This window comes from Comamonas sp. BIGb0124 (assembly GCF_003752175.1).
Taxonomy (GTDB): Bacteria; Pseudomonadota; Gammaproteobacteria; order Burkholderiales; family Burkholderiaceae_C; genus Comamonas_F.
In genome coordinates this window covers 680,339-736,194 of record NZ_RJVF01000008.1, presented here as the reverse complement: position 1 = coordinate 736,194, position 55,856 = coordinate 680,339, and the positions used below count along the sequence as shown (strand labels likewise).

51 protein-coding genes are annotated in these 55,856 nt (G+C 65.7%); 18 read left to right on the top strand and 33 right to left on the bottom strand.

Translation table 11 applies throughout. The features are described 5' to 3' along the window. Nucleotides 1–12: 12 nt before the first annotated feature. From EC845_RS22045 to EC845_RS22295, 3 genes are all read left to right on the top strand, one after another. Complete coding sequence (locus EC845_RS22045) at nt 13–231, top strand: hypothetical protein (protein WP_148077240.1); 219 nt, start codon at nt 13–15, stop codon at nt 229–231. A 90-nt stretch (nt 232–321) separates the two neighbouring features. Further along, the gene (locus EC845_RS04545) at nt 322–543 is read left to right on the top strand and encodes a hypothetical protein (RefSeq protein WP_123295992.1); all 222 of its coding nucleotides are present in this window, start codon (nt 322–324) and stop codon (nt 541–543) included. Between the two features lie 169 nt (nt 544–712). Beyond that, complete coding sequence (locus EC845_RS22295) at nt 713–850, top strand: hypothetical protein (protein WP_158615612.1); 138 nt, start codon at nt 713–715, stop codon at nt 848–850. Between the two features lie 90 nt (nt 851–940). Here EC845_RS22295 and EC845_RS04540 read toward each other — a convergent pair whose 3' ends face one another. From EC845_RS04540 to EC845_RS04525, 4 genes are all read right to left on the bottom strand, one after another. Beyond that, the gene (locus tag EC845_RS04540; protein ID WP_123295991.1) at nt 941–2,080 is read right to left on the bottom strand and encodes an SMP-30/gluconolactonase/LRE family protein; all 1,140 of its coding nucleotides are present in this window, start codon (nt 2,078–2,080) and stop codon (nt 941–943) included. Nucleotides 2,081–2,153: 73 nt separating this feature from the next. Beyond that, a complete protein-coding gene (gene garD / locus EC845_RS04535; protein ID WP_123295990.1) occupies nt 2,154–3,749 on the bottom strand; it encodes a galactarate dehydratase in 1,596 nt (531 codons plus the stop codon). Between the two features lie 115 nt (nt 3,750–3,864). Next, on the bottom strand, nt 3,865–5,031 hold the full coding sequence (locus tag EC845_RS04530) for a mandelate racemase/muconate lactonizing enzyme family protein (RefSeq protein ID WP_123295989.1): 1,167 nt from the start codon (nt 5,029–5,031) through the stop codon (nt 3,865–3,867). Nucleotides 5,032–5,076: 45 nt separating this feature from the next. After that, nucleotides 5,077–6,036 (bottom strand): tripartite tricarboxylate transporter substrate binding protein, encoded by a 960-nt coding sequence (locus EC845_RS04525; protein WP_123295988.1) that lies wholly within the window; start codon nt 6,034–6,036, stop codon nt 5,077–5,079. Between the two features lie 377 nt (nt 6,037–6,413). On the opposite strand from EC845_RS04525, the gene EC845_RS04520 reads away from it, so the two are divergent. Next, a complete protein-coding gene (locus tag EC845_RS04520) occupies nt 6,414–7,415 on the top strand; it encodes a LacI family DNA-binding transcriptional regulator (protein WP_123295987.1) in 1,002 nt (333 codons plus the stop codon). Here the strand turns inward: EC845_RS04520 and EC845_RS04515 are convergent. Continuing rightward, nucleotides 7,397–7,594: a hypothetical protein gene (locus tag EC845_RS04515; protein ID WP_123295986.1), complete on the bottom strand. Its 198-nt coding sequence runs from the start codon at nt 7,592–7,594 to the stop codon at nt 7,397–7,399. The two genes, EC845_RS04520 and EC845_RS04515, sit on opposite strands and share 19 nt — an antisense overlap. A 1,541-nt stretch (nt 7,595–9,135) precedes the next feature. Between EC845_RS04515 and EC845_RS22290 the strand changes: the two genes are divergently transcribed. Next, on the top strand, nt 9,136–9,285 hold the full coding sequence (locus EC845_RS22290; protein ID WP_158615611.1) for a hypothetical protein: 150 nt from the start codon (nt 9,136–9,138) through the stop codon (nt 9,283–9,285). Nucleotides 9,286–9,580: 295 nt separating this feature from the next. Here the strand turns inward: EC845_RS22290 and EC845_RS22285 are convergent, their stop codons facing one another. From EC845_RS22285 to EC845_RS04505, 3 genes are all read right to left on the bottom strand, one after another. Further along, a complete protein-coding gene (locus EC845_RS22285; RefSeq protein ID WP_158615610.1) occupies nt 9,581–9,724 on the bottom strand; it encodes a hypothetical protein in 144 nt (47 codons plus the stop codon). A gap of 159 nt (nt 9,725–9,883) precedes the next feature. Next, nucleotides 9,884–10,141 (bottom strand): hypothetical protein, encoded by a 258-nt coding sequence (locus tag EC845_RS04510; RefSeq protein ID WP_123295985.1) that lies wholly within the window; start codon nt 10,139–10,141, stop codon nt 9,884–9,886. Nucleotides 10,142–10,321: 180 nt separating this feature from the next. Further along, the gene (locus tag EC845_RS04505) at nt 10,322–11,242 is read right to left on the bottom strand and encodes a LysR family transcriptional regulator (protein WP_123295984.1); all 921 of its coding nucleotides are present in this window, start codon (nt 11,240–11,242) and stop codon (nt 10,322–10,324) included. A 150-nt stretch (nt 11,243–11,392) separates the two neighbouring features. On the opposite strand from EC845_RS04505, the gene hmgA reads away from it, so the two are divergent. Genes hmgA through maiA form a run of 3 tightly spaced genes read left to right on the top strand, consistent with a single transcriptional unit; the run spans nt 11,393 to nt 14,672 of the window. After that, on the top strand, nt 11,393–12,709 hold the full coding sequence (gene hmgA, locus EC845_RS04500; protein WP_123295983.1) for a homogentisate 1,2-dioxygenase: 1,317 nt from the start codon (nt 11,393–11,395) through the stop codon (nt 12,707–12,709). Beyond that, nucleotides 12,706–13,977 carry a fumarylacetoacetase gene (gene fahA, locus EC845_RS04495; protein ID WP_123295982.1) on the top strand — a complete coding sequence of 424 codons (1,272 nt, stop codon included), beginning with the start codon at nt 12,706–12,708 and terminating at the stop codon, nt 13,975–13,977. The genes hmgA and fahA overlap by 4 nt, the downstream gene beginning before the upstream one ends. Beyond that, nucleotides 13,974–14,672 carry a maleylacetoacetate isomerase gene (gene maiA / locus EC845_RS04490; protein WP_123295981.1) on the top strand — a complete coding sequence of 233 codons (699 nt, stop codon included), beginning with the start codon at nt 13,974–13,976 and terminating at the stop codon, nt 14,670–14,672. The genes fahA and maiA overlap by 4 nt, the downstream gene beginning before the upstream one ends. Nucleotides 14,673–14,752: 80 nt before the next feature. Here the strand turns inward: maiA and EC845_RS04485 are convergent, their stop codons facing one another. Beyond that, the gene (locus EC845_RS04485) at nt 14,753–15,226 is read right to left on the bottom strand and encodes an Lrp/AsnC family transcriptional regulator (protein WP_123295980.1); all 474 of its coding nucleotides are present in this window, start codon (nt 15,224–15,226) and stop codon (nt 14,753–14,755) included. Nucleotides 15,227–15,366: 140 nt separating this feature from the next. On the opposite strand from EC845_RS04485, the gene hppD reads away from it, so the two are divergent. Next, nucleotides 15,367–16,458, top strand: coding sequence for a 4-hydroxyphenylpyruvate dioxygenase (hppD, locus tag EC845_RS04480; RefSeq protein WP_123295979.1), 1,092 nt, complete (start codon nt 15,367–15,369; stop codon nt 16,456–16,458). Nucleotides 16,459–16,564: 106 nt separating this feature from the next. Continuing rightward, complete coding sequence (locus EC845_RS04475) at nt 16,565–17,710, top strand: AI-2E family transporter (RefSeq protein ID WP_123295978.1); 1,146 nt, start codon at nt 16,565–16,567, stop codon at nt 17,708–17,710. On the opposite strand, the gene EC845_RS04470 is transcribed toward EC845_RS04475, so the two are convergent. Both EC845_RS04470 and EC845_RS04465 read right to left on the bottom strand, forming a co-directional pair. Next, nucleotides 17,711–18,259, bottom strand: a complete 549-nt coding sequence (locus tag EC845_RS04470) for an NUDIX hydrolase (RefSeq protein ID WP_123295977.1) — start codon at nt 18,257–18,259, stop codon at nt 17,711–17,713. Nucleotides 18,260–18,273: 14 nt separating this feature from the next. After that, nucleotides 18,274–18,972, bottom strand: coding sequence for a fumarylacetoacetate hydrolase family protein (locus EC845_RS04465; RefSeq protein ID WP_123295976.1), 699 nt, complete (start codon nt 18,970–18,972; stop codon nt 18,274–18,276). Nucleotides 18,973–19,124: 152 nt separating this feature from the next. Here EC845_RS04465 and pgeF point away from each other — a divergent pair, with 152 nt between their 5' ends. From pgeF to dusA, 6 genes are all read left to right on the top strand, one after another. Then, on the top strand, nt 19,125–20,021 hold the full coding sequence (gene pgeF / locus EC845_RS04460) for a peptidoglycan editing factor PgeF (RefSeq protein WP_123295975.1): 897 nt from the start codon (nt 19,125–19,127) through the stop codon (nt 20,019–20,021). A 269-nt stretch (nt 20,022–20,290) separates the two neighbouring features. Further along, the gene (gene phaC / locus EC845_RS04455; protein ID WP_123295974.1) at nt 20,291–22,042 is read left to right on the top strand and encodes a class I poly(R)-hydroxyalkanoic acid synthase; all 1,752 of its coding nucleotides are present in this window, start codon (nt 20,291–20,293) and stop codon (nt 22,040–22,042) included. Nucleotides 22,043–22,251: 209 nt separating this feature from the next. Beyond that, nucleotides 22,252–23,430 (top strand): acetyl-CoA C-acetyltransferase, encoded by a 1,179-nt coding sequence (locus tag EC845_RS04450; RefSeq protein WP_123295973.1) that lies wholly within the window; start codon nt 22,252–22,254, stop codon nt 23,428–23,430. A gap of 196 nt (nt 23,431–23,626) precedes the next feature. Next, on the top strand, nt 23,627–24,367 hold the full coding sequence (gene phbB, locus EC845_RS04445) for an acetoacetyl-CoA reductase (protein ID WP_123295972.1): 741 nt from the start codon (nt 23,627–23,629) through the stop codon (nt 24,365–24,367). 223 nt (nt 24,368–24,590) lie between these two features. Next, nucleotides 24,591–25,049, top strand: a complete 459-nt coding sequence (locus EC845_RS04440; protein ID WP_123295971.1) for a Fur family transcriptional regulator — start codon at nt 24,591–24,593, stop codon at nt 25,047–25,049. A 101-nt stretch (nt 25,050–25,150) separates the two neighbouring features. Next, nucleotides 25,151–26,242, top strand: a complete 1,092-nt coding sequence (gene dusA, locus EC845_RS04435) for a tRNA dihydrouridine(20/20a) synthase DusA (RefSeq protein ID WP_123295970.1) — start codon at nt 25,151–25,153, stop codon at nt 26,240–26,242. A gap of 267 nt (nt 26,243–26,509) precedes the next feature. On the opposite strand, the gene EC845_RS04430 is transcribed toward dusA, so the two are convergent. Next, nucleotides 26,510–28,744 carry an NADP-dependent isocitrate dehydrogenase gene (locus EC845_RS04430; RefSeq protein WP_123295969.1) on the bottom strand — a complete coding sequence of 745 codons (2,235 nt, stop codon included), beginning with the start codon at nt 28,742–28,744 and terminating at the stop codon, nt 26,510–26,512. A gap of 248 nt (nt 28,745–28,992) precedes the next feature. Here EC845_RS04430 and EC845_RS04425 point away from each other — a divergent pair, with 248 nt between their 5' ends. After that, nucleotides 28,993–30,159 carry an MFS transporter gene (locus EC845_RS04425; RefSeq protein WP_123295968.1) on the top strand — a complete coding sequence of 389 codons (1,167 nt, stop codon included), beginning with the start codon at nt 28,993–28,995 and terminating at the stop codon, nt 30,157–30,159. 12 nt (nt 30,160–30,171) lie between these two features. On the opposite strand, the gene EC845_RS04420 is transcribed toward EC845_RS04425, so the two are convergent. The 7 genes from EC845_RS04420 to EC845_RS04390 all read right to left on the bottom strand — a co-directional run bounded on the left by EC845_RS04420 (nt 30,172) and on the right by EC845_RS04390 (nt 37,790). Continuing rightward, entirely contained in the window at nt 30,172–31,230 is a 1,059-nt protein-coding gene (locus EC845_RS04420) for a VWA domain-containing protein (RefSeq protein ID WP_233597925.1), read from the bottom strand. Between the two features lie 60 nt (nt 31,231–31,290). Continuing rightward, the gene (locus EC845_RS04415) at nt 31,291–32,292 is read right to left on the bottom strand and encodes a DUF58 domain-containing protein (RefSeq protein WP_123295967.1); all 1,002 of its coding nucleotides are present in this window, start codon (nt 32,290–32,292) and stop codon (nt 31,291–31,293) included. Beyond that, on the bottom strand, nt 32,273–33,268 hold the full coding sequence (locus EC845_RS04410) for a MoxR family ATPase (RefSeq protein WP_123296360.1): 996 nt from the start codon (nt 33,266–33,268) through the stop codon (nt 32,273–32,275). The genes EC845_RS04415 and EC845_RS04410 overlap by 20 nt, the downstream gene beginning before the upstream one ends. A 136-nt stretch (nt 33,269–33,404) precedes the next feature. After that, nucleotides 33,405–34,490, bottom strand: a complete 1,086-nt coding sequence (locus EC845_RS04405; RefSeq protein ID WP_123295966.1) for a S1C family serine protease — start codon at nt 34,488–34,490, stop codon at nt 33,405–33,407. Between the two features lie 374 nt (nt 34,491–34,864). Continuing rightward, nucleotides 34,865–35,551: a hypothetical protein gene (locus EC845_RS04400; RefSeq protein ID WP_123295965.1), complete on the bottom strand. Its 687-nt coding sequence runs from the start codon at nt 35,549–35,551 to the stop codon at nt 34,865–34,867. Between the two features lie 123 nt (nt 35,552–35,674). Beyond that, a complete protein-coding gene (mmsB, locus tag EC845_RS04395) occupies nt 35,675–36,589 on the bottom strand; it encodes a 3-hydroxyisobutyrate dehydrogenase (RefSeq protein WP_123295964.1) in 915 nt (304 codons plus the stop codon). Between the two features lie 40 nt (nt 36,590–36,629). Beyond that, entirely contained in the window at nt 36,630–37,790 is a 1,161-nt protein-coding gene (locus EC845_RS04390; protein ID WP_123295963.1) for an acyl-CoA dehydrogenase family protein, read from the bottom strand. Between the two features lie 260 nt (nt 37,791–38,050). Here EC845_RS04390 and EC845_RS04385 point away from each other — a divergent pair, with 260 nt between their 5' ends. Continuing rightward, nucleotides 38,051–39,406 (top strand): ArgE/DapE family deacylase, encoded by a 1,356-nt coding sequence (locus tag EC845_RS04385; protein ID WP_370451237.1) that lies wholly within the window; start codon nt 38,051–38,053, stop codon nt 39,404–39,406. Nucleotides 39,407–39,501: 95 nt separating this feature from the next. Here EC845_RS04385 and EC845_RS04380 read toward each other — a convergent pair whose 3' ends face one another. From EC845_RS04380 to EC845_RS04315, 14 genes are all read right to left on the bottom strand, one after another. After that, nucleotides 39,502–40,761, bottom strand: a complete 1,260-nt coding sequence (locus tag EC845_RS04380) for an aspartate aminotransferase family protein (RefSeq protein WP_123295962.1) — start codon at nt 40,759–40,761, stop codon at nt 39,502–39,504. A gap of 162 nt (nt 40,762–40,923) precedes the next feature. Next, nucleotides 40,924–42,075 (bottom strand): phosphotransferase, encoded by a 1,152-nt coding sequence (locus EC845_RS04375; RefSeq protein ID WP_123295961.1) that lies wholly within the window; start codon nt 42,073–42,075, stop codon nt 40,924–40,926. A gap of 43 nt (nt 42,076–42,118) precedes the next feature. Next, nucleotides 42,119–43,147, bottom strand: a complete 1,029-nt coding sequence (locus EC845_RS04370) for a histone deacetylase family protein (RefSeq protein WP_123295960.1) — start codon at nt 43,145–43,147, stop codon at nt 42,119–42,121. 60 nt (nt 43,148–43,207) lie between these two features. After that, entirely contained in the window at nt 43,208–43,930 is a 723-nt protein-coding gene (locus EC845_RS04365; RefSeq protein ID WP_199739720.1) for an SDR family NAD(P)-dependent oxidoreductase, read from the bottom strand. Beyond that, complete coding sequence (locus EC845_RS04360) at nt 43,927–44,772, bottom strand: GntR family transcriptional regulator (RefSeq protein ID WP_233597924.1); 846 nt, start codon at nt 44,770–44,772, stop codon at nt 43,927–43,929. Before EC845_RS04360 ends, EC845_RS04365 begins: the two co-directional genes overlap by 4 nt. A 39-nt stretch (nt 44,773–44,811) precedes the next feature. After that, complete coding sequence (locus EC845_RS04355) at nt 44,812–45,771, bottom strand: DMT family transporter (RefSeq protein WP_123295957.1); 960 nt, start codon at nt 45,769–45,771, stop codon at nt 44,812–44,814. Between the two features lie 4 nt (nt 45,772–45,775). Beyond that, nucleotides 45,776–46,843, bottom strand: a complete 1,068-nt coding sequence (locus EC845_RS04350; protein ID WP_123295956.1) for a histone deacetylase family protein — start codon at nt 46,841–46,843, stop codon at nt 45,776–45,778. Between the two features lie 3 nt (nt 46,844–46,846). Beyond that, a complete protein-coding gene (locus tag EC845_RS04345) occupies nt 46,847–48,256 on the bottom strand; it encodes an aspartate aminotransferase family protein (protein ID WP_123295955.1) in 1,410 nt (469 codons plus the stop codon). Between the two features lie 134 nt (nt 48,257–48,390). Next, nucleotides 48,391–49,368, bottom strand: a complete 978-nt coding sequence (locus EC845_RS04340; RefSeq protein WP_233597923.1) for a glyoxylate/hydroxypyruvate reductase A — start codon at nt 49,366–49,368, stop codon at nt 48,391–48,393. Beyond that, nucleotides 49,361–51,040 carry an ABC transporter ATP-binding protein gene (locus EC845_RS04335; protein ID WP_123296358.1) on the bottom strand — a complete coding sequence of 560 codons (1,680 nt, stop codon included), beginning with the start codon at nt 51,038–51,040 and terminating at the stop codon, nt 49,361–49,363. The genes EC845_RS04340 and EC845_RS04335 overlap by 8 nt, the downstream gene beginning before the upstream one ends. A gap of 32 nt (nt 51,041–51,072) precedes the next feature. Further along, nucleotides 51,073–51,915, bottom strand: a complete 843-nt coding sequence (locus tag EC845_RS04330) for an ABC transporter permease (protein ID WP_123295953.1) — start codon at nt 51,913–51,915, stop codon at nt 51,073–51,075. A gap of 25 nt (nt 51,916–51,940) precedes the next feature. After that, nucleotides 51,941–52,915 carry an ABC transporter permease gene (locus EC845_RS04325; protein WP_123295952.1) on the bottom strand — a complete coding sequence of 325 codons (975 nt, stop codon included), beginning with the start codon at nt 52,913–52,915 and terminating at the stop codon, nt 51,941–51,943. Between the two features lie 43 nt (nt 52,916–52,958). Continuing rightward, on the bottom strand, nt 52,959–54,524 hold the full coding sequence (locus tag EC845_RS04320) for an ABC transporter substrate-binding protein (RefSeq protein WP_123295951.1): 1,566 nt from the start codon (nt 54,522–54,524) through the stop codon (nt 52,959–52,961). 176 nt (nt 54,525–54,700) lie between these two features. Then, nucleotides 54,701–55,492, bottom strand: a complete 792-nt coding sequence (locus tag EC845_RS04315) for a class II aldolase/adducin family protein (protein WP_123295950.1) — start codon at nt 55,490–55,492, stop codon at nt 54,701–54,703. Nucleotides 55,493–55,856: the final 364 nt, after the last annotated feature.

Below are 55,856 nucleotides of genomic sequence, written 5' to 3'. Positions count from 1 at the left end.
CACGCAGCCTTCATGTTGGCTCTTCAGACTGGCGTCATGAACTGGCGACAAATTCCTCCGATGGCGGTCATGGTCTTCGTCTTTGCGGCTGTTGCCGTGGATGACGACGCCGGCCTGCGCAACACCCTGGCAGGCTTGGCCCTGCTGTGCTTCGCCGTGACCGTCGGCGTGCTCTACCTGCAAAACTTCCGCGCCGTCGATGCGGCGGAGCAAAAGCCGCGTCCTCAGTAGGCTCTCAGCGGGCTCGTGCAGGCCTGGCCATGCTGGGCTATATTGGGATTTCTCGTTTCAAAAACCAACCATCACACCAACGAGGTACCCATGATCGAAAAGATCTCCCTGGCTGTTTCGGCCTTGTGCGTTTCCTGCGTTTCCATCGCAGGTGGCATCGGTGTCGAAGACGACAGCAAACGCACCTGGTCTGCAGAGGGCAGCAAGTCGCGCGTGATGACGCACAGCCAGGCCGTCGATGAGCTCAAGGCCTATCTGCAGCCGCAGTACGCACTGCCGGCCAAACGCACCAAGCTTGAAAAACAGGTTTGAAGACGCGCGCCGTTGCCCGCGGGGCGTGCAGCGGATGCCGATGTCTGCGTGGGGCTGCTGGAATTTCTTTTATTTCAGTTATGGCTGAAAATTCATAAAGTCTTGGTCGATTCCCGCGTATGCTAGGGGTTTGTCGCGGAGTTGTCCGCAATCGACTGGGATGAATGCGATGACCCGTTACCAACGCCTGACGCTCTGGATCGTTTCGCTGGCCTCTGCCGCCGGCCTGCTGTTCCTTGAAAAACACCACTCCAACAAGCGTGAACCGCTGTTTCCCGGGGTGACGCACGGCACAGGCCACATCTGAGACCCGTGCCGTCGTGCGCTTGGCCCGGTATCCGGGCCGTGCCAGGGCTGTCGGTCGATCATCGACTCGATGGGCCCGGCAGAGACAGCGTCAGACAGCGGCGTGCGTTTCCACGTACAGCGCGTAAAGCGAGTGACTGCTGGTCATATAGAGGCGGTTGCGTTTGGGGCCGCCAAATGCCAGGTTCGCGCAGCGCTCGGGCAGGCGGATGAAGCCGATCGGCTTGCCCTGTGAGTTGAACACCTTGACGCCGTCCATGTCTTCCGATTTGGCCACGGGAAGATAGGCTTTCATGCCACCCCCGATGTCGGTCGGTTCGGAAGCCAGGGCCCCCGAGTAACCCCAACCGCACCACAGGTTGCCGTCGCGGTCGACACGGAACCCGTCGAGGGCGCCCGGTCCGTCGGCGTCGATGAGCTTGGTTTTGTTCGACAGGGTGACACCGTCGTCGCCGACGTCGTAACTCCAGATGCTCCGGTTGGGCGTGCCTTTCCATTCGACGACGTAGAGTTTTTTCTCGTCCGGCGAGAACGCCAGGCCATTGGGATTGACGAGGTCGCGAATGACCGCCGTGATCTGTCCGTCCTTGCCGATACGGTAGACGTTGGTGGTGTCTTGTTCGGGCTTGGCGCGTGAACCTTCCCATTCACCGTTGATGCCGAAAGTCGGGTCGGTGAACCAGATCGAGTCGTCGGATTTGACGACGATGTCGTTCGGTGCATTCAGGCGCTTGCCCTCGAAGCGGTCGGCCAGCACGGTGATGCGCCCGTCCTTTTCCGTGCGCACCACCCGGCGTGTGACCGAGTGTTCGCAACTGACGAGGCGACCCTGGCGATCGCAGACATTGCCGTTGGTGTAGTTGACACCGGTCTTGTGGACCGAGAACTTGCCCGTCTTCTCGTCGAACTTCATCAGCCGGTTGTTGGGGATGTCGCTCAGCAGCAGGTAACCGCCTTCGGGAAAATAGGCTGGCCCTTCGGCCCAGCGCATGCCGGTGCCCAACTGCTCGACGGTGCTGCTGTAGATCCGGTACTTCGTGAAGCTGGGATCGAGGATGAGCACCGCCGGATCGGGGTAACGCTGGTTGGGCTTGAAGTCGAAGGACTGGGCACCGGCCAGCCCGCCGACGGCGGCCAGACCGGTGCCGACGGCGGATTTCAGAAACTGCCGGCGGGGCGGCGTCGAGGTGTTGCTGTGCGTCAAGGTTGTCTCCTGTTGTAAAAACTTCATAGGGCTTGAAGAACACCAGCAAACGCCTTGCGGAAGGCGTCGCGAGCGGCGGGGCGGCCTGCGCGTCTCTTTGTCAGGTCACCGGTGCGGGGTTGAACAACACCAACGCATTGTGCAGTTTCCAATGTTCGGCCCAGGTTCTTTTCCGGCCGCTGGCCACATCGAGCATGAGCTGGAACATTTCCCAGCCCACATCGGCAATGCTTTTCTCGCCGGTGGCGATGCGCCCGGCATTGATGTCCATCAGGTCGTGCCAGCGGCGTGCGAGGTCGTCTCGTGTGGCCACCTTGATCACCGGGACCTGGGCCAGGCCATAAGGCGTGCCGCGACCCGTGGTGAACACATGCAGATTCATGCCGGCTGCCAGCTGCAGCGTGCCGCAGATGAAGTCGCTGGCCGGTGTGGCTGCGTAGATGAGACCTTTCTGCTTGAGCTTCTCGCCGGGCGAGATGACGCCCGAGATCGGCGACTTGCCCGACTTGACGATCGATCCCATGGCCTTTTCGACGATGTTCGAGAGGCCGCCTTTCTTGTTTCCGGGCGTGGTGTTGGCGCTCCGGTCCACTAGGCCCTTATCGAGGTAAGCGTCGTACCAGGCCATTTCACGAATCATGGCTTCCGCAACCTCGGGCGTGGAGGCACGAGAGGTCAGTTGATCGATGCCGTCGCGGACTTCGGTGACTTCCGAGAACATCACCGTGGCGCCGGCCCGCACCAGCAGATCGGTGCAGAAACCCACGGCCGGATTCGCGGTGACGCCTGAAAACGCGTCGCTTCCGCCGCACTGGACACCGACCACCAGCTCGCTGGCCGGCACGGTTTCGCGGCGCCGTGCATTGAGACGCTGCAGGTGTTCCTCGGCCTGCCGCATGATGGAGTCGACCATGGACATGAAGCCCACGTGCGCGTCGTCCTGCAAGCAGACCACATCGGGCTTGGCGGTGGCCGAATCGCCGACGTCGGCGACGTTGCGCTCGTCGATCAGCGGGATGGTACCGGGGGGCAGCAGGCGTTCGGGTTGCAGCTTTTCGCAGCCCAGGCTCACCACCATCACCTCGCCGCCGAAATTGGGGTTGAGGCTGATGTTGCGCAGCGTGCGAATGGGGATGATGGCGTCCGGCGCTTCGATGGCCACGCCGCAACCATAGGTGTGCTCGAGCGCGACCACGTCGTCGACGTTGGGAAAACGCGGCAGCAGTTCGGCCTTGATGCGATCGACGGCGAATTCGGTCACGCCGGCCACGCATTGCACGGTCTGGGTGATGGCGAGGATGTTGCGGGTGCCGACCGAGCCGTCCAGATTGCGGTAGCCCTCGAAGGTATAGCCCTCGAGAGGCGGCATGGGATCGGGCTTGATCGTGGCGATCGGCAGGCCGACGAGTTCGCGTGCGGCGGGCATGCGCAGCAGGCGCTCGTTGATCCAGCTGCCGGCCGGCAGGTCCTTGAGCGCGTAGCCGATGACCACGTTGTAGCGGCGAACCTCGCCGCCTTCCGGAATGTGGACCAGCGCCACCTTGTGGGCTTGCGGCACTTTCTCGACGAGTGTCAGGCCGCAGGGAAACACGGTGCCGGCCGGCAGGCCGCCGTCGTTCGCGACGATGCCGACGTTGTCGTGCTCATCCATGGTGATGTAGAGCGGGGCGAGGGATTTGGGTTGTGAATCTGCCATGTTGTGTGGGGTCTGTTTTTGAGGACAAGCGGCGCAGGCTGGCGCCGGGTAGCACGGAACGTCTCGGCCTGGTTGTGGAGCCCAGGCCAGGCTCGTGTGGGGCGTCTGGCCGTGTTCAGGCGCGCTGGCCGATCTCCACGGTCTCGCGGGTCCAGGCGCGTGCCTGTTCACTGAGGCTCAGGCCCAAGCCCGGGCGGGTGGGTACCAGCATGCGGCCGTTGGCGATCTCCAGACGTTCGTTGAAGAGCGGTTCGAGCCAGTCGAAGTGTTCCACCCAGGGTTCGGTGGCATAGGCCGCTGCCAGGTGGACATGCAGTTCCATCGCGAAATGCGGGCCCAGGCTGAGGCCGGCCTGCTCGGCCTGTGCCGCGATCTTGAGGAACGGGGTGATGCCGCCGACGCGAGGCGCATCGGGCATGAGGTAGTCGGCTGCCCGGTGGCGGATGAGTTCGCCGTGTTCGGCTGCGCTCGTCAGCATCTCGCCGGTGGCGATCGGCGTATCGAAATGCGCGGCAAGCGCCGCGTGTCCCTCGTAGTCGTAGGCATCGAGAGGTTCCTCGATCCAGACCAGATTGAAACGCTCGAACACCCGGCACATGCGTTGTGCAGTGGGGCGATCCCACTGCTGGTTGGCATCGATCATGATCGGCACCTCGTCGCCCAGGTGTTTGCGCACGGCCTCGACGCGCCGGATGTCGAGTGCATGATCGGGCTGGCCCACCTTGAGCTTGATGCCCCCGATGCCGCGTTCGCGCGAGGCCGCGGCGTTGACCAGCAACTGCTCGAGCGGCGTGTGAAGGAAACCGCCCGAGGTGTTGTAGCACTGCACCGATTCACGCTGCGCACCCAGCAGCTTGGACAGCGGCAGGCCGGCGCGTCGTGCCTTCAGATCGTAGAGCGCGACGTCGAAGGCGCCGATGGCCTGCACGGCCATGCCGCTGCGCCCCACCGATGCGCCGGCCCATGTCAGCTTGGTCCAGAGGCGCGAGATGTCGTTGGGGTCCTCGCCGATCAGCGCGGGCGCGACTTCCTGGGCATGGGCGAACTGCCCGGGCCCGCCCGCGCGCTTGGAGTAGCTCAGGCCCAGTCCCCGGTGCCCGTCGCGGGTCTCGATCTCCGCAAACAGCATCGCGATTTCCGTCATGGGCTTCTGCCGGCCCGTCAGCACCTTGGCATCGCTGATGGGCGTTGCAAGCGGCAGATAACAAGAGGAAAGGCGGATCCAGGTGATGCGATCCGGCGAATAGGACGTGGACGGATCGGAAGCGTGTGCGGAAGTCATGGATGGGCTTTGGTCGGCAAGGAGAGGGGGATGGGCGCGGCGGCTTTATTCGATCGTGATGTTGCCGGCCTCGATCACCTTTTTCCAGCGGTCGTATTCCTGGCGCTGGAATGCGGCGAATTGTTCGGGGGTGTTGGCCACCATCTCGAAGCCGATCGAGGTGAACTGATTGCGAACCTTCTCGGAGTTGAGGGCTTCGACGAACGCATCGTGGGCGGCCTTCTGCACGGCCGGTGGCAGGCCCTTGGGCGCGACGATGGCTTGCCAGGACGTGACTTCGACGTTCGAGACCCCGGCTTCGGCGAGCGTGGGCACTTCGGGCAGCACGGCCGAGCGTTTCGGGCTGGTGATGGCCAGGGCACGCATCTTGCCGGCCTTGATGTACTGCACGACGGAGTTGATGTTCTGGAACGAGGCGTCGACCTGGCCGCCCATGAGGTCGGTGTGGGCGGGGGCGCCTCCCTTGTAGGGCACGTGGATGCCCTTGGTATGGGTCTGCTGCCAGAACAGTTCGACGGTGAGGTGGTCGCTGGTACCGTTGCCGGCGGATGCAAAGGTCATCTTGCCGGGGTTGGCCTTCTGGTAAGCAATGATGTCCGCCACGGACTGGTGGGGCGAGTTGGTGGGCACCACCAGCACGTTGGGCGACTGCACGGCCACGGTGATGTGGTCGAAATCCTTCATCGGGTCGTACTGCATGCCCTTGAGCAGGTGGGGCGTGATGACCAGCGGACCCAGCGAGGTGACGAGGAAGGTATAGCCGTCCGGCGCTGCGCGCTTGACCATGGCTGCACCGATGGTGCCGGTGGCGCCGGCGCGGTTGTCGACGAGCACGGTCTGCTTGAACTTCTCACCCAGCAACGGCGACACCGCGCGCGCCACCTGATCGGTCGAGCCGCCGGGCGGGAAGGGCACGACGAGCGTGATGGGCTTGTCGGGCCAGGTCTGCGCCATCGCAGCGGACATTGCGAAACCGAGGCCGATTGCAGCTAAAAGCTTCTTCATACTGTCTCCTGATTAAAATGATAACGTTTCCATTTCTGCATCAAGGAAAAAACCTTTCATGCAGCTAAGCCATTGTTCGGGAACGTGAGGATCTCACCGTGTCTGGATCAGACAACAAAATGGTAACGTTTCCATTTTTCAGGGTCAAGCCTCTGCAGGGCGGGGTTTGCCCGCATGCCGATACGTCGATTCCCTGTAGCAAGGCGGGGTGCAAGCCGCCCCGAAAAGTGCCTGGGCGTGTTGCCGGCGGTCTGTTGCTGCCCCGCAGACCCGTGCATCGGGTTCGGGATGGACACATCGACTCGCAGGCCTTCGGCATGAAGGTGCCGGGCCGGTGCTAACCTTGCGGTCCAGTTGTCACCGTTTGCCTGTCCTCGATGAGCGTCAATCCTTCTTTCAAAGCTGCCACGCTTCACGATGTCGCGCGCGTCGCCGGTGTTTCGCTGGTCACGGCATCGCGTGCGCTGAGCCGGCCCGATGTGGTGTCCGACAAGACCAAGGCGCGTGTCCAGCAGGCTGTCGAGGCCACCGGGTATATCCCCAATCTGCTGGCCGGCGGGCTGAAGTCCAAACGCAGCCTCATGGTCGCCGCGATCGTCCCGGCGCTTTCGGTGTCGCAGTTCCTGCCGACGGTGCAGGCGCTCACGAGCTCGCTGGCCGAGCTGGGCTACCAGGTGATCGTCGGCCAGACCGGCTACGACGATGAGCAGGAAGAGGCGGTGCTCAACGCCATGATCAGCCGGCAGCCCGATGGTATCGTCATGACCGGACTCGTCCATTCGCAACGCGCTCGGGAGCGGCTGCAGAAGGCCGGCATCCCGGTCGTCGAGACCTGGGACCTGACCGAACGGCCGGTGGACCGCGTGATCGGTTTTTCGCACATCAAGGTCGGCAGCGCGGTGGCCGGGTACTTCCTGTCCAAGGGCTGGACCCGGCTGGGCGTGGCGACCGGCAGCGACCGGCGTGCCATGGTGAGGCACGAAGGTTTTGTGGCCACGCTGGGCCGGGACGTGCCGACGGCCGTGGTCCCGGCCCCCAGCAGCCTGGCGCTGGGACGGCGGGCGCTGGTCGAACTGCTCGAGAAGGATCCGGGGCTGCAGGCGGTGTGCTGCAGCTCGGACACCCTGGCGCAAGGGGTGATGGTCGAGGCTCTGGCCCGCGGCATGCGCGTGCCGCAGGATCTGGCCATCTGCGGTTTCGGCGATGCCGAGTTCGCGGCCCATACGGTGCCGTCCATCAGTACGGTGCATGTGGACGGTCCGGGCATCGGGCGGCTGGCTGCGCAGATCATCGTCAGCCGCAGCCGTGGCGAGCCGGTCGCGCAGACGGTGCACGATCTGGGCTTCAGGCTGATCGAGCGTCAGTCCACGGGCGGCTGATCGGGTTCGTCGTCGGGCCGACCTTGGGCATCCGGCGAGTTGCCCAGGTCGTCGCGGCTCTGTGGCGAGACCTGCTGCCACTGATCGGCCCGGCTGGCTGCGCTGGAGAGGCTGTAGACCACCAGCCCGCCCAGGGGCCATGCCACGGCCAGAATCATCCCGATATGTCGCAGCCACATGACTGTATCCCGTTGTCGAAAGCCGCCACTTTGCCTGGGCAGGCTGAACCTGGGCTTAAATCCGGCGGTCTGTTCGATCCGCGAGCCGTTGCGACAGGGGTTGGCCGGGGCGGCGTCGCCTGGGCTCAACCCTGGGTGTAGCGCGTGAGCCGGCTGCTGGTGGCCCACGAGTTCTGCAGCAGCGGCAGGCGCTTCTTGGGCACCATCACCAGCTTCTTGCAAGCCATGCAGCGGCAAAGGCATCGCGCGCGGAACATCTTGGTCCAGCGAGGTGCCGGGACGCGCTCGTAGGCGCATGCATGGCATTGGCAGCGTGTGAACGTGATCATTCTTGTTGTTTCCCTGTTCCCTGTGTGAGTCCCCGGTTTGTATCTAAAAACATCCTCTGCCACCAGTAAGCCATTGGTTTGCTATGGGGTGGCCGCTCCGGTGGCGGTCACTGCTGTCCGGTGCCGGTTTGAGACCTGACTATCATCGTCCGAGGCCATGAAACGGGAGGACAGGATGGCGACGAACAGGTGTGCGGCCGCCATGCTGCTGCTCTGGGCAATGGCCGCCGGCCCGGTGTGGGCCGTGCAGGCGTGTGCCGTCGAGGACGCCGTGACCTACCAGGCATTGCCCCGCAACAGCCTGCCGGCCGAAAGCCCGTTGCGCCTGGTGCAGGGTGAAATCTATCGGACGGGTCATCCCGTCGATGGCTGGGTGTTGGTGCAGGCCGACCATGCAGCCGGCTGGGCGCGGGCTGCAATGCTGGTTTCGCCTTGTCCCACCGCGACCGCCTCGACCGCCGCGCCCGCTGCACGCGTGCGTCCGGCGACCGCGCCATCGCGTGCGGTGTCGGATGCCCCGCTTGCCCGAAGGCCACCGGAGACGACGAGCGGCCCATCGCTCGACGCCGATGCGCCTCGAGTGCCTCGCGCGGCTTCCATGGCTTCCACGGCCGAGCCCCAGCCTGGGCGGCCCGGCCGGCAGGCGCGAGCCGCGACACAGGCCGGTCAAGCCGCTCCTGCAGCGGCTGATCCGCCTGCAGACGCAGGGTGTTCATGCGCTGCAGGGCAAGTCTGTACCGGGCCGAGAGGCGGGCGCTATTGCATCGGGCCGACGGGCAAGAAGCGTTATGGCCAATGAAGGCAAGCGCCGTGGATCGGGCAAAAAAAGACCCGCTCGCAATGAGCGGGTCGTAACCCGGGGGCTGGTTGAGGACGGAGTGTGATCGCTGAGGATCGGGTGCCCGCCGGGGAGGGTTGAAGAGAAGTCTAGTGGCGCATTCTTAGGCGAGTCTTAACCTGGATCGGGTCGGGCAGGGTCGGCCGACGGCGATTCAAGGGCAAGCGATGTCGGAGAGATGAAATTAAGGGTTATCCCTTGCCATCAGGGATTTCACGGAGAAACCGAACTCAGCTAAATCGTTTAACTGTCCAAAAGCGGCGTATGGATAGACAGAAAATGATTGTCATAAGTCAAACATGCAGGAGTTTTACCCTTGTGCGATGAGGGTGTTCGTGTTCAGAATGTGAACAGTAGATTTACAGGAGACATGAATGACACAGTTTCAGCGTGTATCGGTTTGGTTGGTCGGCGTCGCCTCGGTGATGAGCGTGGCGTTTGTACTCAACAACCACAGCAACGACCGTGAACCTCTGTTCCGTCAGGCTCCTTCGGCCCAGGTGATCACGGGCGAGGTGCGCTGAGTCGGACGGCGATGGCATCGGTGTCGTGAGCGGGTTTGGCTCCGACGCGATGCCGTTTTTCGTGAGATGGTTTTGAATGACGCCTGGCTTTGACGCGGGCGTTTTTCCTCGTGCGCGAAGGCTCGGGTGAAGCGGAAAGCTGAATGGGTTCTGCGGGGGCCGTGAGCACGACTTCCAAGCCGGTGTTGGCTGCCTTTTGGTGCCTTGCGGTCGGCGAATTTCGATGTTCGAGCCCGCAGTCAAAGGCCAGGTCGAACGAGAACGCTGCCGCCCGGGATGGGCGGCTTCGGATGCCTCACATCGGGGGCGTGTGGTGACGACGGAGGGCGGCCTGTTCCATGGCCTCGTCGGCACGTCCGGCGACGCGGATCAGGCTGAGTACCAGCATGCCGGTCAAGCTCCAAGCGAGCAGTCCTGCGAAGATCAGGGTCATGGTCATCACGGTGTCTCCATGAAAGATGTTTGCGTGAGACCAAGAATACGTTCGTGTTTAGACTCCAAAGCCTAGGGTTTACGCAAGAACCAAAGATATGAAAACCCCACTGCTGAAAACCCTCGAGGCGTTGAGCCATGGGGTTTCGACGTTTGGCGTGTGGAATCAGACGTCCGTGATGACGGAGTCCTTGGGTGGTGCGAAGAGGTGAGCTTCGAATTCGTCGATGGCGGTTTCGATGAACATGCGCAGACCGCATTCGAAATCGCGGGTGTCCAGGAATCCTTCAAGCTCGCACATGGCGCAGAAGAATTGCTCTTTCTGGCTCGGGGCAAGAAACAAGGCCGCGTGCGCCAGCAACATGCCGGTGCCTCTGGCTTGGAAGCGCAGAGTGCGTTCGAGGTCAGCCTGGGTGACAAACATTGGATTTCCAGCTTCCATGCAACGGTTATCTCCGGTGGAGATGCCTATGCATTGTCCTACTACGAATGTGTACATGAACGCATCGAATATGGGACAAGGTCAAGGGATAAAAACAACTGTCAGCTGTCGCTGCAGGCGTGTCCGACCCCGTCCGTCGGGCATGCAAGTCCGCGCACTTTTTCAGTCCCGGGTTTCGCCGAAAAGAGCCATGATCTGCGCGCGCAGCCAGGCATGAGCGGCATCCTGGTGGACGCGCCGATGCCAGAAGCAGTGGGTCGACAGGGTCGGCAGACGCAGGGGCGGATGGATCCAGACCAGACCGAGAGGCCGCGCAAACTGCTCGACCAGTTTGAAGGGCAGGGTGACGACGCAGTCGGATGTCGCGACCACGAATGGGGCCGAGAGAAAACTCGAGACCTGGTCGCCCCGGGAGGCATGAATTCCGGCTTTTTCCATGCGTTGCTGGATCTCGACATAAGGGCTGGCCGCGTTGGCGACGAACAGATGGCGTGCGTGGCGGTATTCGGCGACGGTCGTGGGCGGGTGGCTGGCGAATGGGTGGTCGCTGCGAAACAGGCACACGCAGGACTGGTCGAACAGCCGCTGCTGATAGGCGCTTCCGGGCATGTCCTCGAAGGGGCCGAGCGCGAGATCGACACGTCCGTCCTGCATGTCCTGGCGCAGGGTGGGCCCGCTGGTCTGGATGACCTTGAGCCGCACGAAGGGGGCATGCCGGGCGCAATGGGCAATCAGGCGTGGCATGAAGTAGACCTCGCCGACATCGGTCATGGCCAGGTTGAAGAGGCGCGTGTCGTGCGCAGGATCGAATTGTTCGCGCTGCGCAAAAGTGGATTGCAGCAAGACCATGGCCTCTTCGACGGGGGCCGCCAGTTGCATCGCCAGTGCCGTGGGCTGCATGGTGTTGCCTGCACGCACGAACAGTTCGTTGGCATAGGTGGTGCGCAGCCGCGCCAGTGCATTGCTGGCCGCCGGCTGAGACATGCCGAGGCGCACGGCGGTGGCTGAAATGCTGCGGGTCTGCATCAGGTCGCGCAGCACAACCAGCAGGTTGAGATCGATCTCGCGCAGGGTGGTCGTCATGGTGTATTGATTTGGTGAATGGGCTGTATTTTGCCGCCATGGTTGCCGTGATAGTTCGACGGCGACAGAATTTGCGTGGATGGACGGGATGCCCGCCTTGGTGGACGTGTGCCTCGGCACCGGACGCCCGATCACAAAGGAGACAAGCACATGACCAACGCAGATCAGCAGCCCCTGGCGTACCAGTCGGGGTTTGCCAACGAGTGGGCGACCGAGGCCCTGCCGGGGGCATTGCCGGTGGGCCGGAATTCGCCCCAGGTGTGCCCCTACGGCCTGTATGCCGAGCAGATATCGGGGACGGCATTTACCGCGCCGCGCCACCAGAACCGCCGCACGTGGTTCTACCGGATGAGGCCGGGCGCCGCGCATACGCCGTTCGAGCGCATGGACAACGGACGGCTGAGCACCGATTACAACGAAACGCCGACCACGCCCAACCAGTTGCGCTGGGATCCGATGCCGCTGCCGTCCGAGGGCGAGGCGATCGATTTCATTTCCGGGCTGTCGACCATGGCGGGCAATGGCGATCCCCATGCGCAAAGCGGTACGGCCATCCACATCTACAGCGCCAATCGGTCGATGACGCGCTTTTTCTACGATGCGGATGGCGAGCTGCTCATCGTGCCGCAGCAGGGGCGCCTGCGCGTGGCCACCGAATGCGGCGTGCTGGAGGTCGAGCCACAGGAGATCGTGGTGATCCCTCGGGGCCTGCGGTTCCGGGTCGAGCTGCCCGATGGCGCCTCGCGCGGTTATGTCTGCGAGAACTACGGTGCACCGTTCCAATTGCCCGATCTGGGTGTGATCGGCTCCAACGGTCTGGCCAATCCGCGCGATTTCCAGACACCCGTGGCCTGGTACGAGGACGTGGAAGGGGACTTCGACCTGGTGGCCAAGTTCATGGGCAACCTGTGGGTCGCCAAACTGGATCATTCGCCGCTCGACGTGGTGGCGTGGCATGGCAACTTCGCGCCGTACAAGTACGACTTGCGGCGTTTCAACACCATCGGATCGATCAGCTACGACCATCCGGATCCATCGATCTTTCTGGTGCTGCAGTCGCCCTCGGACACCCCGGGCGTCGACACCATCGATTTCGTGGTGTTTCCGCCGCGCTGGCTGGTCGCCGAGAAGACGTTCCGGCCGCCATGGTTCCACCGCAATGTCGCCAGTGAGTTCATGGGGCTGATCCACGGGGTCTACGATGCGAAGGCCGACGGCTTCAAGCCGGGCGGCGCGAGTCTGCACAACTGCATGAGCGGGCATGGGCCCGACGCGGCGACCTTCGAGAAGGCCAGCAAGGCGGACACGACGCAGGCGCACAAGGTCGATGCGACCATGGCCTTCATGTTCGAGACGCGCCATGTGATCCGGCCCACGCGTGCCGCGCTGGATTCTTCCGGCCTGCAGGCCAACTACCACCAGTGCTGGCTGGACGTCAAAAAACATTTCAATCCGGAGCAACGATGAGCGCAACCGTCAACGACACCCACGATCCCGCCCTGCGATGCTGGGTTGACTCGGCACAGCAGCCGGAGATCGATTTCCCGATCCAGAATCTGCCCTACGGGCGCTACCGGCAGGCGGGCAGCACACAAGGCTGGCGCATCGGCGTGGCCATCGGCGACCAGATCCTGGACCTGCGGGCCACGGGCCTGATCGACACGGACGATCTGAACGAACTGATGTCCTGGTCTTCCGAACAGCGGCTGCAACTGCGGCGTGCGATCTCGCTGGGCTTGCGCGAGGGCAGCGCGCAGCGCCAGGCGTGGTCGAAACTCTTGCTGGCGCAGAGCGAGGCGGAGATGACGGTGCCCTGCCGCATCGGCGACTACACGGATTTCTATACCGGCATCCACCATGCCACCGCCGTGGGCCGGCTGTTCCGTCCCGACCAGCCGTTGATGCCCAATTACAAGTGGGTGCCGATCGGTTATCACGGACGTGCATCGTCGATCAGGGTGAGCGGGCAGCAGTTCAAGCGTCCCCGTGGACAGACGAAGGCACCGGATGCGGCCGAGCCCAGCTTCGGTCCCAGCCGCCGTCTGGATTACGAACTCGAACTGGGTTTTTACGTGGCGCAGGGCAATGCATTGGGCGAGCCGCTGTCGATGGATGCGGCGGAAGAGCGCCTGTTCGGCGTGAGCCTGCTCAACGACTGGTCGGCGCGCGATCTGCAGGCCTGGGAGTACCAGCCGCTGGGCCCTTTTCTGTCCAAGAGTTTTGCCTCGACGGTATCGCCCTGGATCGTCACGGCCGAGGCGCTGGCGCCTTTTCGTGCTCCCTTCGTGCGCGATGCGGGCGAGCCTGCGCCACTGCCTTACCTCGACAGCGAGGGGAACCGGGCCAGCGGGGCGGTGGACATCATGCTGGAGGTCAGCATCCAGACCCGCCGCATGGCCGAGGCGGGCCAGCCTGCCGTGCGCCTGACTCTCGGCAACAGCCGCGAAGCCGCATACTGGACACCCGCGCAACTGCTCGCGCACCACACGGTGAACGGCTGCAACCTGCAGCCCGGTGACCTGCTGGGGTCGGGCACGCTGTCGGGGCCCCAGCCCGACCAATGCGGCTCGCTGCTGGAACTGACGGTGGGTGGCAAACAGCCGATCCAACTGCCCGGGGGCGAACAGCGTACCTTTCTCGAGGACGGCGACACACTGATCCTGCGCGGCTGGTGCGTGCGCGACGGTGCAGTCCGCATCGGTCTGGGCGAGGTGCGCGGGACGGTGCTGCCATGACGGCGCCCGGCACGGCCGCAGGGCCGGGGACACCGGCACACGACGGCTCGCGCAGCCTCTACACCTACTTTCGCAGTTCGGCTGCGTACCGGGTGCGCATCGCGCTGGGACTCAAGGGGCTGGATTACGAGGCGATTCCCGTGCACCTGCTCAAGGACGGCGGGCAGCAGCTTTCGCCGGCCTATCGCGAGGTCAATCCTTTCGGCCTGGTGCCCGCCTATGCCGAGGACGGCCGCACGCTGACGCAGTCGCTGGCCATCATCGAGTACCTCGACGAACGTTACCCGGAGGTGCCCTTGCTGCCGGGCTCGGCCTGGGAGCGTGCACAGGTTCGGCAACTGGCGCTGGCCGTGGCCTGCGAGATCCACCCGATCAACAACCTGCGGGTGCTCAAGTACCTGAGCCAGACGCTGGAGCTGCCCGAGACGGCGAAGCAGCAGTGGCTGCATCACTGGATGCAGTCGGGACTGGAGTCGCTGGAGGAAACGGTGGTGCGGATGGGGCAGGGCGGCGACTTCTGCGCCGGTTCGGCACCGACGCTGGCGGACTGCTGCCTGGTGCCCCAGTTGTTCAATGCCCGGCGATTCGGTGTGGACCTGACGCGCTGCCCGCGTCTGCTGGCGATCGACCAGGCCTGCGCCGCACGGCCGGCTTTCCAGTCCGCCCATCCCGACGCGCAGCCGGATGCGGCGTGAGTAACGCCGCGGCGTGATGCCGTGGCCCGAGGCGCGGGGCTCGGGTCCCGTCTGCCTTCCTTGTGCCACGGCCGATGGTGTCAGATCGGCAGTCCCACATCGCGCTTGACTGCATCGAGCACAAAGCTCGAGCGGCAGTCGCGCACGGCGGGATGGCGCAGCAGCGTTTCCGAGATGAAGTGGCTGAAGTGATCCATGTCAGACACCACGACCCGCAGCAGAAAATCCATTTCGCCGGTGAGCGCCACGCAGTCGATGACTTCGGGCCAGGCCTGGACGGACGCACGGAACTGGTCCATGGGACTGTGCAGGGCGTTGGTGCCGTGTTTTTCCAGGCGGACATTGATGTACGCCAGCAGTGTCTTGCCCACGGCCTTGGGCGCAATGACGGCCCGGTAACCCACGATCACACCGGATGCCTCGAGACGCTTGACGCGCCGAAGCACCGCGGAGGCCGAAAGACCGACGGCAGGAGCCAGCTCGTCGAAGGTCGCCCGCGCATTGACCTGAAGTTCACGAAGGATGCGTCTGTCGATGTCGTCGATCTGATCCATTGCGTATCTGATGCTTGTTTGCAGGAATACTGTGTATCTTAGGGTATTACTGATGGCCCGACGCAACTTGCCTGCGCGTGCGGCTGCCTACAGTGAAGGGAGAGTTTTTTATTCGCCCCTTCAACTTCGTGGAGCACGTTATGCCGGACCTGTTTGAAAATCCCATGGGCCTTCAGGGTTTCGAGTTCGTCGAGTTCGCATCGCCCACGCCGGGCGTTCTGGAAGACGCCTTCGAGCTGATGGGTTTCTCCGAAGTCGCGCGTCACCGATCCAAGGACGTTTCGCTCTATCGCCAGGGCGACATCAACTTCATCGTCAATCGGGAACCCAAGAGTGCGGCGGCCTACTTCGCCGCCGAGCATGGCCCCAGTGCCTGCGGACTGGCGTTTCGAGTCAAGGACGCACACCGGGCCTATGCCCGGGCGCTCGAGCTGGGTGCCCAGCCGATCGAGATCCCGACCGGACCGATGGAGCTGCGGCTGCCGGCGATCAAGGGCATCGGCGGTGCACCCCTGTATCTGATCGACCGTTTCGAGGAAGGCAAATCGATCTACGACATCGATTTCGAATTTCTGGACGGAGTGGACCGGCGGCCGGTGGGCCATGGTTTCCAGGTGGTCGATCACCTCACGCACAACGTCTACCGCGGCCGCATGGCGTTCTGGGCCGATTACTACGAGCGCCTGTTCAATTTCCGCGAGATCCGCTACTTCGACATCAAGGGCGAGTACACCGGCCTGGCGTCGAAGGCGATGACGGCACCGGACGGCATGATCCGCATCCCGCTCAACGAAGAGTCTTCCAAGGGCGCGGGACAGATCGAGGAATACCTGATGGCGTTCAACGGCGAAGGCATCCAGCACATCGCGCTGCTGACCGACGACATCTATGCGAGCGTCGACCGCCTGCGCGCAGCCGGCGTGCCGTTGATGAAGGCGCCGCCTTCGACCTATTACCGGATGCTGCAGGAGCGGCTGCCCCAGCACGGCGAGGACGAATCCGCACTCGAGGCGCGAGGACTGCTGCTGGATGGCACCACCGAGAACGGCCAGCAACGGCTGCTGCTGCAGATCTTCTCGGCAACGATGCTGGGGCCGGTGTTCTTCGAATTCATTCAGCGCAAGGGCGACGACGGCTTCGGGGCAGGCAACTTCAAGGCCTTGTTCGAGTCCCTGGAGCGGGACCAGATCGAGCGCGGCGTGCTGAAGGTGGACGAAGGCGCTGCGGCGTAGGCTGCTGCTGACAGCACGTCGGGCACGCCGGCCCGCCGTTCGGCCGGGGCAATTGCTATAGTCCCGGCACGCGTCGGTGGACCGGCGTGATATGGGATGGTGTGGAATGAATACTCCGAGTCTGCAGCGCGCAGTTTTCCTGCTGCTGCTGTGTGTTGTCACCGTGGCCTTCTGGGTCATTCTGTGGCCGTTTTTTGGCGCCGTGTTCTGGGGCGTCGTGTTGGCGATTCTGTTCACGCCCTTGCACCGGTGGCTGCTGGCCAAGATGCCGCGCCGGCGCAACGTGGCGGCGTTGCTGACCTTGTCGTTCTGTCTGCTGATCGTGATCCTGCCGCTGCTGGCCATTCTGGCTTCGCTGATCCAGGAGACCGTGCTGGTCTATCAACGTGTGCAGTCGGGGCAGCTCGACTTCGGCGCCTACCTGCAGCAGGTGCTGCTGGCCATGCCCGAATGGATGCTGAGCCTGCTCAACCGTCTGGGGCTGGGCGATCTGGCTTCTCTGCAGGACAAGCTGACGGCGGGTGCCGCGCAGGCCAGCCAGTTCGTGGCGACGCAAGCGATCAACATCGGGCAGAACACGTTCCAGTTCATCATCAGCTTCGGCGTGATGATGTATCTGCTGTTTTTCCTGCTGCGCGACGGCCGCAGCCTGGTCACGCGCATCATCGAGGCGATTCCGCTCGAGCCCGACCACAAGCGCCGCCTCATTGCCAAGTTCACCACGGTGACGCGCGCCACGGTCAAAGGCAATGTCATGGTGGCCGTGACGCAGGGCGCCTTGGGCGGCATCGCCTTCTGGTTCCTGGGGATTCAGGGCGTGCTGCTGTGGTCGGTGCTGATGGCGTTCCTGTCGCTGCTGCCGGCGATCGGTGCGGGGCTGATCTGGGCGCCCGTGGCGATCTATTTCCTGGCATCGGGCCAGTTGGCCCAGGGACTGGGACTGATTGCCTACGGTGTGCTGGTGATCGGCATGGTGGACAACGTGCTGCGCCCCATTCTGGTAGGCAAGGACACACGCATGCCCGACTACGTGGTCCTGATCTCGACCATCGGCGGCATGGCGCTCATGGGCATCAACGGATTCGTGATCGGCCCTGTCATCGCGGCACTGTTCATCTCGGCCTGGGGCTTGTTCGTGGGCCGCGAGGACGAGGACGATCTGCCCGCCGATCGCCAGGTGCCTGTGCTGCCCAAGGCCCCGGCGCCAGTCGAGCTGCCGGCGGGCAAGGCCCGCAGCGGCAAGCCCGACTGATCAGGCGATGTCGCCGGCGTGCACCGTGTAGGTGCCGCGGCGGCGGTCTTCGAAAAACCACTCGAGCGTCTGGCGCACGGTGCGGAAGGCCAGGTCGTCCCAGGGGATTTCATCTTCGGCAAACAGCTGGGCCTCGATGGTCTCCGGGCCGGGGTCGAAGCGGTCGCTGGTCAGCGTGGCCAGATAGAACAGGTGGACCTGGCCCACCCTGACCACGTTCAGCAGGCTGAACAAGGGGCCTATTTCGAACTGCGCGCCGGCTTCTTCCACGGTTTCGCGTGCGGCTCCGTCGGCGGTGCTTTCGTCGAGCTCCATGAAACCGGCGGGCAGCGTCCACTTGCCGTAGCGCGGCTCGATGTTGCGGCGGCACAGCAGGATCCTGTCTTGCCAGACCGGCACGGTCCCGACGACGTTGAGCGGATTCTCGTAATGGATGGTGCCGCAGGCCGGACAGACCGCGCGCTCGCGGCTGTCCATGTCGTCGGGCACACGGTAGACCACAGCCGTGCCGCACTGGCGGCAGTGGCGTATCGTTCGGGGCGTGATCAACGGCACGGGCGGGTTCAGGCGGACAGCTTGACGCTCAGGGTGCCGACACCGTCGACACCCCCGTACAGCGTATCGCCTGGCACCACGGCGGCCACGCCGGCCGGTGTGCCCGTGTAGATCAGATCGCCGGGCGCCAGCGTCCAGAGCTTGGAGATGTGTTCGATGGTTTCGGCGATGTTCCAGATCAGCTTGGCGACGGTGCTGCGCTGACGGTCTTCTCCGTTGACCTGCAGCCAGATGGCTGCGGACTCGACGGCACCCGCCTGTGCGGCGGGCGTGATGGCGCTGATGGGCGCGCTGAGCTCGAAGCCCTTGGCTGCGCACCAGGGGCGGCCCTGCTTCTTGGCTTCGGCCTGCAGGTCGCGGCGGGTCATGTCGAGGCCGACGGCATAACCGTAGACGTGCGCCAGGGCATCGGCTGCGGCGATGTTGCTGCCGCCCTTGCCGATGGCCACCACCAGCTCGATCTCGTGGTGCAGATCCTGGGTGACGCCGGGGTAGGGCAGGTCGGCGGTTTCGGTGCCGTTGACGACCAGCACGGCATCGGCCGGTTTGAGGAAAAAGAAGGGGGCTTCACGGCCGGTATGGCCCATTTCCTGCGCGTGTTCGACATAGTTGCGACCCACGCAATAGATGCGGTGGACCGGGAAACGATCGGTGCTGCCGACAACCGGGACGGTGACGACGGGAGCGGGCGCAAATACGTAGCTCATTCGGGACAACCTCTTGAATGCAATGGAAATGGATGCGCCAGCAGTTTGCCATGACTGGCCAACGACTGCAGCAAGTGCGGCCGTCGCCGCCGCGGAGGGACTCTTGGCCCTCTGCCGGGCTCTACACTGGCAGGATGATCTCATTGTCTCCGATGCAAGCCACGACCGGCCCGAGCGGCACGCCCGGGCCGCTGTCCCCGAACGATCTGCTGTTTCCCGAATGGCCGGCGCCAAAGGCCGTGAAGGCGGTGTTCACCACCCGCCGCGGCGGTGTGTCCCGTGCGCCGTTCTCGTCGATGAATCTGGGCACCCATGTGCGCGACGAGGCCTCGGCCGTTGCGGAGAACCGAGAGCGCCTGCAGGCCTGGTTGCAGGCCGAGGGAGCCCGGCGAGCCGTGTTCCTCGACCAGGTGCATGGCACGGTCGTCGAGCCGTTGCGGCGAACCACCGCCGACGGCTGCTGTGCCGATGCGGCGCTGGCGACCCAGCCGGGTCTGGTCTGCACGGTCATGGTGGCGGACTGTCTGCCGATTCTGCTGACCACACGCACCGGCCGGGCGGTGGTGGCCGTGCATGCGGGCTGGCGTGGCCTGGCGGGCGTCCAGGGCCAGGGCGTGCTCGAGCGCGCGGTGGCCGCGCTGCGCGAGGCCGAGGCCGAACGGACTCCCGGAGAGCCGGCGCCGCATATCCTGGCCTGGCTGGGGCCGTGTATCGGTCCCCGGCGCTTCGAAGTGGGCTTCGAGGTGCGCGAGGCTTTCGGGACGGCGGGGCAGGCCTGTTTCCACCCTCTGCCTGCTGCGGGCAAGTTGCTGGCCGACTTGCCTGGGCTCGCCCGGTTGCGCCTGGGTGCCCTGGGGGTCACTGGCATTTACGGCAACGACGGCGGCGACGCGTGGTGCACGGTGATGCAGGACGCGCTGTATTTCTCCCACCGCCGTGATGCGGCGCGGCTGGGCTCGACGGGACGCATGGCCGCCTGCATCTGGATCGACGAGACCGGCAGCGGCCTTGCCGGTCGACACGGCACCGGCGGCACCCGCTCGTCCTGAGGGCTCCCCGGCTCCCCGGGGCTCTTGCAGTGGATTCGCTTCGGCGCGCCTTCAACGAAAAAAGCGGAAGCAAGTTTCAAGGAGGGTCAAACAACAGGGTTAGACTGTTTCACCATGCCGAGCGCGAGAGCCGGGACCTGAAGGAGGCTGGCGCGCGCTGAGGCTTTGAGGAGACTTGCATGACAGCCAAACGCGACGAGCCCAGCGCCGCCGATTTGTTTCAACAATGGCTAGCTTCGAGTTGGGCGTCCGCTGCCCGGCCAGGTGCCATGCCGGCCGGAGCCGACGGTGCCAACTGGCTGAAGGCCTGGCAAGACCAGTTGCAGGCCCAGGGGCTGGCGTTTCCGCCCGCTGCCACGCCGGGCCCGTTTGCAGGCTGGGAAGGTCGGACGCCGGCCGCTGCGCCGCAGTTGTCCTTCGACATGGGCAAGCTGCAAGAGGTGCAGCAACGCTACCTCGAGGACACCCGGGCATTGCTCAAGGCGCCCGGTGCCGCTGCCGCGGACGGCGAGGTTGCCCAGCCGGCGCCGACCAGCCGCGACAAGCGGTTTTCTTCCGAGGCCTGGCGCAGCAATCCGCTGGCTGCTTATGCCGCACAGTCTTACCAGGCGAACGCACGGGCGCTGCAAGGCATGGCCGAGGCGCTGGAGGGCGACGACAAGCAGCGGGGCCGTGTCCGCTTTGCTATCCAGCAGTGGATAGACGCGATGGCCCCCAGCAATTTCCTCGCGCTGAATCCCGATGCACTGAAAAAAGCCATCGACACACAGGGCGAAAGCATCACGCGTGGCATGCACAACCTGCTCGGCGATTTGCGCCGGGGGCACATGTCGCAGACCGACGAAACGGTGTTCGAGGTGGGCCGCAACATGGCGACCACGGAAGGGGCCGTGGTGTTCGAGAACGCCTATTTCCAGCTCATCGAATACAAGCCGACGACGGCCAAGGTGTATGAACGGCCGCTGCTGATCGTGCCGCCCTGCATCAACAAATACTACATTCTCGATCTGCAGCCCGAGAACTCCCTGGTGCGTTATGCCGTCGAGCAGGGCATGCACACCTTTGTGGTGAGCTGGCGCAATCCGGATGCCAGCCTGGCCCAGGCCACCTGGGACGACTACATCGAGCAGGCCGTGATCCAGGCCATCGCGGTCACGCGCCAGATCGGCGGCCAGGACAAGCGCGGGGGGCAGATCAACACGCTGGGTTTCTGCGTCGGCGGAACGCTGCTGGGGACGGCCCTGGCGGTGCTGGCGGAGCGGGGCCAGGACTGGGTCTCGAGCGTGACGCTGCTGACGACTTTCCTCGATTTCGACGACACGGGCGTGCTCGATCTGTTCATCGACGAGTCGTTCATTCGCCTGCGCGAGATGCAACTGGGTCAGGGCGGTCTGCTCAAGGGCCAGGAACTGGCCTCGACCTTCAGTTTCCTGCGACCCAACGAGCTGGTCTGGAACTATGTGGTGGGCAACTACCTGAAGGGCGAGACGCCCCCGGCATTCGATTTGCTGTACTGGAACAGCGATGCCACCAACCTGCCCGGGCCGTTCTATGCCTGGTACCTGCGCAACACGTATTTCGAGAACAATCTCGCCCAGCCCGGCAAGGTCACGGTGTGCGGTTCACCGGTGGACTTCGGCGCGGTGGACATCCCCGCGTATCTCTACGGCTCGCGCGAAGACCATATCGTGCCGGTGGCCGGCGCCTATGCGAGCACCCGGCTGCTGGGCGGACCGGTCCGGTTCGTGATGGGGGCGTCGGGCCATATCGCGGGCGTGATCAATCCGCCGGCCAAGAAAAAACGCAGCTACTGGACGCTCGACGACGACGCGGCCCTGCCCGAAACGTGGGGCGAGTGGGCCGAGGCCGCCGAGGAACAACCGGGCAGTTGGTGGCCCGACTGGGCGCAATGGCTGGCCGGGCATGCCGGCAAGTCGGTGAACGCGCCCAAGACCTATGGCGGCAAGACCCATGCGGCCATCGAGCCGGCTCCGGGTCGTTATGTGCGGGCCAAGGCATGAGCCCGAACCCCCGGGATTGCGCGCAATATTTTGCAAGCCAGGGTTTTCCTCGGGAGGGCGAGTCACGATCCAGGGTTTAACATCGATACCGTGTTTTGTGCAGTGCAGCATCCCGCGAACGGGGTGCGGTTTTACAAGAATGGGCAACGGCAGCCCGCATGCGCTTCTGTATGCAGCCGTCCCGAATTGACTGAAAGAGATCGCGAATCATGGAAGACATCGTCATCGTTTCTGCAGCCCGTACTGCCGTGGGCAAGTTCGGCGGTTCGCTGGCCAGCGTGCCGGCCGTCGATTTGGGCGCCACCGTGATCAAGGCCCTGCTCGAGCGCGCCAAGCTCACGCCCGACCAGATCGGCGAAGTGATCCTGGGCCAGGTGCTGACAGCCGGCGCGGGACAGAATCCCGCCCGCCAGGCCCTGATCAAATCCGGCGTGACCCGCGAGACGCCTGCGCTCACCATCAATGCGGTCTGCGGTTCGGGCCTCAAGGCCATCATGCTGGCGGCACAGGCCGTGGGCACGGGCGACAGCGACATCGTGGTGGCCGGCGGCCAGGAGAACATGAGCCGTTCCCTGCACGCGCTGCCCAACTCGCGTGAAGGCCAGCGCATGGGCGACTGGAAACTGATCGACACCATGATCGTCGACGGCCTGTGGGACGTCTACAACCAGTACCACATGGGCATCACGGCCGAGAACGTGGCCAAGAAATACAAGATCAGCCGCGAACAGCAGGACGCGCTGGCTTTTGCCAGTCAGTCGAAGGCGATCGCCGCGCAGGACGCCGGCCGGTTCAAGGACGAGATCGTGCCGGTGGAGATTCCCCAGCGCAAGGGCGATCCGCTGCGCTTCGACGCGGACGAATACATCAATCGCAAGACCAGCGAAGATGCGCTGTCCGGCTTGCGCCCGGCTTTCGACAAGGAAGGATCGGTCACGGCGGGCAATGCCTCGGGCATCAACGACGGTGCCGCGGCGGTGCTGGTCACGACGGCCCGCAAGGCCGAGGAACTGGGGCTGACGCCGCTGGCGCGCATCGCCAGCTACGCCACCAGCGGTCTCGACCCGGCCTACATGGGTATGGGCCCGGTGCCCGCCTCGCAAAAGGCACTGGCGCGTGCCGGCTGGCGTGCGGCCGATCTGGATCTGCTCGAGATCAACGAAGCCTTTGCAGCGCAGGCCTGTGCGGTCAACCAGGAAATGGGCTGGGATACCAGCAAGATCAATGTGAACGGCGGTGCGATCGCCATCGGCCATCCCATCGGCGCATCGGGTTGCCGCATCCTGGTGACGCTGCTGCATGAAATGCAGCGCCGCGGTGCCAAGAAAGGTCTGGCGTCGCTGTGCATCGGCGGCGGCATGGGCGTGGCCCTGACGCTGGAACGCTGATCTGCCGGTTCGAATCGGGTCATGCAAGGGTTTTGCGAGGGTTTGTCATGACCCGGCCGGCCGAACGGGCCGGTACATAGTTTGCTAGTCTCAATGTCATCGTGTCCCGACCCGCTCGCGTGGGTTCAGGGTCGGGAAGACGAAGAAAAGCCGCTGGAGCGAGCGGCCACCATCAACGGAACAGGAGTAAGGTTTTATGAGTCAGAAGAAAGTAGCGTATGTCACGGGCGGTATGGGTGGCATCGGTACCGCCATCTGCCAGCGCCTGTGTCGTGACGGATTCAAGGTGATTGCAGGTTGCGGACCGAGCCGGGATTACGTGCTCTGGCTGGGCGAGCAGAAAGCGCTGGGGTACGACTTCTATGCGTCGGTCGGCAATGTGAGCGACTGGGATTCCACCGAAGCGGCATTCAGCAAGGTCAAGGAGGAACACGGTCCGGTGGCGGTGCTGGTGAACAATGCCGGCATCACGCGGGACGGCCAGTTCCGCAAGATGAGCAAGGCCGACTGGGATGCCGTGATCTCCACCAACCTCAACAGCATGTTCAACGTCACCAAGCAGGTGCTCGACGACATGATCGAGGCGGGCTGGGGCCGCATCATCAACATTTCGTCGGTGAACGGGCAAAAGGGCCAGTTCGGCCAGGTCAACTACTCCACGGCCAAGGCGGGCCTGCACGGTTTCACCATGGCGCTGGCGCAGGAAGTGGCCAGCAAGGGTGTGACGGTCAACACCGTGAGCCCGGGTTACATCGGAACCGACATGGTGCGTGCCATCCGTCCCGACGTGCTCGACAAGATCGTGGCGACGGTTCCCGCCCGCCGTCTCGGTGCGCCGGAAGAGATCGCTTCGATCATTGCCTGGCTGGCGTCGGAAGAAGGCAGCTATGCCACGGGCGCCGATTTCTCGATCAACGGCGGTCTGCACATGGGCTGATCGCGGTCTGCCGGCAGATGCCGGCGGACCGATGGCCGCCTGGAATTTGCCGGGCGGCGCATGATTGCCGATAATGGCGTCTCGAAGCAACCGTCGGCTGCCGCCGACGGTTTTTTTATTAGCGGCCCGCCGTCTCGTCGTGCGGGTCTGCTCGAATGCGGCCTTTCGCCGGTTTGCCAGTGAGCTGGCTGGCCGGGCGGTTGTGCCGCTGTCCCCGGAATCCATGGAACGTCATACCCGCCAACGCCACGCCATCCAGCAAGCCATCGACGAGGCTCGCCGTCCGCTTTCTCCGCAAGAAGTGCTGGAGGCCTCGCAGGTGGAAGTCCCCGGCATGGGGATCGCCACGGTCTACCGAAACCTGAAGATGATGCTGGAGGCCGGCAGCATCGAGCTGGTGGTCTTGCCCGGCGACAACGCACGGTACGAAAGCCGACATGCGGCGCAGCACCACCACCATCATTTTCAGTGCAGGACTTGCGGCAAGGTGTTCGATGTGCAGGGGTGCGTGGACGGCTATGCCAAGCTCGCGCCGCCCGGTTTCACGGTCGAGGATCACGAGCTGACGCTGTATGGAAGCTGCGCGGACTGTGCGGGGCAGGGCGGGAAGGCGGCTTCGGCATCGTCCTGTCCGGTGGATGGGCATGGACATGATCATGCCCATGGACACCGTCACGATTGAATGGGCGGCGGTTTGCGGGTCTCGTCGCAGCCCCGGGGGAATCAGGTTTTTTTGAGGTTTGAGGATGCCCCGCAGGCGATGCAGAGTGGGTTTTCGGAACGATGATTGAGAATAAAACGATTGATGATCAAGGGATTGCGACCTATCCGCGCCTTTCGGTCGCCCCGATGCTCGATTGGACCGATCGGCATTGCCGGTATTTCCATCGGCTGTTGAGCCGGCAGGCGCTGCTGTACACCGAGATGGTGACGACGGGTGCGCTGCTGCATGGCGATGTGCCGCGGCATCTGCGGTTCCATGCGGTCGAGCATCCTGTGGCCTTGCAGTTGGGCGGAAGCGAGCCGGCCGATCTGGCACAGGTTGCGCGGCTGGGCGAGCAGTGGGGGTATGACGAGATCAACCTGAACTGCGGCTGTCCCTCCGAACGGGTGCAGCGCGGGGCATTCGGTGCCTGCCTGATGGCGGAGCCGGGCCTGGTGGCCGACGGCGTGAAGGCGATGCGGGATGCGGTTTCGATTCCGGTGACGGTCAAGCACCGGATCGGGATAGACCGTGAGGAACGCTACGATTTTGTGCGGGACTTCGTGGGGCAGGTGAGCGAAGCGGGCTGCCGGACGTTCATTGTCCATGCCCGCAATGCCTGGCTCAAGGGGTTGTCGCCGAAAGAGAACCGCGACATTCCGCCGCTGCGATACGAACTGGTGCATCGGCTCAAGCAGGATTTCCCCGACCTGCACATCGGCATCAATGGCGGCATCAGCCAGGATGCGCAGGTGGCCGAGCAACTGCAGCGGGTGGACAGCGTGATGATCGGGCGCGAGGCTTATCACAACCCGTGGTGGCTGAGCACCTGGGATGCGCTCTACATGGATGGCGCCCCCCGCAATGGAGAGCCCCTGACCCGCGAAGCGGTTGAAACGGCCATGGTGGCGTACATGCAGCAGGAGGCCCGGGCGCATGGCACGGGTTGGCCGTCGATCGCGCGTCACATGCTGGGGCTGCGCCACGGGCTGCCCGGTGCAAGGCGCTGGCGGCAGGTCTGGAGCGACCACAAGCTCAAGCACCTCGATCCGGAGGCCGTGATGGCGCTGGCCCATGGCGGCGTGCGGGGGTCCGATGGCCTGGATGGCGACGAGGCAGCGGTTGCCGGGAACGCATCGTCACGCCTGACCGCAGACGCTGTGACCGACTGAAAGCCGTCTTCCGGCAAGTGCAGACGATCCGCGGCCATGGGCCATGCGGCGGGCTTGCGCGCACGGTCCGGGTGGCGATTCGAACGGGCGGTCGACGATCCCGCCCGGGCTGCGATTGCGCAGAGCTGGCTGCACCATGAAAAAACCACGCGATGTCTGGCGACATGCGTGGTTTTTTGTTTGGAGTTTGCGCCCCGGATCCGATTGACTCGGGTGCCGGGCAGGCACCGTCTGGCGACGGCACCGGTCAGGCACTTTGCGACGAGATCAGCCTTGCGCCGACGCCAGGGCGGCGTTGAAGGTGGCGCTGGGGCGCATCACGGTGGCGAGCTTCTCGAAATCGGGCTTGTAGTAGCCACCGATGTCGACCGGCTGGCCTTGCACGTCGTTGAGTTCGGCGACGATCTTGGCTTCGTTGGCGGTGAGTTGTTGAGCCAGGGCGGTGAACTTGCCTGCCAGTTCCTTGTCGTCGGTCTGGGCGGCGAGTTCCTGAGCCCAGTACAGGGCGAGGTAGAACTGGCTGCCGCGGTTGTCGAGCTGGCCGGCCTTGGGCAGGGGGTTCTTGTTGTTGTCGAGCAGCTTGCCCGTGGCCACGTCGAGGGTGGTGGCCAGAACCTTGGCGCGGGGGTTGCCGGTCTTCTGGCCCAGTTCCTCGAGCGAGGCGGCCAGGGCGAGGAACTCGCCCAGGGAATCCCAGCGCAGATGGTTCTCTTCGACCAGTTGCTTGACGTGCTTGGGCGCAGAGCCACCGGCACCGGTTTCATACATGCCGCCACCGGCCATCAGCGGCACGATGGAAAGCATCTTGGCGCTGGTGCCGAGTTCCATGATGGGGAACAGGTCGGTCAGGTAGTCGCGCAGGATGTTGCCGGTGACTGAGATGGTGTCGAGGCCGCGGATGACACGTTCGAGCGTGTAGCGCATGGCGCGCACTTGCGACATGATCTGGATGTCGAGACCCTGGGTGTCGTGGTCCTTGAGGTAGGTCTCGACCTTCTTGATGAGCTCGGCTTCGTGCGGGCGATAGGGATCGAGCCAGAACACGGCGGGCATGCCCGAGTTGCGGGCACGGGTGACGGCCAGCTTGACCCAGTCGCGGATCGGATCGTCCTTGACCTGGCACATGCGCCAGATGTCGCCTTGCTCGACGTTCTGCGACATGAGCACTTCACCGGTGGCCAGGTCGACGATGTTGGCCACGCCGTCTTCGAGGATCTCGAAGGTCTTGTCGTGCGAGCCGTATTCTTCGGCCTTCTGCGCCATCAGGCCCACGTTGGGCACGGTGCCCATGGTGGTCGGGTCGAAGTTGCCGTTGGTCTTGCAGAAGTTGATGACTTCCTGGTAGATGCGGGCAAAGGTGCTCTCGGGGATGACGGCCTTGGTGTCCTGGGGTTTGCCGTTGGCATCCCACATCTTGCCGCCGATGCGGATCATGGCGGGCATCGAGGCGTCGACGATCACGTCGTTGGGCGCATGCAGGTTGGAGATGCCCTTGGCCGAGTCGACCATGGCCAGCGACGGACGGTGCTCGTGGCAGGCGTGCAGGTCGCGGATGATCTCTTCCTTCTTGGACGAAGGCAGGGTGTCGATCTTTTCGTAGAGGTTGACCAGGCCGTTGTTGACGTTCACGCCGAGTTCGTCGAACAGCGCGCCGTGCTTGGCAAAGGCTTCCTTGTAGAAGATCTTGACGGCGTGGCCGAAGACGATGGGGTGCGAGACCTTCATCATGGTGGCCTTGACGTGCAGCGACAGCATCACGCCGGTCTTGCGCGCGTCTTCGAACTGCTCTTCGTAGAAGTCGCACAGCGCCTTCTTGCTCATGAACATGCTGTCGATGATCTCGCCGGCCTTGAGGGCCACCTTGGCCTTGAGCACGGTGGTCTTGCCGTCCTTGCCGATCAGCTCCATCTTGACGTCGCGGGCGGATGCCACGGTCAGGGACTTTTCGCCATGGTAGAAGTCGCCGTGCTTCATGTGCGCGACGTGGGTGCGCGAAGCCATGCTCCATTCACCCATGCTGTGCGGGTTCTTGCGGGCGTAGTTCTTGACGGCGGCCGGGGCGCGGCGGTCGGAGTTGCCTTCGCGCAGCACGGGGTTGACGGCACTGCCCAGGCACTTCGAATAGCGTTGGCGGATGGCCTTTTCTTCTTCGGTCTTGGGATCTTCGGGGTAGTCGGGGACCTTGTAGCCCTTGGCCTGCAGTTCCTTGATGGCGCTGGTCAGCTGGAACAGCGAGGCGCTGATGTTGGGCAGCTTGATGATGTTGGTGTCGGGCAACAGGGTCAGCTTGCCGAGTTCGGCGAGGTTGTCCGGAACACGTTGCTCTTCGGTCAGGAATTCGGGGAACTCGCCCAGAATGCGGCCCGCGACCGAGATGTCGCTGGTGGTGACGTCGATGCCGGCGGGGGCAGTGAAGGTGCGGATGATCGGCAGGAATGCGCTGGTGGCGAGCAGCGGAGCTTCGTCGGTGAGTGTGTAGATGATGGTAGGTTGGGTACTCATGGCTTGTCTCGGTCGAAAAAAAGTCCGGGCATGTGACCTGCGAGGCTGCAGGTGGATGACCACTGCGGGATTTTGCCTGATATTGCTGTCGGGACACCTCACCCTGCTCGGCGGGGGCAAAATTGCCGCTGTCGGTGAAGGGTGCGGGACGGCTTTCCGGGGCCCTGCAACCGCGTGCAGGCCAGTGGGGGCGCGGCTGGCGCACAATTCGTCCACCGGGCGCCCGCCCTTCGATATCTGACTGTTTTATGAAGTTTCCGCTGTTGTCGCTGGCCGCTGGAGGCTTTGCGATCGGCATGGCCGAGTTCATGCTGATGGGCGTGCTGCCCAATATCGCGCAGAGCCAGGGCGTGAGCATTCCGGCGGCCGGCCATCTGATTTCGGGCTACGCCCTGGGGGTGGTGATCGGTGCCCCGCTGCTGGTGGCGCTGGCCGACCGCTACCCGCCGCGCAACATCCTGGTGGCCCTGATGGTGATGTTCGGGCTCTTCAACGCGCTGTTCGCCCTGGCGCCGACCTACGAACTGATGTTTGTCGCACGCCTCTTCTCGGGTCTGCCGCATGGTGCCTTCTTTGGTGTCGGGGCGGTGGTGGCAGGCCAGCTTGCCGGCCGCGGCAAGGAAGGGCAGGCGATGGCGCTGATGTTCTCGGGGCTGACCGTGGCCAATATCGTCGGCGTGCCGCTCGGCACCTGGATCGGCCATGTGCTGAGCTGGCGGCTGTCCTTCGTGGGCATCGCGCTGGTGGCGCTGCTGGCGGCCTGGTGCATCAGGCGCTGGCTGCCGCAACTGCCGCCGAGCCCGGCAGCCCATCTCACGGACAGCCTGCGTTCGTTCCTGCGACCGCGTTTCTGGTTCATCGTCGGGGCGTCGGCGATCGGCACGGGCGGCATCTATGCCTGGATCAGTTACATCGCGCCGATGATGACGGAGGTGGCGGGCGTGGACCCGGCCTCGGTCTCGCTGGTGATGGTGCTGGCGGGGACCGGCATGGCGCTGGGCAATTACCTGGGCGGCCGGTTGACCGATCGCGTGTCGCCCTTGAGGGCCACCCGCCAACTGCTGCTGGCGATGGCGGTGGTCTCGGTGCTGGTGGCCCTGACGGCACCTTCCAAGCCCCTGGCGCTGGTCATGGCCTTTGTGACGGGGGCCGTGTCGTTTGCGGTGATTGCGCCGCTGCAGGTGCTGATGATCGACAACGCGGAAGGCTCAAAGATGCTGGCCTCGGCCATGATCCAGTCGACTTCGAACATCGGCAATGCCCTGGGCGCCTACCTGGGCGGGCTGACGATTGCGGCGGGCTGGGGCTACACCTCGCCGCAGTATGTCGGGGCTGCGCTGGCCCTGACGGGGGCGCTGTGCTGCCTGGGCATCAAGCGGGCAGGGCCGAGACCCCCTTCTGCGGCAGGGGGCTGACAAGCGGCGTGCTCAGACGATGCGGTTGAACCAGGCCAGCGACAGGGCGGCCGAGAGCATGGCCAGAAGGGCTGCGGCCAGGGCGACCAGGCTGGAGATCTCGGTTTCCTTGGTTTCGAGCGCAAACCGCGAGCTGAGCGATTCGTAGACCTTGCTGAGGTCGGTGGCGTTGCCGGCATAGAAGTAGTCGGCCCGGGTCGACTGGGCGACGGTCTTGAGGGTTTCGTCGTCGAGCCGGGCGCGCATCGACCAGCCTTCGAAGCCGATGGTCTCGCCCTCGGGCGTGCCCACGCCGACGGTGTAGACACGCACGCCCCGGTCGGCCGCGAACTTGGCGGCTTCGAGCGGATCCACGCCGGTGGTGCGTTGGCCGTCGGTCAGCATGATGACCGCCGCCGAGGTGTAGGAGCCGGGCGGCACGGGCGCCGGGGTCTTGGCGCCGTCGTTGAGCGCGGGGCCCTGGCCGATGCGCATGCTGCTGCGCGAGGGGCGTTCGTCGCTCAGCGCCTCGATGTCGATGCCGGCATCGGGGAACAGGGTGGCCATGGCCATCATGATGCCGTTGCCGGTGGCCGTGCCCCGCTGGAGCTGGAAGCGGTCGATGGCGGTGTTGAGATCCTCGCGATTGAGCGTGGGGAGCTGAGCGATGTGGGCGCTGCCGGCGAAGGCGACGAGGCCGACCTTGATGTGGCGCGGCAGGTCGGCCAGGAAGGTCTTGACCGCGGCCTGGGCGGCTTCGAGGCGGTTGGGCTTGACGTCGGTGGCGCGCATGCTGCCGGAGACATCGACGGCCAGGATGATGGTCTGCTGGTCCGAGGGCAGGCTGACCACGGCATGGGGCCGGGCCGCGGCGATCAGCATGGCGACCAGGGCCAGCAGAAACAGGGCGGGGGGGATGTGGCGCCTGACGCTCTGTCCCGGTCCCATGGCGGCGCGGATGATGGACAGGCTGGCGTAGTTGAGCGCCGTCTTGCGCCGGCGCCGAAGCAGCCAGACATAGGCGGCGATCAGCAGGGGCACGACCAGCAGCAGCCAGAGGAACTGGGGCCAGAGGAAGGTGACGGGCATCATGTTCGGCTCCTTGGGCAACTGGGGTCGGGCGGTGGCTGGGACGTGCAGGCGGAACTGGACTCAGGCCGCACCCAGGTGCCGGCCGGGTGGGTGATGGAGGTGGCCGGGCAAACCCGAGGGGGCATGGGTACGCCCTCGGCGATTGCGCATGTCGGAGAGCCGCATCAGGGCGTCGACCAGATCGTCTTCCGTGGAGAGTTCCATCGTGTCGACCCCGGCTTTCTGAAAGGCCGCGCGCAGGTCGGCCTCGCGCTGTGCGGCGATGGACGCGAAGCGGCGGCGAAAAGCGGGGTCGTGGGTGTCCACCAGCATCTGCTCGCCGGTTTCGGCGTCCCGGATCGGCAGCAGTCCGAGGTCGGGCAGCTCGATCTCCAGGGGATCGAGCAGGCGCACGGCCAGTACATCGTGCCGCTGGGCCAGTTGGGCCAGAGGCCGGTCCCAGCCTTCGGGGCTGAAGAAGTCGGAGAGGATGAAGATCGTCGAGCGCTTGCGGACGACGCCGGCAGCCCGGCGCAGCAGGTCTTCGAGCTGGGTGGCGCCGCCGGCCCGCTGGTTGGCCGAACGGCGCGTCTGCAGCGTATGCAGCAGGCGCAGCACATGCGGGCGGCCCTGGCCGGGCGGCACCGTGGTGTCGCTGTCGGTGCCGTGGATCATGGCGCCGACGCGGTTGCCGCTGCGCGTGAGCAGCCGCGAAAGCACGGTGGCGAACTGCTCGGCGGTATCGCGCTTGCGCTGGCGGCTGGAGCCGAAATCCATCGAGGCGCTGAGGTCGATCAGGAACCAGGCGGTCATCTCCCGGTCTTCGGTGTAGATGCGCACATGCGGCTCCTGCAGGCGCGCGGTGACGTTCCAGTCGATCTGGCGCACGTCGTCGCTGAACTGGTAGCTTCGCAGGTCGCTGAGGTCCATGCCGCCACCCCGCATGAGTGTGCGGTGATCGCCCTGGAGCAGACCGTCGAGGCGCCGCAGGACTTTCCATTCGAGCCGGCGCAACGTGGCGTCGGCGACCGGCGGGCCGCCCGTAGCCGGAGCGGCGGCGGGGTCAGGCTGCGATTTTTTCATCATGCTGGATGGGTTTGGCCGGTGGGGCGACGCGGGACATGATCCGGGCGACGATGTCGTCGGGCGAGATGCCTTCGGACAGTGCCTCGTAGGTGACGGCGATGCGGTGGCGCAGCACGTCGGGCACGAGCAGCGTCAGGTCCTCGGGCAGCACGTAGCTGCGGCGGCGCATGAGGGCCAGCGCGCGCGCGCCCTCGACGAGGTTGATGGTCGCGCGTGGACTGGCGCCGTAGGTGATGAAGCGCCCGATGTCGGCCAGACCGTGCTGCTGGGGCTGGCGCGTGGCCGAGACCAGCCGAACGGCGTACTGGATGATGGACGGATCGACATAGACCTGGCGCGCCAGCCGCTGCATGGCGGCCAACTGTTCGGTGGTCGCCACCGGCTGGACGAATGCGGGTGCGCCGATCGCCCGCTCGGCGATGATGAACTCCTCCTCGTCGCTGGGGTAGGTGACCAGCACCTTCATCATGAACCGGTCGACCTGGGCTTCGGGCAGCGGATAGGTGCCCTCGGTTTCCACGGGGTTCTGCGTGGCCATGACCAGGAAGGGCGAGGGCACGGGATAGCTGACGCCCGCGATGGTGACCTGCCGCTCCTGCATGACCTCGAGCAATGCGCTCTGCACCTTGGCGGGGGCGCGGTTGATCTCGTCGGCCAGCACGAGGTTGGCGAAGACGGGACCGAGCGCGGTGCTGAAGTCGCCCGTCTTCTGGTTGTAGATGCGGGTGCCGATGAGGTCGGCAGGCACCAGGTCGGGCGTGAACTGGATGCGCCGGAAACTGCCGGAGACGGTGTTGGAGAGCGTCTTGACCGTCAAGGTCTTGGCCAGGCCGGGAACGCCCTCGACCAGCAGGTGGCCCTGGGCCAGGAGGGCGACCATCACCCGTTCGAGAAAGGCGTCCTGGCCCACGACCACCCGTTTGACTTCGTAGAGGATCTTTTCCATGAGTTCCGCCGTGGTGTCGACGGTCATGGGCGCAATCGGGGTGGCGGCATGAGAGGCACTGGGATGGACGGGCGTCTGGGGTTGGAAATCGGTCATGGTCAGGGCGTCCTCTGGCTGGGGATTGACGGATGGCGGATCGGGGCAGGTCGTGGATTCGCTTTGGCTAGAACGGGGACATGCCGACGGCTTGCGCGGCGTTCTCGATGGGCACGGCAAAACCGATGCCCACGAAACTGCGCTGCTCGTTGGGGTTGTAGATGGCGGTGACGATGCCGAGAACCTCGCCCGACATGTTGATGAGCGGCCCTCCCGAGTTGCCGGGATTGGCGGCTGCATCGAACTGGATGAGGTTGGTCATCATCTGTTCGCCTTCGGGCGACTGGAAACTGCGCTTGAGTCCCGAGACGATGCCGGACGACGCGGAAGGGCCGATGCCGAACGGAAAACCCACGGCCATGACGTGATCGCCGGAACCCAGGCCGGCCGTGCTGGCCAGCGTGGCTGCCTTGAGGTCGTCGGGCACGGTGTAGGCCCGCAGCACGGCGAGGTCGTCCTTGGCCTGTATGCCCGTGACCGAGGCGATGGATTCGGTGCCGTCCATGAAGGTCAGATGGATGAGATCCGCGCCCTGGACGACGTGCAGGTTGGTGAGGATGACGCCCTCGTCGACGATGACCACGCCGGTGCCGACGCCACGCGGTTCATAACCCTTGGGGACGACCGCGCGAGCCTGTTTGGGTTCGGCACCGGGCGCCTGGGGCGTCTTGGCCGGACCTTCTGCATCGGGGCGTTGTGCCGAGCGGTTGCCGTCTGAGGGCGGGGGCGTGGCCGGCGCCGCCTTGCGTGCGGATTTTTTCGTGTCGGCCGGCTTCTTGTCTTCCTTGGCGTAGCTCACGACACGCACGACCGAGGGAATGATGGCCTGGTAGGCGCGGGTGTCCTGCGAGGGCAGAACGTGAGAACCGAGCGTGCTCATGACGGCGCGATCGATGTCCTCCTGCGTCAGAGGCGTCTGCGGGGGCGGCGTGCCGGCGTAGAGCACGGCAGACAGGCCCAGCACGGCCAGCCACAGCAGACCGGCCTGCCAGCGTCGGGCGCGTCCGTAAGCCCCTTGCACTGCGGCCCTCGCTCTCGAGGGCCGATCGGCAGCGGGGGCTGGCGGCACATCCGCAGCGGGGGCCGGCTCGGTCGGCCGACCGGCGGCCGACGCACGCGGCTGCGAGCGGCTGTAGAGAGGGGACCTGCGCATACGACACCTCCGCAACGAGCATGACGGAAGAAAGCGACCGATGGCTAGCGGATGGCATGGGCGCACACGCGGCCTGGTGTTGTGCCGTGTGCTGTGCTGGCATCCTGTGGCGCTTGTCCGCATGGGCTGCCTGCGGATGGAACTGCGCGCCTCGCGCGGGGGAGCATGACCCGATGAGTGTCCTGACTCGGTGCAAACCGTAGCACGATTTGCGCGACCGTGCACGCGAGTCGAACAGCCTTGTCTTGCCTGCAGTCGATGCAGGCAAGAGACATGCCAGTGTGCGCCCTCGGTCGGTAGGACACCGCCGCAATTGCGCGGCGTGGGACGATGGGTGCGGGTGCGGGTGCGGGTGCGGCGCCGAGGCGCGAGGGTCAGTTCAGGGCGCCCTGGCGAGGGCCCAGCGTACGGGCCACCCGCCACTGGGCGAGCAGGAGGGCGATGTAGGCCCAGAGCTCGGCCAACTCTTCGAGCGTCTGCTGTGCGGCGTGGCTGAGTTCGGAAAAGCCGATGAAGCCGTGGCCTTCGGCTTCGGCCGAGAGCAGCATGCCCACCACGCACAGTCCGATCTCGACGAGCGGAAAGCCGCCACCGCGCCAGATCCGCTGCAAGGTCCGGTCTTGCCGGGTGCGCACGAACAGCACCAGTTGCCAGACCAGTATGAGCGCGATGACGGGAGCGACCAGCGGCTTGTAGGGCAACTGCTGGCTGGACGAGAACATCGGGCCGAGTTCGGGAACGACCGCGAGCGGGGTCATGAAAACGGTGCCCCAACTGAGTTCACGTGCGCACAGCACAAACCAGATCGGTGCGACCATCAGCCAGAAGACGGCATGGCTGCGGCCTGCATCGCCTCCGGCCTGTGCCGCCGTGCGGCGCCAATGCAGTGCGAGCAGGCCGCCGGCAAACAGCAGGCCCGCCTGCAGGTTTTCTACCGGACCGTTTTCCCAGCCTGCGGTGGGCGGCAGCCAGGGCGCGGCTGCGTAGCTGGCGCAGTAGGCCAGCGCAAAGAAAAGGACGAGCCGGAAGGCATGGCGAGGGCGGGAAGGAGCGTCGGGCATGAAGAAGGCCGGTGAGGTCGGCTCGTGAGCCCGCGGAGTCGGGCTGGAGCCGGTTCATTAAACCTTCATTCTAATCTTGAGAAAATTTTCCGATATTCCATCGTGTTTTCGAAAATCGTTTTTCTATTTTGATAGCGATTTCTGCTGTGCGGCCTGCAGGGACCGCAGGATGCTGGAGAAGTCGAGGGTGCCGTTGCCAGCCAGGCTGTGGGCGGCATAGAGGCTGCGAGCGAGGCCGCCCAGCGGGGTCGCGGCCCGAAGCTGGCTGGCATTGTCCTGCGCCAGGCCGAGGTCCTTGAGCATGAGGTCGCAGGCAAAGCCGCCGGCATAGTCGTGCGAGGCCGGGGTGTGGGGCTGCACGCCCGGCACGGGGTTGTACTTTTCGAGTGCCCAGTTGCCGCCGGAACTGCGCCGCATGATTTCGGACAGCACCGCGGGATCGAGACCGTTCGCTTCTCCCAGCGCGAGGGCTTCGCAGGTGCCGATCATGAGCACGCCCAGCAGCATGTTGTTGCAGATCTTGGCGGTCTGGCCTGCGCCTGCCGGACCGGCGTGGAACAGGTTGGCCCCCATGACTTGGAGCAGGGGCCGGGCGCGCTCGACGTCGCCGGTCTCGCCGCCGATCATGAAGGTCAGCGTTCCGGCGGCTGCACCCGTGGTGCCGCCGGAAACGGGGGCGTCGATGAAGGGGATGCCGAGCGCCTGTGCGGCTGCCGCCACCTGCCGGGCACTGGCCGAGGCAATGGTGCTGCAGTCGATGACCAGGGTGCCGCGCGCCAGGCCGGCGAACAGGCCGGGTTGCTGGCCGTCGCCCAGGTAGAGCGACTCGACGTGCCGGCTGGCCGGCAGCATGCTGATCACCGCTTCGGCATCGGCTGCGGCTTCCTGGGCCGAGGCGGCGACGGCGAGGCCTTGTGCGCCGTAGGCCTGCAGGGCGGCGGGCGAGAGATCGAAGGCCCGTACGGTGTGCCCGGCGCGGTGGAGATTGAGGGCCATGGGGCCACCCATGTTGCCGAGGCCCAGAAATGCGATGTTCATGGTGAGAGTCTCCTGTTGTATGAAAAGCTGTGCGTGTCGCTCAGCGGATATCGGAGGGCCGGCGCGTGTCGAGCAATCGGCGCGCGATGATCACGCGCATGATTTCGTTGGTGCCTTCGAGGATCTGGTGCACGCGGGCATCGCGCAGCAGCCGTTCGAGCGGATATTCGCGGATGTATCCATAGCCGCCGTGCAACTGCAATGCATCGTTGACCACGCCGAAACCCGCATCGGTGGCGTAGCGTTTGGCCATGGCGCAGTAGGTGGATGCTTCCGGGTCGCCGGCGTCGAGCCGGCTGGCTGCCAGCCGCACCATCTGGCGCGCCGCCACGAGCTCGGTGGCCATGTCGGCGAGCTTGAACTGCAGGGCCTGGAAATCGGCCAGCGGGCGGCCGAACTGGCGGCGGTCGTGCAGATGGGCCCGGGCGGCGTCGAAGGCCCCCTGTGCGGCGCCGACCGAGCAGGTGGCGATGTTGATGCGGCCTCCGTCGAGCCCCTTCATGGCGATGCGGAAGCCTTCGCCCTCCTGTCCCAGCCGATGGCTGGCGGGCACCCGCACGCCGTCGAGGTTGACGATGCGCGTGGGCTGGCTGTTCCAGCCCATCTTCTGTTCTTTCTTGCCGTAGCCGATGCCCGGGGCCTGTGCGGGAATGGCAAAGGCCGTGATGCCGCCCGGGCCGCTTTCGCCGGTACGTGCCATGAGCACCAGCAGGTCGGTGGCGCCTGCGCCCGAGATGAAGGCTTTGGTGCCGGTGATCACGTAGTCGTCGCCGTCCCGCACGGCCCGGGTCTGCAGCGAGGCCGCATCGGAACCCGCGTTGGGCTCGGTGAGGCAGTACGAGGCGAGGCGTTGACCGGCTGTCAGCGCCGGTCCCCACTCGGCTTTCACCGTCTCGGTGCCCCAGGTGCCGAGCATCCACGTGGCCATGTTGTGGATGGTGAGGTAGGCGGTGGTGGACGGGTCGACGGCAGCCAGTTCCTCGAACACCATGGTGGCGTCGAGCCGGGGCAGGGCCAGGCCGCCGATGTCCTGCGGCGCATAGAGGCCGCAGAAACCGAGTTCGCCGGCCTGGGCCAGTGCCTCGCGTGGAAAGATGGATTCGGCGTCCCACTGGGCCGCATGCGGCGCCAGCGCCTGGCGGGCAAAGGAACGGGCGGCGGCGGCAAAGGCGGCCTGGTCTTCCGAGAGATCGAAATGCATGGAGGGTGTCTGGGTGGGCCTGGGCAGCGCCAGTCCAATCCAGCGCCAGTCGATAGGACCATGCTAGGCATGCAGACGACACCCGGCAATCGGCAAAAACGCACATCCGATGTGCATCGCGCTTCGGCTTTGTGCACACCCGCCCGTGCGTGGGGCCGCCGGGCAGGGTACGGATATTGCGTCAGCCGATGGGTGACGCATGAGGGACGCGTGGCAACCGTGCGCAAGCGTCCCGGTCTGTTTTTTCAGAGTTCAACCCGATGCAGCCTGTTTCCTTCCCCGCCGGCGAGACCCGCCCGCCCGTAACCCTCCCCAGCATGGCGGACATCCACGCGCATGTGGCGCGACTGGAGCCGTACATGGTCGAGGCGCTGTCCGCGCTGGTTGCCGCGGCCAGTCCCTCGGGGGCCGAGCAGCCGGCCGCAGAGGCGATGGAGCGCCTGCTGGCCGAGCTGGGGCTCGAGACCGAGCGGATCGTGCTCGACAGCCGCCTGATCGAGGACGATCCGATGTTCTCGTGTCCGTGCGACCCCGATGGCGGCCGCTACAACCTGCTGGCCCGGCATGTGCCGGTGCGACGCGATCCGGGTAGCCGTTCCGTGCTGTTCAATGGCCATCTCGACGTCGTGCCGACCGGTCCGCTGGGGCTGTGGAGCCGTGCGCCGTTCGAGCCCTATGTCGACGACGGCTGGCTGCACGGCCGTGGCGCCGGCGACATGAAGGGCGGACTGGTCTGCACCCTCGCGGCGTTCAAGGCCCTGCGGGACTGGGGACTGGAGCCCGCCGGCATCGTGGGTTTCAATGCCGTGCTCGACGAGGAGAACACGGGCAACGGCACCCTGGCCACCTTGCATGCGCTGCAGAACGCGCTCGGCAAGGCCAGGCTGACGGATTTCGATGCGGTCATCATCCCGGAGCCGTTCGGCGAGACGCTGATGTCGGCCCAGGTGGGCGTGTGCTGGCTGAGCGTGACGCTGACCGGCCGTCCGGCTCACGTGGCCTACATGCACAGCGGCCTCAACCCGATCGAAGCCGGCATCGCGGTCATGGCCGATCTCAAGCTGCTGGAGGCCGAATGGAATGCGCCGGAGAACCGCCATCCGGCGTTCATGGACGTGGCGCATCCCATCAACTTCAACCTGGGCACGATACAGGGCGGCGAATGGAACTCTTCCGTGCCGTGCACCTGCACGATGGGCCTGCGCTGCGGCTTTTTCCCCGACGTGAGCGCCGACGACGCGCTGGCCGAGATCAGCGCGCGCATCCGGGACAAGGTGGCCGCCCTCAACCCCGACCTGGTGGTGGAGATCGATGCGCGCGGACACCATTCGCCGGGTTGCGTGTACGACCTCGAGCACCCGGCCATGGCCTTGCTGGCCACTTGCCACGAGCAGGCGACAGGGGTCGCACCGAGCCGGCTGGCCTGCACGGCGACGACCGACGGGCGGCATTTCCAGCTCTCGACTTCGCTGCCGGTGACCAACTACGGGCCGTTGGCCCGGCACATCCACGGCATCGACGAGGCCGTATCGCTCGACAGCATGAAGCGGGTGACGGCGACGCTGATCCAGTTCATCGTCACCTGGTGCGGTGTGCAGCCGCGCCGCACGGCCTGAGTCGCCGCGTTTGCCATTTTTGCCGCTTCGACCGCCGGCCGTGACCAGGCGCAGCGCGGCACGGTCGCATGGGCCGAAGCATCCGCCGGGCGGTCTCAGGCCCCGATGGCCGACAGCGCGTGGTCGATGGATGTGGCCAACAGATCGGCATGTGCCGGCGTGAAGACCAGGGGGGGACGGATCTTGAGGATGTTGGCTTGCGGTCCGGTCGCACCGAGCAGCACGCCTTCGTGTTCGCGCAGGCGATTGACCAGGCGTTGCGCCAGCGCGCCGGCGGGCTGCCTTTCGGCGGGATCGGACACCAGTTCGACGCCGGTGAACTGGCCTGCGCCCCGGATGTCGCCCAGCGCCGGGTGCCGCTTCGCCACCTCGCGTAGCTGCCGCCGCAGGTGCCGGCCGACCTCGCGGGCCCGGGTCTGCAGGTCCTCGTGCGCCAGCACGTCGAGCACGGCGCTTGCGGCGGCCATCGAGACGGGGTTGCCGCCGAAGGTGTTGAAGTAGCGGCATTCGCGCGCGAAGGTGGCGACCACGTCCGGCCGTACGGCCAGGCCGGCCACCGGCTGTCCGTTGCCCATGGGTTTGCCCAGGGTCACGAGATCGGGCATGGCAGCGTGGCGCATGAAGCCCCAGAAGTGCTCGCCGGTGCGGCCGAAACCGGGCTGGACCTCGTCGGCGATGTAGAGACCGCCGGCCCGGTGAACCGCTTGCACGGCTTCGTCCATAAAACCGGGGGGATCGGTATAGATGCCATCGCTGGAGAACACGGTATCGACCAGCAGCGCGGCCGTGCCCAGTCCATGGGATTCGAGATCGGCGATGGCGGCGCGCACGCCCTGAGCGAAGGCTGCGCCGACCTGGTCGGGCGGCACGCCGTAGCTCTGGGGCGCCGGCACGGTGCGCACGGCTGCGCCGAGCTTGATGTAGGCGCCGAGCGAAGGAGACGCCTCGGCCAGCGCGGCGGTGACGCCGTGATAGGCATTGGCCGTGATGATGACGCCCTGTGCGCGGGTGTGGGTGCGCGCGATGCGCAGCGCCAGATCGTTGGCCTCGCTGCCGCTGCAGGTGAACATCGCGTGGCTCAGGCTGCCGGGAAGGGTCGCGAGCAGCCGCTCGGCATAGTCCAGCACCAGCGTGTGCAGGTAACGGGTATGCGTGTTGAGCGTGGAGGCCTGCCTGGCAATGGCCTCGACCACATGCGGGTGGCAGTGCCCCACGCAGGCGACGTTGTTGTAGGCATCGAGATAACGTCGCCCGTCCGCGCCATGCAGCCACACGCCTTCGCCGCGAACCAACTGAAGCGGCTGTTCGTAGAACAGTCGATAGGCCGGACCCAGCAGGCGGTTGCGGCGTGCCATCAGTTCGGCATCGGATACGGCATCCGGTGGACGCGCCTGTGTTGCGGTGGGGGTTGAAGAGGCGGGCGACGGGCAAGGAGTTGTCGATGGGGACATGGGCAGGCGTTGGATCGGATGGATTCGGATGGACGATGGCGGCGGGCCCCGGCTCGGGCGCGTCGGTCAGACCGGTGCGAGCCCGCAGGCCGATCGCAGCGCAAGGGAGGCCTGCTCGTCGTCGATGCGGTCGCAGGCCGTCAGGCGCGCCCAAGACAGGCGGTTGTTGCGCAGGATGTAGTCCGCATTGCCCGGGTCCCGTGCGGCACGCCAGCCGCCGATGCAGACCACCATGGCCAGGCGGGCGCGGATCAGGCCGGGCAGCAAGGCCAGTTCGTCCGGCGTCAGGGGATGGATGGCATGGTAGGCCCGGGCGAATTCTGCGATGGCTTGCAGCGCGTCGCCGGTTTCGTCGAGTTGGTACGAGGCGGCCACGGCGACATCGTCGATGAGCGGACCTTCGACCATGTCGCCGAAGTCGAGGATGCCGCAGACGCGGTCGGGTTGCAACGGATCGACCAGCAGGTTGTAGATGTTGAAGTCGTTGTGGATGGCCTGGCGCCGCAGCGTCTTCAGCCGGGGCTGGACATGGCTTGCGAAGCGATCGAGCGCACGGGCCACGCAGGCGCGGCGTTCGGGCGCGGCGATGAGCGCCACCAGGCTGCGCACGCTGTCTGCATGCTGGATGTCCCATGGCAGACGCCGCTGGCCCGCCGGCTGGGGCGGCAGGCCGGCAAGGGCCTTGTCCAGCCGTGCGAGTGTCTGTGCGACGTTGACCTGCTGGCCCGGCGAATGCGGGGCCTGGGGCATGGGCAACCCTTCGAGATAGCTGAAGAGCCGCACCACGCGCGGCCTCTCGCCCAGCGCAGAGGTGACGGCGCTGAAGGCCCCGTCGCGCGTGGGCAGCAAGCGCTGTACGGGCTGGGCCGGATGATGGCGTGCCAGATGCAGCAGTGCCTGGGTCTGGAAATCGGCGACCTCCGTCGTTTCGACGGGGTGCGAGATCTTGAGCATGAGTCGGCGGGGCGTGTGCCCCTGGCCGTCGGGCAGAACATGCGGGCCGACGAGGAAGTTGGCATCTCGCTCGCCGGACAGCGCCTGCAGATCGGCCTGGATGCCGTAATGGCGTTGCAGCAGCGCGAGGGCCTGCGACGTGCTCACCGGAGCCGGTGGCGCGCTGAGCACGGCCGCTTCGGGCAGGCTGTCGAAGGACGGCAGTGACGGGATAGCCGACAGAGGCGTGGCGACGGGAGAGAACGCGGGGGCGGCGAGGGGCATGCGGGTTGCACTCATGATCGGCAAGGATGGGGGACGAAGACGGTCAGGCCACGGCCTCGAAGCCGCGCAATGCGCTGGCCAGGTTGAGCGGCAGATCGGGCGAGAGGTAGCCCCCCTCCTGGACGAACACCGTGGGCAGGCCCAGGCGGGCGATCTCGCCGGTGATGCGGCCAAAACCTTCGGTGCTGACGGCCAGGGCCTTGTAGGGATCGCGCTCGTGTGCGTCCAGCCCCAGCGCGACGACGAGTGCGCCGGGCTGGAAGTCGCGGATGGCCTGGCAGGCGCGGGCCAATGCGTGCAGGTAATCGTCCGTTCCGGTGCCGCGCGCCAGCGGATAGTTGAGGTTGTAGCCCAGCCCCTCGCCTTCGCCGCGTTCATGCGCGTGGCCGGTGAAGAACGGCGTGCAGAAATGCGGATCGCCGTGCAGCGACAGTGTCAGCACGTCGCTGCGGCGCCAGAAGATGCCCTGGGTGCCGTTGCCGTGGTGCACGTCGACATCCAGTATGGCGACGCGGGGGTGCTGCCGGCGCAGATACTGCGCGGCAATGGCGGCGTTGTTGAGATAGGTGAATCCGTTGGCGCGATCGGCGTAGGCATGATGGCCGGGCGGGCGGCACAGCGCGTAGGTGGCCCGCTCGCCTTCGAGGACCAGCGCGGCTGCATGAGTGGCGGCGTGGGCCGACCACACGGCCGCGTTCCAGGTGTGCTGGCCGATCGAGCAGGCCATGTCGCCCATGTGGTAGCCCGCCTGTCCGACCAGGCTGTCGGGGTAGGTGCAGGGCTGGCCCGGGAAGGGATGCACGTTGGGCGTGACCTCGTCCGAGGCGTCGTCCAGCGCCTGCCATCGTTCCCAGGCCGTGGCAAGGAATCGCAGGTACTCCGGCGTGTGGATGGCGGCGCGCGGTGCCGCGCCGAAGTCCTGCGTCTGCACCAGCGTGTGGCCGTTGTCCCGTGCCGCGCCGGCCAGCAGGAAAGCGCGCTCGGGCTGCTCGTTGCTGCGTTTCATGCGGCCGCGCACGATGAATTGCTGTGGATCGTGGTCCTGGTGATGATCGCTGTAGATGACTTTCATGCGGCTTCCTGCATCGATAAAAAGGAGCAAGGCGGAATGCCCTGCAGACGACGTTCCGGCTCAGAATTGCGATTCGATGGACCAGCTCACGGGAATCTCCGCGACGCTGGCCGTCGGGGGCAGCTCCAGTGCCACACGGGCCAAGCGCGCGACATCCTCGGGCTGCGTCAGCTGTGCGTGCAGGTCGGCATCGACGCCGCTGGCCATGTCGGTGGCCACGAAGCCCGGGCAGATCGCCGTGGCCCGCACCCGTGTCCCCGCACCGCAATGACGCAGCCCGTGGGCCAGCGCCAGCACGGCGAACTTGCTCATGGCGTAGAGCGATGCATCGGCCGAGCGCACCCGCTTGCCGGCCAGCGAGGCCATGATCAGCACCTTGCCCTGCGGCGCGGCCAGCAGATCGGCCCAGACCAACTGCGTCAGGCGCATGGGCGATTTCACGTTGACTTCGAACAGCGCATCGAAGTCCTCGCTGCTGGCCTGCAGCACCGATTGCCGGCTGAGCACGCCCGCGTTGTGCACGATGGCATCGATGCGTCCGAAGTGTGAACGGGTGGCCTGCACCCAGGCGGTTTCGGTCTCCGGCCTCGCGGCATCGAAGGGGCAGGCCAGCCATTGTTCGGCCTGCGCGTCCACGCCCGCATGGGGCAGTGTGCGGCAGCCTGCGCTGACACGCCAGCCATGGGCCAGCAGTTCGCGTGCAATGGCCAGCCCGATGCCCCGCGTGGCACCGCTGACCATGGCCACGGGGGCCGATGCGGGGTCTTGCCGAGTCGTCCTCATCGCCGGTCTCCGTGACTCGATGGGGTGGAAGACGCCTTCGGCCCGGGGGGCTTTTCCAGCGCGGAAGAGTCGGGATCAGGGCCCGGGTGGGGATCCCGATCGGAGCCCGAAAGCGCAGGCGCCTGTGTGAGCCCGGCCTGCTCGACGCATGCACGGGCGTGTTCGCATGCCACCTCGAGGTGATGGCGCAGTGCGCCGCGCACGGCCTCGACATCGCGCCGGCTCAGCGCCACGGCGATGGGGCGATGGGTTTCGGCCAGGTAGATCGGATCTTCGTAGCTGGCCTCGCTGAGCGACAGGAACAGCCGCACCTCGGCTTGCATGTTGCCGAACAGCCGATGCAGATAGCTGTTGCCCGAGATTTCGGAGATGTAGGCATGAAACGACAGGTCGAGAGCCACGCGTGCCGTCTGGTCCAGCGCCAGGGCCTGGTCTGCCATGTTGTCGACCATGGGCAGCAGGCGGGCGAGCTGCATGTCGCTGGCGTGCCGGCAGGCCAGCGACGCCCCGAGCAGTTCGAGGTCGATGCGCACGGCATAGAGGTCTTCGACCTGGCGTGTGCTGATGGTGCGGACGGCAAAACCATGGCGGGGCCGCGAGATGAGCAGGCCGACGCTCTCGAGCCGGCGGGCGGCTTCGCGCACCGGGGCGCGGCTGATGCCCATGCGGCGTGCGAGGTCGGCCTCGACGATGCGTGCGCCGGGCGCCAGGCGGCCGTCGAGTATCGCGTCCTGGATCTGCTTTTCGACCGTGGCGACCAGATCGGGACGTTCGAGGGTCGAGAACGTGGCTCGTCCGGCCATGCGGGCGGTGGGCTGGGGGTGCGGGATAGAGTTCTCCATGCGATGAGATATCCGGAAAAAGCGTTTGGACGGTCGAACTCAGGCCATGCGGCGCGGTGGACGGCGCCAGGCCAGCGAGACGCCCGCGGCCGCGATGCAGGCCATGCCGCACAGCGCCGGCACGTCGGGTGGGCGGCCGAACCAGAAGGTGCTGAGCAGCACGGCCAGAATCAGCTGGATGTAGTTGAGCGGCCCCAGCGTCGAGGCCGGCGCCCGCCGGAAGGCGGCCAGCAGCAGCAATTGCGCGATGCCGCTGCACACGCCACCGGCCAGCAGCACCGCCCATTCCATCGCATCCGGAAGGGCCTCGCCGCCGGGCATCGGATCGGACGTACCGCTGGCCCACAGCAGACCGGGCACACTGGTCACCACCAGGCAGGTCAGCGCCATGTAGGCGTACTGGATCTGCGGCGCGACCTTGCCCGAAAGTTTTCGGGTGAGCATCTGGAACAGCGCGTAGCAGACGGCCGCAACCGCCATCAGCAGCGTGCCGGCGAGCGGCAGGCTGGCACCCGGCCGGACGATCAGCAGCATGCCGACGAAACCTGCGCAGACCGCCAGCCACTGCGGCCGCCCGACACGCTCGCCGAGCAACCAGGGCGACATCGCCACCATGATCAGCGGGGCGGTGAAGTAGATGGCCGTGGCCTCGGCCAGCGGCATGGTCACCAGCGCGGTCATGAAGCAGGTGGCCACGATGGCCAGCGTCAGGCTGCGCGCCATCAGCAGGGCGAGATGCGGCTGGCGCCAGAAGCGCCAGAGCGATCGCCACGACACCGGCTGCTGCACCAGCAGGGCCAGCGCCATGCACGAAATGGCGGCATAACGCGTCAGGTTCATCACGGCCGGGCTGTGGCGCTCGAGCATCTGTTTTGCAAAGGCGTCGTAGCAGGCAAACGCCACCAGCGCGCACAGAAAAAGCAGCACGCCACGGCGCTGAGCCGGCCCCGAATCGGCCGTCGGCGAGGCCAGGGGAGATGGAGGCGGCCGGGTCGTCATCCGGTCAGGCTCCGAGGCCGTCGAGCAGCGCGCTCAGGCCGGGCTGCAGCGCCTCGACGAGGTAGCCGCCCTCCTGCACGATGACCAGCGGCAGGCCCAGCAGTCGCAACTGCTGCCCGATGTGGCTGTAGGCGGCCATGTCCAGCGCAAAGACGCCGAGCGGATCGTCCTTGTAGGTGTCGAAGCCCATCGCCAGCACCAGCGCGTCGGGCCTGAAATCGCGCAGCCGCTGCAAGGCGGTCGCCAGCGCGGCAAAAAAAGCCGGGTTGCCGCTGCCGTGCGCGAGCGGCAGGTTGAGGTTGCAGCCCACACCGGCGCCGTGGCCGGTCTCTTCGGCGTAACCGACATAGAACGGGTAATAGTTGTCGGTGGCGGCATGCGTCGAGATCGTGAGCACGTCGTCTCGCGTGTAGAAGATGTTCTGTGTGCCGTCGCCATGGTGAACGTCCACATCCAGCACCGCGACACGCGATCGGCGCGCCGGGTCCAGTCCGTCGACCAGGTGCTGCGCGGCCGTGGCGCTGTTGTTCACATAACAGAAGCCGCCGGCACGGTCGTGATAGGCATGGTGTCCCGACGGTCGGCACAGCGCGTAGGCCAGCCGTTGTCCGTCGCAGAGCGCCTGTGCCGCCGCTGCGGCGCTGTGAGCCGAACGCAGAATCGAACGCCAGCTGTGGGCCCCGAGGGGGCAGGCCAGGTCGCCGATGTAGTAGCCCGTCTGCGCCACGATCGATGAAGAGGGGCAGGGCGGCCGCTGGTGGCCGGGCTGCGCTCCGTGGTAGGCCGACAGATTGGGCAGCACCTCGATGCCGGGCTCGAGCCCCGTTTGTGCCAGTGCACGCCAGCGTTCGTAGGCGCTTTCGAGGTAGTCGAGGTAATGCCGGGCGTGCACCTTCTCGAGCGGCGCGCGGCCGGCGTCCGCTGGCTCGTGGGTCTCGATCCCGAAGCCCGCCAGCGCAGCCTGCAGCGCGTGCGCACGCGAGGCCAGATCGGTCGGCTTGCTGATACGCCCCAGCCGCATGAACTGCTGCGGATCGTGCAGCAGCTGGTCTTGCGAAAAGAAGGCCTGCATGGTTCAAGCCTCTTGCGGCTGCAGGGCGGGCGCAGAAGAGGGCATTGCCGTGTGGGCCTCGAACGCGTCGAGCGCTGCATTCAGCCGTGCGAACAGCTCATCGATCTGCTCGGCCGTCGAGATCAGCGGCGGGCACAGCGCCACCGTGTCGCCCATGGCACGCACGATCAGCCCCCGTTCCTGCGCCAGCCGCGCCACGGTGGCGCCCGCCTTGAGCGCAGGATCGAAGGGCGTCATGCCCGCCTTGTCGCTGACCAGTTCGATGGCGCCGATCAGGCCGACACCGCGCGCTTCGCCCACGCTGCGGCGTTGCGCCAGGGCTCGAAGCTGTCGCTGGAAGGCCGGTGCCGCGCGGCGGACCTGCCCCACGATGTCGTCTTCTTCGTAGACCTTCAGTGTCTCGAGCGCCACCGCCGCCGCCACCGGATGGCCCGAGTAGGTGTAGCCGTGGCCGAAGGTCCCGATCCTGCCGCTGTTGGCGGCCAGCGCATCGTGTACCTTGGCCGAGACCATCACGGCCGACATCGGCATGTAGCCCGAGGTCAGGGCCTTGGCACAGGTCAGGATGTCGGGCTGCATGCCGAACGTGGTGGAGCCGAACATCTCGCCGGTGCGGCCGAAACCGCAGATCACTTCGTCGGCGACCAGCAGCACGTCGTACTTGCGCAGCACCGCCTGGATTTTTTCGAAGTAGGTCTCGGGCGGCACGATCACGCCGCCGGCCCCCATCACGGGCTCGGCGAAGAAGGCCGCCACGGTGTCGGGCCCCTCGGCCAGGATGCGCTGTTCCAGCGACTCGGCCAGGCGGGTGGCGAAATCGGATTCGCTTTCGCCCGGTTGGCCATAGCGGTAGTGATGCGGGCATTCCACATGCAGGATGCGGTCGATGGGCAGATCGAAGTCCCGATGGTTGGCCACCAGCCCGCTGAGGCTGGCCGCAGCCACCGTCACGCCGTGATAGGCCCGTTGGCGCGCGATGATCTTTTTCTTCTGCGGCTGGCCGATGGCATTGTGGTAGTACCAGACCATCTTCACGGCCGAGTCGTTGGCCTCCGAGCCCGAATTGGCAAAGAACACGCGGGCCATGGGCACCGGGGCCTGTGCCAGCAGTTTGGCGGCCAGTTCGGCCACTGCCGGGTTGGACCGGTGATTGAAGGTGTGATAGTAGGGCAGCGTCTGCAGGGCCCGGATGCCTGCGGCCACCAGACGCGGATGGCTGAAGCCCAGCGAACTGCACCACAGGCCCGACATGCCCTCGATGTAGCGCCGCCCGTGTTCGTCCTCCACGTGAATGCCGTCGCCCCGGGTGATCACGAACGGCCCCACGGCGGCGTGGTCGGCCAGATTGGTGAACGGATGCAGATGGGCCTGGATGTCCTGCGCGGCCAGTTCGCTGGGCGGTTGTCGGGTCATGGTGGCGTCTCTTCGAAGTTTGGGGATGGGTGTCGGGGGTGGCGCCGCGGCTGTGTTCATCGTGGCGCCGGCTACGGTGTTCGTTCGATGTCGCTGCAGGGCTGTCGGTGTGCGGCGATGGCGTCGCATGCGTGTCAGTAGCCGCGCGCCAGGTCGGTCGCACCCGGTGCGGGCCGCCCGCTCAGTACGGCTTCGTAGTTCGACTTGGCCTGCCGGGCGATCACCAGAGGCGCCGTGCGCGTGGCGATGTGCGGCGTGACCGTGATGCGGGGATGGCGCCAGAACGGATGGTCCTGGGGCAGCGGTTCTTGCGAGAACGCATCGAGCGTGGCGCCGCCGAGGTGGCCACTGTCCAGCGCCTCGATCAGATCGGGTTCGACCAGATGGTCGCCGCGGCCGACGTTGACCACGTGCGCGCCTGCGGGCAACCGGGCAAACAGCCGGGCGCCGAGCAGTCCCTGGGTCTCGTCGGTGAGCGGCAGCAGGCACACCAGCGTGTCGCAGCCCGACAGAAAATCGTCGAGCTGATCAGGGCCGTGAAACGACGAGATCCCGCCCGGCAAGCCCGTCTTGGGGCCCCGGCTCCAGCCGCGTACCGCGTAGCCGATGGCCGCCAGCGCATGCGCGCAATGCAGCCCCAGCGTGCCCAATCCTGCAATCCCCACCCGGTGCCGGCGTGCCGGTACCACCGCCTGCTCCTGCCAGCGTGCGCTGCGCTGGCTGTCGAGGTAGGCATCCATGCTGCGCTGCCGATGCGTCACCGCCCAGCACACATAGGCTGCCATGCCGCTGGCCATGTCGGGATCGACGATGCGGCAGACGGGCAGCGCGGGCAAGTCCGGATCGGCGGTGATGTGGTCCACGCCGGCACCCACCGACTGGATCATCTTGAGTCCCGGCATGCGTGCCATCAGGCCATGCTGCGGCATCCAGCAGACCACCATGTCGATGGCGTCGAGCGGCTGCAGGTCGGCTTCGCTGTGGGCCGTACCGCCGGGCAGCAGGCGGGCCTGCGGAAACACCTCGCGAAACGCGGGCAGCAGGTAACGCGTATCGAGCTGGTCGCTGAGGAACGCGATGGTGGGGTCCTTCGGCATGGCGGTTTCAGTCATGTAAGGTCTGCGTGGCTGCAGCGTGGACAGGGGGGTGTGCCGAATCGAGCCGCGGAATGGCTTCGATCAGCGTCCGGGTGTAGTCATGCTCCGGACTGCCCAGCACCCGGGCCGTGGTGCCGTACTCGACGATGCTGCCGCGCTGCATCACGGCGATGTGGTCGCACATCTGGCCGGCCACCCGCAGGTCGTGCGTGATGAACACCATGGCCAGCTTGAAGCGCTCGCGCACTTCGGCGAAGAGGTCGAGCACCTGGGCCTGGACCGACACGTCGAGCGCGGACACCGGTTCGTCGGCCACCAGCAGTTCGGGCTCCATGGCCAGTGCCCGTGCAATGCCGATACGCTGGCGCTGTCCGCCCGAGAACTCGTGCGGAAAACGGTGCGCAGCCTCTTCGTTGAGCCCCACCAGCTTGAGCAGCCGAAGCACACGCGCCATGGCCTCGTCCTTCGAGAGGCCCTGTGCGATGGGGCCGGCCGCAATCGTGGGGCCGATGCGATGGCGTGGATTGAGCGAGGCGTACGGGTCCTGGAACACCATCTGGATCTTGCCTTGCGCCAGGGTGCGGAACTGATGGCCGGACACGAGGCTCCGGCCCTTGAACAGGATGCGGCCGCCATCGAACGGGTTGAGTCCCACCAGGCAACGGCCCACCGTGGACTTGCCCGAGCCCGACTCGCCGACCAGCCCCAGCGTCTCGCCGCGGCGCAGCTCGAAGCTGATGCCGTTGGCTGCGTGCACCTCGCGGCCGCGCTTGAACAGTCCGCCTCCCGAGACGTAGGTCTTGTGCAGATCCTGGACCTGCAGGATACGGATGTCGTCGCGCCGTTCCTGCGGCTGCCGCACCTCGCCCGACGGAATCGCCTCGATCAGCTTGCGTGTGTAGGCATGGCGTGGGCGCCGCAGCACGTCGGCCGCGCTGCCGCTTTCCACCACCGTGCCGGTCTGCATCACCACCACTTGGTCGGCAATTTCCGAGACCACGCCGAAATCGTGCGTGATGAACAGAACGGCCGTGCCGCGCCGTTGCTGCAGCTCGCGGATGAGCTTCAGAATCTGTGCCTGCGTGGTCACGTCCAGGGCCGTGGTCGGCTCGTCGGCAATCAGCAGGCGGGGCTCCAGCAGCAGGGCGCAGGCGATCATCACGCGCTGGCGCTGGCCGCCGGACAGCCGGAAGGGATAGCTGTCGATCAGCAGCTCGGGATCGGGCAGCCCGACATCGGTCAGGGCCGAGACGATGCGGCGGCGTTTTTCGGCCGCAGGCAGCGATACGTGCGCATCGAACACCTCGGCGAGCTGTTCGCCGATGCGCATGACCGGATTGAGGGCCGTCATCGGCTCCTGGAAGATCATGCCGATGCGCCGGCCCCGCAGGCCGCGCAGACTGGATTCCGAGAGCGTCAGCAGATCCTGGCCATCGAACAGGATCCGGCCGGCGACCGGCTCGACGTGGGGCCGCGGCAACAGGCCCATCACCGCATTGGCGATCATCGACTTGCCCGAGCCGGACTCGCCCACGATGCACAGCGTCTGGCCAGGCTGCAGCGAGAAGCTCGCCGCGTTCACGGCCAGCGTGCGGTCGCCGCCTTCGGGCAGGCGGATGCTCAGTCCATGGATGTCGAGCACGGGCTCGGCGGCCGGCGCAGTCCCGTCTGCGGTGTCTCGTTGCATGGCGAGTTCCAATTCCCGGGGGGTGCGTGCGTTCATCGGCCTCGTCCTCCGGAGCGTGTGTTCAGGCCGTCGTTGAGTCCTTCGCCGACCAGGTTGAGCGCCAGCACGGTCAGCACGATGGCCAGGCCGGGGAACACCGCCATCCACCAGGCTTGGCGCAGCACCGTGCGCGCCGTGCCCACCATGTAGCCCCAGCTCATCATGTTGGGGTCGCCCAGGCCCATGAAGCTCAGCGAAGACTCGAGCAGAATCGCCGTCGCCACCATCAGCGAGGCCATCACCACGATCGGCGAGGCCGCATTCGGCAGGATCTGCGTCAGGATCACCCGCGGCGTCGACTGCCCCGCGAGCAGCGCGGCCGCCACGAAATCGCGCTGGCGCAGCGTGAGGAATTCGCTGCGCACCAGCCGGGCCACGGGCGGCCACGAGACGATGGCGATGGCCGTCACGATGGAGTTCACCGAGGGCTCGAAGATCGCCACCAGCACGATGGCCAATGCAAAGCTCGGAACGGCCTGGAACAGCTCGGTGAAGCGCATGAGCGCCGCATCGATCCAGCCGCCGAAGTAGCCCGAGATCGCGCCCAATGTCACGCCGATGATCAGCGACACCAGCGTCGAGACCACGCCGATCATCAGCGAGACCCGCGCGCCGTAGATCACGCCCGAGAGAATGTCGCGCCCCATGGTGTCGGTCCCCATCGCCAGGCCTGTCTCCTGCAGCGGGGAGAGGAAAGGCATCTGCACCATGTCCCAGGGGTCGTTGGCCGCGAACAGGGGGCCCACGGCCGCCAGCAGCAGCACCAGCATCATCACGATCAGGCCGAACACCGCGCCTTTGTTGCGGCAGTATCGGCGCCAGAAATTGTTGTTCATGGCAGGACGCTCCTCGGAGTCGGGTTCAGGACAGTTCGATGCGGGGATCGACCAGGGTGTAGACCAGGTCGGTGACGAGGTTGAGCAGCACCGCCATGGCGGCCGTCACCAGGAAACAACCCAGCAGCAGGTTGTAGTCGCGCTGCAGCAGCGCGTCGAACATCAGCCGGCCGATGCCCGGCCAGGCAAAGACCGTCTCGGTCAGCACGGCGCCGCCGATCATGCCGCCGGCCTGGATGCCGGCCAGCGTCACCACCGGCAGCAGGGCATTGCGCAGAATGTGGGCGCGGTGGATGCGGCCCGGCCGCACGCCCTTGGCCCGTGCGGTCTTGACGAAATCCATCTGTGCCACCTCCAGCATGGAGGCCCGTGTCATGCGTGCATAGACGGCCATGTAGAACAGCGCCAGCGTCAGCGAGGGCAGCACCAGGTGCTTGAGGATGTCCCAGGCCAATGCCAGTCCCTGCAGGTTCTCCCCCACGGTGAAGTAGCCGAAGCCCGGCAGCCAGTCCAGCTTCACCGTGAAGAACAGCACCGCCATCATGGCCAGCCAGTACAGCGGCGTGGCGTAGAAGACCAGCGCCACCACGGTGATCGCACTGTCGACCCAGGTCCCCGCCTTGCGGCTGGCCCAGGCCCCCAGTGCCACGCCCAGGATCAGCGACAGCACGAACGCGCTGCCCGTCAGCAGCAGCGTGGCCGGCAGGCGCTCCAGAATCAGGTCCAGCACCGGCTGCTGCTGACGGTACGAGTACCCCAGATCCAGCCGCACCACATGCCCCAGGTAGCTGGCGAGCTGGGTCGTCAGGGGCTTGTCCAGCCCGAACTGTTCCTTGAGCTGGGCCACGAACTGCGGATCCGACGCGCCGGCTTCGCCCGCCATCACGGCGACCGGATCGCCCGGGGCCGCACGCACCAGCATGAAGTTGACCGAGGCGATCACGAGGATCGCGATCAGGCCCTGGGCGATGCGCGTGAACATGAACTGAAGACGCTTCATGGCGTGTTCCTGTGTGAGGAGGGAAAACCGGCCGGCCCGCGCCTCAGGCGAGCTTGGCGTAGCCCAGGCTGTCGTTGAGACCGATGCCCGAACTGATCAGGTTGCTCACCTTGGTGCGGTAGAGCGTGGGGAAATTGATCTCGTGCAGCCAGGCAACGGGCACCTCCTGCAGCAGCAGTTTCTGCACCTCGTCGTAAAGGGCCTTGCGTTTGGCCGGATCGATTTCGCGCGCACCCGCCTCGAACAGTTCGTCGACCTTCGGGTTGCTGTAGCCCTCGACGTTGTTGAAGGGCGAGCCCTTGGCGATGTTGGCCGTGGTGTAGTTGCGTGCCACGCCCAGCGCCGGGTCGCCGTACTGGTAGACATAGGTGAAGGCCATGTCGTAGTCCCACTCGTTGAGACGCTGGTTCCAGCCCGCCACGTCGGTGGCCGTGAGTTCGACCTTGATCCCGGCCTGAATGAGGTTCTGGCGCACGATTTCGGCCTGCCGTTGCCAGCTCTCGCCGTAGGGCAGCGGCAGCAGGCGCAGCGTCTCGCCCTGGTAACCGGCCTCCTCGAGCAGTTTCTTGGCCTTGGCCAGGTCGCGCGGGTACTTGGCCACATCGTCGCTGTAGTACTTGATGTTGCTGTTGAACGGGCCGGTCGCGGGCTTGGCGTAGCCCTGCCAGGCAATCTTGGCCATGGCCTCGCGGTCGATCGCGAACATCACCGCCTGCCGGAACTTGACGTTGTCCATGGGCTTCTTGCGGTTGTTGAGCCACAGCCACGAATGCGGCGCAAAGAACTCCCAGCCCTTGGTCGTCACCGCTGCGCCCGGCAACTTGGAGAGCCGCGCCACGTCGAAGAACTCGACCGATCCACCCGGCACGATGTCGACCTTGCCCGACTCGAAGGCCGCAGCCCGCGAGGCCGCATCCGGAATGACGTGGAAATAGACACTGGCCACCGAGGGCACGCCGGCGATGTGGTAACCCTCGTTGGCAACGATCTGGATGTACGAACCCTTGACCCATTCCTTGAACTTGAACGGTCCCGTGCCGATGGGCGTGGCATTCGCCGGGTTGTTCAGGAAATCCGTACCTTCGTAGATGTGTTTGGGCACCATCGGCATGGTGCCGGTCTCGAAAATGCCCAGGAAGGGGCCGAAGGGATACTTCAGCTTGAACTCCACGGTCAGCGGGTCCAGCGCCTTGATCGACTCGACCGCCGCCAGGTTGCCCCGGAAACGGGCGTGTGTCTTGCGCAGAAAGACGTCGGCAGAAAACACCACGTCGTCTGCGGTGAACGGCTTGCCGTCATGCCATTTCACGTTCGGCTTGAGCTTGAACACATAGGTCAGGCCGTCGGTGCTCATGGTCCAGGAGGTGGCCAGCAGCGGGTGGGGATCGAGCTTCTCGTCGTAGCGCAGCAAACCCTCGTAGATGTTGCCGGCGATCAGCTGCGTCGGTCCGTTCTGCACGATGCCGAGCATCAGCCCGGGGGGCTCCGGTTGCACGATGGCATTGAGCGTGCCGCCCGCCTTGCCTTGGGCAAGCACGTGCAGCGGCACTCCGGCGATCGACAGGCCAAGGCCTGCGGCTCCCATCTGAATCATCTGGCGGCGTTTCATGGCGTAGGGCTCCTTGCGGGGTCTCGGTAGGAATGAAAATGGAAGAGGTCGAAAACGAGGCGGCGTGCAGCCGGTCCGGCCGAATGGCTGGGTACGGGGCAGGGCACCGGTGGCGCGGCGGAACGGGGGCTGGTCGGCTTCGGCCGCTGCGTCGGGCCGATCCGGCGACGCGTCGCTCAATCGCGAAACGAGGTGCTGGCAGCCGGTTCGAGCCGCTGCAGATAGGCTTTCCACTCGCGCTCGTACGGATCGCGGCTGCCTGCCTTGCGGTTCGTTTCCCAACCTTCGTACTGCCTTGCGGTCAGCTCTCGCACGTCTTCGGGCACCGGATACACGGGCTGGCCCGTCGACTGGATCGCCATCTGCACCCGGCAGGCCCGTTCGAGGTTCATCATCAGGATGAAAGCCTCGGCCACGCTGGTCCCGCACGTCAGCAATCCATGGTTGCGCAGGATCAGCGCCTTGGCCGTCGGGCCGAGGTCGGCGGTCAGGCGTTCGCGTTCTTCATGGTTCAGCGCGATGCCCTCGAACGCGTGATAGACCACACGGTTGTGGAACTGCAGCGCCCACTGGTTGCATGGCTCCAGCCCGCAGGCGAGCGACGAGACGCCCACGCCCGCGATCGTGTGCGTATGCAGCACGCAGTTGGCGTCGTGGCGCGCCATGTGCACGGCGCTGTGGATGGTGAAACCTGCCGGATTCACCGCGTACTCGGTGGGCTCGACGATGCGCCCCTCGGTGTCGATCTTGACCAGCGACGAGGCCGTGATGTCCCGGAACAGCATGCCGAACGGGTTGATGAGGAACTGGTCATCGGTGCCGGGAACCCGCGCCGAGATGTGGGTGTAGATGCTGTCGTCCAAACCGAAATACGCCACCAGCCGATAGGCGGCGGCCAGGTCTTCGCGCACCTTGCGTTCCGCGTCGGAGGCCGTCTCGGTCGAGGGCTTCAAGATCGTCAATGCCATGAAGGGTGTCCTTGCTGGGAGGTGCGCACCGTCGGGCCGTTGGCCGCCTGATACGCGATTCAAGAATCTGTCGACAGTTGACATGTACGCAAAGAGCGGGCCAGCTTGAAAGCCGGCTTCAAGGCATCTGCAGCAAGAAAACGCACCAGATCAACGTCTAGATGCGCTGAGTTGACGCATTTCCAGACTTTCTGGTGCATCGGATTGCAGATTTTCAGAAGACGCTGGGTTGTGATTTTTTCTCGAGATATGCAATTTTGGAATTTGATGTTGTCGCTTGTTCATATCTGCGGGTTAACCGTGTGAGAAAAGATCTTGGACTGGTGCCGGAAACCTTTGGCCACCGCTACGATATCGGTACCGG

Coding starts and splice junctions, on each gene's coding strand:
- EC845_RS22045 (WP_148077240.1), top strand. CDS start 13: ATGTTGGCTCTTCAGACTGGCGTCATGAACTGGCGACAAATTCCTCCG.
- EC845_RS04545 (WP_123295992.1), top strand. CDS start 322: ATGATCGAAAAGATCTCCCTGGCTGTTTCGGCCTTGTGCGTTTCCTGC.
- EC845_RS22295 (WP_158615612.1), top strand. CDS start 713: ATGACCCGTTACCAACGCCTGACGCTCTGGATCGTTTCGCTGGCCTCT.
- EC845_RS04540 (WP_123295991.1), bottom strand. CDS start 2,080: ATGAAGTTTTTACAACAGGAGACAACCTTGACGCACAGCAACACCTCG.
- garD (WP_123295990.1), bottom strand. CDS start 3,749: ATGGCAGATTCACAACCCAAATCCCTCGCCCCGCTCTACATCACCATG.
- EC845_RS04530 (WP_123295989.1), bottom strand. CDS start 5,031: ATGACTTCCGCACACGCTTCCGATCCGTCCACGTCCTATTCGCCGGAT.
- EC845_RS04525 (WP_123295988.1), bottom strand. CDS start 6,036: ATGAAGAAGCTTTTAGCTGCAATCGGCCTCGGTTTCGCAATGTCCGCT.
- EC845_RS04520 (WP_123295987.1), top strand. CDS start 6,414: ATGAGCGTCAATCCTTCTTTCAAAGCTGCCACGCTTCACGATGTCGCG.
- EC845_RS04515 (WP_123295986.1), bottom strand. CDS start 7,594: ATGTGGCTGCGACATATCGGGATGATTCTGGCCGTGGCATGGCCCCTG.
- EC845_RS22290 (WP_158615611.1), top strand. CDS start 9,136: ATGACACAGTTTCAGCGTGTATCGGTTTGGTTGGTCGGCGTCGCCTCG.
- EC845_RS22285 (WP_158615610.1), bottom strand. CDS start 9,724: ATGACCATGACCCTGATCTTCGCAGGACTGCTCGCTTGGAGCTTGACC.
- EC845_RS04510 (WP_123295985.1), bottom strand. CDS start 10,141: ATGTTTGTCACCCAGGCTGACCTCGAACGCACTCTGCGCTTCCAAGCC.
- EC845_RS04505 (WP_123295984.1), bottom strand. CDS start 11,242: ATGACGACCACCCTGCGCGAGATCGATCTCAACCTGCTGGTTGTGCTG.
- hmgA (WP_123295983.1), top strand. CDS start 11,393: ATGACCAACGCAGATCAGCAGCCCCTGGCGTACCAGTCGGGGTTTGCC.
- fahA (WP_123295982.1), top strand. CDS start 12,706: ATGAGCGCAACCGTCAACGACACCCACGATCCCGCCCTGCGATGCTGG.
- maiA (WP_123295981.1), top strand. CDS start 13,974: ATGACGGCGCCCGGCACGGCCGCAGGGCCGGGGACACCGGCACACGAC.
- EC845_RS04485 (WP_123295980.1), bottom strand. CDS start 15,226: ATGGATCAGATCGACGACATCGACAGACGCATCCTTCGTGAACTTCAG.
- hppD (WP_123295979.1), top strand. CDS start 15,367: ATGCCGGACCTGTTTGAAAATCCCATGGGCCTTCAGGGTTTCGAGTTC.
- EC845_RS04475 (WP_123295978.1), top strand. CDS start 16,565: ATGAATACTCCGAGTCTGCAGCGCGCAGTTTTCCTGCTGCTGCTGTGT.
- EC845_RS04465 (WP_123295976.1), bottom strand. CDS start 18,972: ATGAGCTACGTATTTGCGCCCGCTCCCGTCGTCACCGTCCCGGTTGTC.
- pgeF (WP_123295975.1), top strand. CDS start 19,125: ATGCAAGCCACGACCGGCCCGAGCGGCACGCCCGGGCCGCTGTCCCCG.
- phaC (WP_123295974.1), top strand. CDS start 20,291: ATGCCGGCCGGAGCCGACGGTGCCAACTGGCTGAAGGCCTGGCAAGAC.
- EC845_RS04450 (WP_123295973.1), top strand. CDS start 22,252: ATGGAAGACATCGTCATCGTTTCTGCAGCCCGTACTGCCGTGGGCAAG.
- phbB (WP_123295972.1), top strand. CDS start 23,627: ATGAGTCAGAAGAAAGTAGCGTATGTCACGGGCGGTATGGGTGGCATC.
- EC845_RS04440 (WP_123295971.1), top strand. CDS start 24,591: ATGGAACGTCATACCCGCCAACGCCACGCCATCCAGCAAGCCATCGAC.
- dusA (WP_123295970.1), top strand. CDS start 25,151: ATGATTGAGAATAAAACGATTGATGATCAAGGGATTGCGACCTATCCG.
- EC845_RS04430 (WP_123295969.1), bottom strand. CDS start 28,744: ATGAGTACCCAACCTACCATCATCTACACACTCACCGACGAAGCTCCG.
- EC845_RS04425 (WP_123295968.1), top strand. CDS start 28,993: ATGAAGTTTCCGCTGTTGTCGCTGGCCGCTGGAGGCTTTGCGATCGGC.
- EC845_RS04420 (WP_233597925.1), bottom strand. CDS start 31,230: ATGATGCCCGTCACCTTCCTCTGGCCCCAGTTCCTCTGGCTGCTGCTG.
- EC845_RS04415 (WP_123295967.1), bottom strand. CDS start 32,292: ATGAAAAAATCGCAGCCTGACCCCGCCGCCGCTCCGGCTACGGGCGGC.
- EC845_RS04410 (WP_123296360.1), bottom strand. CDS start 33,268: ATGACCGTCGACACCACGGCGGAACTCATGGAAAAGATCCTCTACGAA.
- EC845_RS04405 (WP_123295966.1), bottom strand. CDS start 34,490: ATGCGCAGGTCCCCTCTCTACAGCCGCTCGCAGCCGCGTGCGTCGGCC.
- EC845_RS04400 (WP_123295965.1), bottom strand. CDS start 35,551: ATGCCCGACGCTCCTTCCCGCCCTCGCCATGCCTTCCGGCTCGTCCTT.
- mmsB (WP_123295964.1), bottom strand. CDS start 36,589: ATGAACATCGCATTTCTGGGCCTCGGCAACATGGGTGGCCCCATGGCC.
- EC845_RS04390 (WP_123295963.1), bottom strand. CDS start 37,790: ATGCATTTCGATCTCTCGGAAGACCAGGCCGCCTTTGCCGCCGCCGCC.
- EC845_RS04385 (WP_370451237.1), top strand. CDS start 38,051: ATGCAGCCTGTTTCCTTCCCCGCCGGCGAGACCCGCCCGCCCGTAACC.
- EC845_RS04380 (WP_123295962.1), bottom strand. CDS start 40,761: ATGGCACGCCGCAACCGCCTGCTGGGTCCGGCCTATCGACTGTTCTAC.
- EC845_RS04375 (WP_123295961.1), bottom strand. CDS start 42,075: ATGCCCCTCGCCGCCCCCGCGTTCTCTCCCGTCGCCACGCCTCTGTCG.
- EC845_RS04370 (WP_123295960.1), bottom strand. CDS start 43,147: ATGAAAGTCATCTACAGCGATCATCACCAGGACCACGATCCACAGCAA.
- EC845_RS04365 (WP_199739720.1), bottom strand. CDS start 43,930: ATGAGGACGACTCGGCAAGACCCCGCATCGGCCCCCGTGGCCATGGTC.
- EC845_RS04360 (WP_233597924.1), bottom strand. CDS start 44,772: ATGGAGAACTCTATCCCGCACCCCCAGCCCACCGCCCGCATGGCCGGA.
- EC845_RS04355 (WP_123295957.1), bottom strand. CDS start 45,771: ATGACGACCCGGCCGCCTCCATCTCCCCTGGCCTCGCCGACGGCCGAT.
- EC845_RS04350 (WP_123295956.1), bottom strand. CDS start 46,843: ATGCAGGCCTTCTTTTCGCAAGACCAGCTGCTGCACGATCCGCAGCAG.
- EC845_RS04345 (WP_123295955.1), bottom strand. CDS start 48,256: ATGACCCGACAACCGCCCAGCGAACTGGCCGCGCAGGACATCCAGGCC.
- EC845_RS04340 (WP_233597923.1), bottom strand. CDS start 49,368: ATGACTGAAACCGCCATGCCGAAGGACCCCACCATCGCGTTCCTCAGC.
- EC845_RS04335 (WP_123296358.1), bottom strand. CDS start 51,040: ATGCAACGAGACACCGCAGACGGGACTGCGCCGGCCGCCGAGCCCGTG.
- EC845_RS04330 (WP_123295953.1), bottom strand. CDS start 51,915: ATGAACAACAATTTCTGGCGCCGATACTGCCGCAACAAAGGCGCGGTG.
- EC845_RS04325 (WP_123295952.1), bottom strand. CDS start 52,915: ATGAAGCGTCTTCAGTTCATGTTCACGCGCATCGCCCAGGGCCTGATC.
- EC845_RS04320 (WP_123295951.1), bottom strand. CDS start 54,524: ATGAAACGCCGCCAGATGATTCAGATGGGAGCCGCAGGCCTTGGCCTG.
- EC845_RS04315 (WP_123295950.1), bottom strand. CDS start 55,492: ATGGCATTGACGATCTTGAAGCCCTCGACCGAGACGGCCTCCGACGCG.